This window comes from Microbacterium sp., from assembly GCF_035687345.1.
Classification (GTDB): domain Bacteria; phylum Actinomycetota; class Actinomycetes; order Actinomycetales; family Microbacteriaceae; genus Microbacterium.
Map to the genome: position 1 here is coordinate 1 of NZ_DASRXZ010000057.1, position 46,398 is coordinate 46,398.

Annotated in this window: 49 protein-coding genes and 1 pseudogene; 22 read left to right on the forward strand and 28 right to left on the reverse strand. The window is 68.3% G+C overall.

Features of this window, described 5'->3' with window-relative positions:
- Together VFF97_RS06800 and VFF97_RS06805 are read left to right on the forward strand one after the other, a co-directional pair.
- Nucleotides 1-216: hypothetical protein (locus tag VFF97_RS06800; RefSeq protein ID WP_325032732.1), on the forward strand; the 216-nt coding region annotated here is incomplete at its 5' end.
- A 36-nt stretch (nucleotides 217-252) separates the two neighbouring features.
- The gene (locus tag VFF97_RS06805; RefSeq protein WP_325032733.1) at nucleotides 253-1,242 is read left to right on the forward strand and encodes a squalene cyclase; all 990 of its coding nucleotides are present in this window, start codon (nucleotides 253-255) and stop codon (nucleotides 1,240-1,242) included.
- A gap of 25 nt (nucleotides 1,243-1,267) precedes the next feature.
- Here the strand turns inward: VFF97_RS06805 and VFF97_RS06810 are convergent, their stop codons facing one another.
- Entirely contained in the window at nucleotides 1,268-2,314 is a 1,047-nt protein-coding gene (locus tag VFF97_RS06810) for an LLM class flavin-dependent oxidoreductase (RefSeq protein WP_325032734.1), read from the reverse strand.
- Nucleotides 2,315-2,415: 101 nt separating this feature from the next.
- On the opposite strand from VFF97_RS06810, the gene VFF97_RS06815 reads away from it, so the two are divergent.
- Together VFF97_RS06815 and VFF97_RS06820 are read left to right on the forward strand one after the other, a co-directional pair.
- Nucleotides 2,416-3,312, forward strand: coding sequence for an SDR family NAD(P)-dependent oxidoreductase (locus tag VFF97_RS06815; protein ID WP_325032735.1), 897 nt, complete (start codon nucleotides 2,416-2,418; stop codon nucleotides 3,310-3,312).
- A gap of 63 nt (nucleotides 3,313-3,375) precedes the next feature.
- Nucleotides 3,376-4,020, forward strand: a complete 645-nt coding sequence (locus VFF97_RS06820) for an SDR family oxidoreductase (protein ID WP_325032736.1) — start codon at nucleotides 3,376-3,378, stop codon at nucleotides 4,018-4,020.
- A 9-nt stretch (nucleotides 4,021-4,029) separates the two neighbouring features.
- Here VFF97_RS06820 and VFF97_RS06825 read toward each other — a convergent pair whose 3' ends face one another.
- Nucleotides 4,030-4,662 (reverse strand): M23 family metallopeptidase, encoded by a 633-nt coding sequence (locus tag VFF97_RS06825; protein WP_325032737.1) that lies wholly within the window; start codon nucleotides 4,660-4,662, stop codon nucleotides 4,030-4,032.
- Between the two features lie 104 nt (nucleotides 4,663-4,766).
- Here VFF97_RS06825 and VFF97_RS06830 point away from each other — a divergent pair, with 104 nt between their 5' ends.
- On the forward strand, nucleotides 4,767-5,255 hold the full coding sequence (locus VFF97_RS06830; RefSeq protein ID WP_325032738.1) for a bifunctional nuclease family protein: 489 nt from the start codon (nucleotides 4,767-4,769) through the stop codon (nucleotides 5,253-5,255).
- 15 nt (nucleotides 5,256-5,270) lie between these two features.
- Here the strand turns inward: VFF97_RS06830 and VFF97_RS06835 are convergent, their stop codons facing one another.
- From VFF97_RS06835 to VFF97_RS06870, 8 genes are all read right to left on the reverse strand, one after another.
- Entirely contained in the window at nucleotides 5,271-6,284 is a 1,014-nt protein-coding gene (locus VFF97_RS06835) for a serine hydrolase domain-containing protein (protein ID WP_325032739.1), read from the reverse strand.
- 152 nt (nucleotides 6,285-6,436) lie between these two features.
- Complete coding sequence (locus tag VFF97_RS06840) at nucleotides 6,437-7,180, reverse strand: YidC/Oxa1 family membrane protein insertase (RefSeq protein ID WP_325032740.1); 744 nt, start codon at nucleotides 7,178-7,180, stop codon at nucleotides 6,437-6,439.
- A 99-nt stretch (nucleotides 7,181-7,279) separates the two neighbouring features.
- Complete coding sequence (locus VFF97_RS06845) at nucleotides 7,280-7,579, reverse strand: DUF6412 domain-containing protein (RefSeq protein WP_325032741.1); 300 nt, start codon at nucleotides 7,577-7,579, stop codon at nucleotides 7,280-7,282.
- A 121-nt stretch (nucleotides 7,580-7,700) separates the two neighbouring features.
- Nucleotides 7,701-8,756: an NAD(P)-dependent oxidoreductase gene (locus VFF97_RS06850; protein ID WP_325032742.1), complete on the reverse strand. Its 1,056-nt coding sequence runs from the start codon at nucleotides 8,754-8,756 to the stop codon at nucleotides 7,701-7,703.
- Nucleotides 8,686-9,765 (reverse strand): DNA polymerase IV, encoded by a 1,080-nt coding sequence (locus VFF97_RS06855; protein ID WP_325032743.1) that lies wholly within the window; start codon nucleotides 9,763-9,765, stop codon nucleotides 8,686-8,688. Before VFF97_RS06855 ends, VFF97_RS06850 begins: the two co-directional genes overlap by 71 nt.
- Nucleotides 9,766-9,854: 89 nt before the next feature.
- Nucleotides 9,855-10,058 carry a cold-shock protein gene (locus tag VFF97_RS06860; RefSeq protein WP_325032780.1) on the reverse strand — a complete coding sequence of 68 codons (204 nt, stop codon included), beginning with the start codon at nucleotides 10,056-10,058 and terminating at the stop codon, nucleotides 9,855-9,857.
- Between the two features lie 681 nt (nucleotides 10,059-10,739).
- Nucleotides 10,740-11,195 (reverse strand): SRPBCC family protein, encoded by a 456-nt coding sequence (locus VFF97_RS06865; RefSeq protein ID WP_325032744.1) that lies wholly within the window; start codon nucleotides 11,193-11,195, stop codon nucleotides 10,740-10,742.
- 34 nt (nucleotides 11,196-11,229) lie between these two features.
- On the reverse strand, nucleotides 11,230-11,487 hold the full coding sequence (locus VFF97_RS06870) for a hypothetical protein (RefSeq protein ID WP_325032745.1): 258 nt from the start codon (nucleotides 11,485-11,487) through the stop codon (nucleotides 11,230-11,232).
- Nucleotides 11,488-11,647: 160 nt separating this feature from the next.
- Between VFF97_RS06870 and VFF97_RS06875 the strand changes: the two genes are divergently transcribed.
- From VFF97_RS06875 to VFF97_RS06895, 5 genes are all read left to right on the forward strand, one after another.
- Entirely contained in the window at nucleotides 11,648-14,020 is a 2,373-nt protein-coding gene (locus tag VFF97_RS06875) for a phosphoketolase family protein (RefSeq protein WP_414684234.1), read from the forward strand.
- Nucleotides 14,021-14,273: 253 nt separating this feature from the next.
- Entirely contained in the window at nucleotides 14,274-14,858 is a 585-nt protein-coding gene (locus VFF97_RS06880) for a PadR family transcriptional regulator (protein WP_325032746.1), read from the forward strand.
- A 34-nt stretch (nucleotides 14,859-14,892) separates the two neighbouring features.
- Nucleotides 14,893-16,581, forward strand: a complete 1,689-nt coding sequence (locus tag VFF97_RS06885; RefSeq protein ID WP_325032747.1) for an ABC1 kinase family protein — start codon at nucleotides 14,893-14,895, stop codon at nucleotides 16,579-16,581.
- Nucleotides 16,582-16,896: 315 nt separating this feature from the next.
- Nucleotides 16,897-18,039, forward strand: a complete 1,143-nt coding sequence (locus VFF97_RS06890; RefSeq protein WP_325032748.1) for a zinc-dependent alcohol dehydrogenase — start codon at nucleotides 16,897-16,899, stop codon at nucleotides 18,037-18,039.
- Between the two features lie 20 nt (nucleotides 18,040-18,059).
- Entirely contained in the window at nucleotides 18,060-18,641 is a 582-nt protein-coding gene (locus tag VFF97_RS06895) for a hypothetical protein (RefSeq protein ID WP_325032749.1), read from the forward strand.
- 66 nt (nucleotides 18,642-18,707) lie between these two features.
- Here the strand turns inward: VFF97_RS06895 and VFF97_RS06900 are convergent, their stop codons facing one another.
- The 7 genes from VFF97_RS06900 to VFF97_RS06930 form a co-directional block, all read right to left on the reverse strand.
- Nucleotides 18,708-19,490, reverse strand: coding sequence for a cytochrome c oxidase assembly protein (locus VFF97_RS06900; RefSeq protein ID WP_325032750.1), 783 nt, complete (start codon nucleotides 19,488-19,490; stop codon nucleotides 18,708-18,710).
- Nucleotides 19,487-19,957: a DUF2243 domain-containing protein gene (locus VFF97_RS06905; RefSeq protein WP_325032751.1), complete on the reverse strand. Its 471-nt coding sequence runs from the start codon at nucleotides 19,955-19,957 to the stop codon at nucleotides 19,487-19,489. The genes VFF97_RS06900 and VFF97_RS06905 overlap by 4 nt, the downstream gene beginning before the upstream one ends.
- A complete protein-coding gene (locus tag VFF97_RS06910; protein WP_325032752.1) occupies nucleotides 19,954-20,727 on the reverse strand; it encodes a glycosyltransferase family A protein in 774 nt (257 codons plus the stop codon). Before VFF97_RS06910 ends, VFF97_RS06905 begins: the two co-directional genes overlap by 4 nt.
- Nucleotides 20,728-20,892: 165 nt before the next feature.
- Entirely contained in the window at nucleotides 20,893-21,453 is a 561-nt protein-coding gene (gene msrA / locus VFF97_RS06915) for a peptide-methionine (S)-S-oxide reductase MsrA (RefSeq protein ID WP_325032753.1), read from the reverse strand.
- The gene (msrB, locus tag VFF97_RS06920) at nucleotides 21,450-21,923 is read right to left on the reverse strand and encodes a peptide-methionine (R)-S-oxide reductase MsrB (RefSeq protein WP_325032754.1); all 474 of its coding nucleotides are present in this window, start codon (nucleotides 21,921-21,923) and stop codon (nucleotides 21,450-21,452) included. Before msrB ends, msrA begins: the two co-directional genes overlap by 4 nt.
- 467 nt (nucleotides 21,924-22,390) lie before the next feature.
- Nucleotides 22,391-22,753, reverse strand: a complete 363-nt coding sequence (locus VFF97_RS06925) for a cupin domain-containing protein (RefSeq protein ID WP_325032755.1) — start codon at nucleotides 22,751-22,753, stop codon at nucleotides 22,391-22,393.
- Nucleotides 22,754-22,794: 41 nt separating this feature from the next.
- Nucleotides 22,795-23,181 (reverse strand): nuclear transport factor 2 family protein, encoded by a 387-nt coding sequence (locus VFF97_RS06930; RefSeq protein WP_325032756.1) that lies wholly within the window; start codon nucleotides 23,179-23,181, stop codon nucleotides 22,795-22,797.
- 36 nt (nucleotides 23,182-23,217) lie between these two features.
- Between VFF97_RS06930 and VFF97_RS06935 the strand changes: the two genes are divergently transcribed.
- A complete protein-coding gene (locus VFF97_RS06935; protein ID WP_325032757.1) occupies nucleotides 23,218-23,586 on the forward strand; it encodes a DUF2200 domain-containing protein in 369 nt (122 codons plus the stop codon).
- On the forward strand, nucleotides 23,583-24,077 hold the full coding sequence (locus VFF97_RS06940) for a YfcE family phosphodiesterase (protein WP_325032758.1): 495 nt from the start codon (nucleotides 23,583-23,585) through the stop codon (nucleotides 24,075-24,077). The genes VFF97_RS06935 and VFF97_RS06940 overlap by 4 nt, the downstream gene beginning before the upstream one ends.
- 187 nt (nucleotides 24,078-24,264) lie before the next feature.
- Here the strand turns inward: VFF97_RS06940 and VFF97_RS06945 are convergent, their stop codons facing one another.
- Both VFF97_RS06945 and VFF97_RS06950 read right to left on the reverse strand, forming a co-directional pair.
- The gene (locus VFF97_RS06945; protein WP_325032759.1) at nucleotides 24,265-25,515 is read right to left on the reverse strand and encodes an RNA polymerase sigma factor; all 1,251 of its coding nucleotides are present in this window, start codon (nucleotides 25,513-25,515) and stop codon (nucleotides 24,265-24,267) included.
- A gap of 20 nt (nucleotides 25,516-25,535) precedes the next feature.
- Nucleotides 25,536-25,955, reverse strand: coding sequence for a YciI family protein (locus tag VFF97_RS06950; protein ID WP_325032760.1), 420 nt, complete (start codon nucleotides 25,953-25,955; stop codon nucleotides 25,536-25,538).
- A gap of 171 nt (nucleotides 25,956-26,126) precedes the next feature.
- On the opposite strand from VFF97_RS06950, the gene VFF97_RS06955 reads away from it, so the two are divergent.
- Complete coding sequence (locus VFF97_RS06955) at nucleotides 26,127-26,507, forward strand: nuclear transport factor 2 family protein (protein WP_325032761.1); 381 nt, start codon at nucleotides 26,127-26,129, stop codon at nucleotides 26,505-26,507.
- Between the two features lie 135 nt (nucleotides 26,508-26,642).
- Here VFF97_RS06955 and erm read toward each other — a convergent pair whose 3' ends face one another.
- Complete coding sequence (erm, locus tag VFF97_RS06960; protein WP_325032762.1) at nucleotides 26,643-27,413, reverse strand: 23S ribosomal RNA methyltransferase Erm; 771 nt, start codon at nucleotides 27,411-27,413, stop codon at nucleotides 26,643-26,645.
- Between the two features lie 392 nt (nucleotides 27,414-27,805).
- On the opposite strand from erm, the gene VFF97_RS06965 reads away from it, so the two are divergent.
- The gene (locus VFF97_RS06965) at nucleotides 27,806-28,903 is read left to right on the forward strand and encodes a hypothetical protein (protein ID WP_325032763.1); all 1,098 of its coding nucleotides are present in this window, start codon (nucleotides 27,806-27,808) and stop codon (nucleotides 28,901-28,903) included.
- Nucleotides 28,904-29,136: 233 nt separating this feature from the next.
- On the opposite strand, the gene VFF97_RS06970 is transcribed toward VFF97_RS06965, so the two are convergent.
- Complete coding sequence (locus tag VFF97_RS06970; RefSeq protein ID WP_325032764.1) at nucleotides 29,137-29,721, reverse strand: helix-turn-helix domain-containing protein; 585 nt, start codon at nucleotides 29,719-29,721, stop codon at nucleotides 29,137-29,139.
- 97 nt (nucleotides 29,722-29,818) lie between these two features.
- Between VFF97_RS06970 and speB the strand changes: the two genes are divergently transcribed.
- The 4 genes from speB to VFF97_RS06990 all read left to right on the forward strand — a co-directional run bounded on the left by speB (nucleotide 29,819) and on the right by VFF97_RS06990 (nucleotide 33,394).
- On the forward strand, nucleotides 29,819-30,772 hold the full coding sequence (gene speB, locus VFF97_RS06975) for an agmatinase (RefSeq protein WP_325032765.1): 954 nt from the start codon (nucleotides 29,819-29,821) through the stop codon (nucleotides 30,770-30,772).
- A 35-nt stretch (nucleotides 30,773-30,807) separates the two neighbouring features.
- Complete coding sequence (locus VFF97_RS06980; protein WP_325032766.1) at nucleotides 30,808-31,197, forward strand: YybH family protein; 390 nt, start codon at nucleotides 30,808-30,810, stop codon at nucleotides 31,195-31,197.
- Between the two features lie 165 nt (nucleotides 31,198-31,362).
- On the forward strand, nucleotides 31,363-32,754 hold the full coding sequence (locus VFF97_RS06985; RefSeq protein WP_325032767.1) for a purine-cytosine permease family protein: 1,392 nt from the start codon (nucleotides 31,363-31,365) through the stop codon (nucleotides 32,752-32,754).
- Between the two features lie 7 nt (nucleotides 32,755-32,761).
- Complete coding sequence (locus VFF97_RS06990) at nucleotides 32,762-33,394, forward strand: cyclase family protein (protein ID WP_325032768.1); 633 nt, start codon at nucleotides 32,762-32,764, stop codon at nucleotides 33,392-33,394.
- 44 nt (nucleotides 33,395-33,438) lie between these two features.
- On the opposite strand, the gene VFF97_RS06995 is transcribed toward VFF97_RS06990, so the two are convergent.
- From VFF97_RS06995 to VFF97_RS07015, 5 genes are all read right to left on the reverse strand, one after another.
- Nucleotides 33,439-34,281: an HNH endonuclease gene (locus VFF97_RS06995; protein ID WP_325032769.1), complete on the reverse strand. Its 843-nt coding sequence runs from the start codon at nucleotides 34,279-34,281 to the stop codon at nucleotides 33,439-33,441.
- 160 nt (nucleotides 34,282-34,441) lie between these two features.
- Nucleotides 34,442-36,232, reverse strand: coding sequence for a GmrSD restriction endonuclease domain-containing protein (locus VFF97_RS07000; RefSeq protein ID WP_325032770.1), 1,791 nt, complete (start codon nucleotides 36,230-36,232; stop codon nucleotides 34,442-34,444).
- Nucleotides 36,233-36,267: 35 nt separating this feature from the next.
- On the reverse strand, nucleotides 36,268-39,363 hold the full coding sequence (locus VFF97_RS07005; RefSeq protein ID WP_325032771.1) for a type I restriction endonuclease subunit R: 3,096 nt from the start codon (nucleotides 39,361-39,363) through the stop codon (nucleotides 36,268-36,270).
- A complete protein-coding gene (locus tag VFF97_RS07010; RefSeq protein ID WP_325032772.1) occupies nucleotides 39,360-40,610 on the reverse strand; it encodes a restriction endonuclease subunit S in 1,251 nt (416 codons plus the stop codon). The genes VFF97_RS07005 and VFF97_RS07010 overlap by 4 nt, the downstream gene beginning before the upstream one ends.
- Nucleotides 40,607-42,172 carry a type I restriction-modification system subunit M gene (locus tag VFF97_RS07015; protein WP_325032774.1) on the reverse strand — a complete coding sequence of 522 codons (1,566 nt, stop codon included), beginning with the start codon at nucleotides 42,170-42,172 and terminating at the stop codon, nucleotides 40,607-40,609. Before VFF97_RS07015 ends, VFF97_RS07010 begins: the two co-directional genes overlap by 4 nt.
- Nucleotides 42,173-42,318: 146 nt before the next feature.
- Here VFF97_RS07015 and VFF97_RS07020 point away from each other — a divergent pair, with 146 nt between their 5' ends.
- Both VFF97_RS07020 and VFF97_RS07025 read left to right on the forward strand, forming a co-directional pair.
- Nucleotides 42,319-43,554: an MFS transporter gene (locus tag VFF97_RS07020; RefSeq protein WP_325032775.1), complete on the forward strand. Its 1,236-nt coding sequence runs from the start codon at nucleotides 42,319-42,321 to the stop codon at nucleotides 43,552-43,554.
- Between the two features lie 14 nt (nucleotides 43,555-43,568).
- Nucleotides 43,569-44,072, forward strand: coding sequence for a GNAT family N-acetyltransferase (locus VFF97_RS07025; protein WP_325032776.1), 504 nt, complete (start codon nucleotides 43,569-43,571; stop codon nucleotides 44,070-44,072).
- 37 nt (nucleotides 44,073-44,109) lie between these two features.
- Here VFF97_RS07025 and VFF97_RS07030 read toward each other — a convergent pair whose 3' ends face one another.
- Both VFF97_RS07030 and VFF97_RS07035 read right to left on the reverse strand, forming a co-directional pair.
- Nucleotides 44,110-44,637 (reverse strand): DUF1697 domain-containing protein, encoded by a 528-nt coding sequence (locus VFF97_RS07030; RefSeq protein WP_325032777.1) that lies wholly within the window; start codon nucleotides 44,635-44,637, stop codon nucleotides 44,110-44,112.
- Between the two features lie 21 nt (nucleotides 44,638-44,658).
- The gene (locus tag VFF97_RS07035) at nucleotides 44,659-45,051 is read right to left on the reverse strand and encodes a VOC family protein (protein WP_325032778.1); all 393 of its coding nucleotides are present in this window, start codon (nucleotides 45,049-45,051) and stop codon (nucleotides 44,659-44,661) included.
- A 68-nt stretch (nucleotides 45,052-45,119) separates the two neighbouring features.
- On the opposite strand from VFF97_RS07035, the gene VFF97_RS07040 reads away from it, so the two are divergent.
- Nucleotides 45,120-45,896 (forward strand): TetR/AcrR family transcriptional regulator, encoded by a 777-nt coding sequence (locus VFF97_RS07040; protein WP_325032779.1) that lies wholly within the window; start codon nucleotides 45,120-45,122, stop codon nucleotides 45,894-45,896.
- Between the two features lie 91 nt (nucleotides 45,897-45,987).
- Nucleotides 45,988-46,398, forward strand: a pseudogene (locus tag VFF97_RS07045) (HNH endonuclease); the annotation flags it as partial.

A 46,398-nucleotide genomic window follows, 5' to 3' on the forward strand; every position in this document is an offset into this window, starting at 1 on the left:
GCGGCGGTGGTCGTGGCATCCGGTGCGCGCGTCATCCGCGCCGACGAGCCGGCGGGCATCGACGTCGCGACCGACGGGGACGACTGGGGGAGGACGAGTCGGCGCCCAGGCACCGCGGCTGAGGGGACGGCGACCCGGCGGATCGTGCTCGACGTCGACCGAGACGCCGCCGAGACCCTGCTCGAAGTGCTCCGCGCGCGGGAGTGGCCGAGCTGAGGCGCGAGTGTCGGCGCCTGGGGCTATGGTCGCCGCATGGCCGACATCGCCGATGTGACCGAATGGCTGCTCGACTCCGACCCGGCGCTGAGATGGCAGGTCGAACGCGACCTCCTCGGTGAGCCCGAGAGCGTGTGGCAGGCGACGCGGGCGCGCCTGGCGACCGAAGGCATGGGCGCCCGGCTCCTCGCGCTTCAGGACGAGGATGGGCAGTGGGCCGGTGGCGCGTTCTTCCCGGCCGACTTCGACTTCGAGGGGCCGGAAGCCGCTCCGGGGGCCGGGCAACCGTGGACGGCGACGACCTGGTCGCTCAACTCGCTGCGCGAGTGGGGGCTCGATGCCTCGGCCCTCGAGGGGACCGCCGAGAAGATCGCCGCGAACAGCCGCTGGGAGTACGACGACCTGCCCTACTGGGGCGGCGAGGTCGACTGCTGCATCAATGCCTTCACGCTCGCGAACGGCACGTGGTTGGGCGCCGACGTGTCGTCGCTTCGGCAGTGGTTCGTCGACCACCAGATGGACGAGGGCGGCTGGAACTGCGAATGGGTCGAGGGCTCGACCCGGGCATCCGTCTATTCGACCCTGAGCTCGATCGACGGGATCCTCTGGTACGAGAAGGCGACCGGCGGCACGCCCGAGCTCACCGCTGCACGCAAGAAGGCGCAGGAGTACCTGCTCGAGCGTCGCATCCTCTACAAGGTCACGACGGGTGAGCCGGTTCGCCCAGGAGTCGAGCTGCTCGCGTATCCGCAGCGCTCGAAGTACAACGTGCTGCACGCCGTGAACTACTTCCGCGACGCGTCGCTGTACGACGGCGTCGAGCCCGACCCGCGACTCGCCGAAGCGGTCGAGGTCATCCGTCGCCAGCGACAGCCCGACGGCACGTGGCTCCAGGGCTACCGGTACCCCGGTCGCGTCTGGTTCGAGCAGGATGTGCCCGTGGGCGAGCCGTCGAAGTGGGTCACCTTCCTCGCGCTGCGCGCCCTCGACTGGTGGGACTCTGCCGCTCCCGGGGTCGAGTCGTAGCGCGGCGTGCGCGTCAGCGCGCGGCTCAGCGCGTGGGCTCCCACCCGAGCGCCGGCGCGACGTGCTTCGCGAACGTCTCGACGACGCGCAGGTTGAACTCGACGCCGAGTTGGCTCGGGATGGTCAGCATGAGGGTGTCGGCCGACGCGATGGCGGCGTCGTTCTGCAGCTGCTCGACGAGCACGTCCGGCTCAGCCGCATACGTCTTGCCGAAGGTCGAGCGCAGGCCGTCGATGATGCCGATGCCGTCGCCCTCCTGGCGTCCGCCGAAGTAGAGGTGGTCCTCGGCCGTCACGAGCGGGAAGATCGAGCGGCTCACCGATACGCGAGGCTCACCCGGATGCCCCGCCTCCCGCCACGCGTTGCGGAAGACGTCGATCTGCTCGGCCTGCAGGATGTCGAACGGCCGCCCGTCCGCCTCGGTCACGAGCGTCGACGACATGAGATTGACGCCCTTGCGGCCCGCCCACTCTGCCGAGTCACGGTTGCCGGCTCCCCACCACACGCGCGAGCGCAGCCCGGGGGAGTGCGGCTCGACGCGCTGCAGACCCCTGGCCCCTGAGCCTGCCGAAGGGCCGCCGCCGAACGGGCTGTTCGGGTCGCGCTCCGCGAGCCCCTCGCCCTCGATCGCGCGCAGGAAGAGGTCGAAGTGCTCGCGCGCGATGTCGGCGCCGCGCGGATCCTTCGAGCCGGTGTAGCCGAACACCTCGTACCCGCGGATGACCGTCTCGGGCGACCCGCGGCTCACGCCGAGCGCGAGCCGTCCGCCGCTGAGGAGGTCGACCGCGGCCGCCTCCTCCGCGAGGTACAGGGGGTTCTCGTAGCGCATGTCGATGACGCCCGTGCCCATCTCGATGCGCTCGGTGCGCGCCGCGATCGCGGCGAGGATCGGCATCGGCGCCGACTGCTGGCGGGCGAAGTGGTGCACGCGGAAGTAGATTCCGTTGACCCCGAGTTCATCCATCCCCTGCGCGAGGTCGATGGCCTGCAGCATCGAGTCGGCCGCGCTGAGACTGTGTCCGCCGCCGAGCGGGCCGTAGTGGCCGAACGAGAGTGTTCCGAAGCGCTTCACGTCGTGCCCAACGGTACGCCACGAGGACCTATTCCACGGCCGGATGCCGCGGTCGACGCATCCGGCCCGAATCCGCGCTCCCGAATCTGTACGCTCGTGCCGTGCCGTCCCGCGGAGTCGTCGTCCCCGACCTCGACGGTGCGCGCGCACTCGTCACGGGCGCGACGAGCGGAGTCGGCCTCGAGATCGCGCGGGTGCTCGCCGCGCACGGCGCGCATATGGTGCTGCCGGCGCGCAGTCGCGCCAAGGGCGAGAGTGCGATCGCGGCGATTCGCGAGACGGCGCCCGCTGCACGGTTCGAGCTGCGCGACCTGGATCTCGTGAGCCTCGCATCGGTGCGCGGGTTCGCGGACGGCCTCATCGCCGAGGGACGACCACTCGACCTCATCGTCCTGAACGCGGGAATCGCCCGCGTGGGCGAGCGCACGCGCGTGGTCACGGAGGACGGCTTCGAGCTGCATTTCCAGACCAACTTCCTCGGCCATGCGCACCTCGTCCTGTCGCTGCTGCCGCTGCTGCGCTCCTCGCACACGCGGATCGCGGTGCAGGGCAGCATCGTGAGCGCGCTCTACGGCGTGGCGTGGGAAGACCCGCAGTTCGCGCGACGCTACTCGGCGCTGCGCGCCTACGCCTCGTCGAAGACGGCGCTCGCGCTCTTCGCGCTCGAACTGGCGCGTCGCGAACCTGACGTCCGCGTCGATCTGTGCCACCCCGGCGTCGTTCCGGCGACCGCCATCGCGCCCGAGATCCGCGCGCGCGTCTCGCCCGGCATCCACGACTTCGCGGTGGGTCGGCTCTGGAACCCGCCGGCGCAGGCTGCTGAGCCCGCACTTCTCGCCCTGACGACGGATGCCCCGGGCCCCGCGTTCTGCGCACCCGGCGGGCTCCTGCAGTTCTCGGGTCCGGCGCGCGTGCGGCGGGCCTTTCGTCGCCTCATCGATCCGGACGGCTCCCGTTGGATCTGGGACCTCGCCCAGAAGCTCGCGACCACGGCGTGAGTGTCAAGGCCCGCCCTGGGCGACGCGGAACGGCCTAGGGTCGAACGGGACGAAGGGAGTCGCATGTCGCGCATTCTGCTCATCGGCGGCCACGGCAAGGTCGCTCTGCTGCTCGAACCCCTCCTCGTCGAGCGCGGCCACCACGTCACGGCGGTGATCCGCAATCCCGACCACGAACGCGATGTCGCCGCCACAGGCGCCGTGCCGCTCGTCGCCGACATCGAGGAGTTCGACACCGACCAGCTCGAGAACCTCGTCGCGGGCAACGACGTCGTGGTGTGGTCGGCGGGCGCGGGCGGCGGCAACCCCGCGCGCACGTATGCGGTCGATCGTGACGCCGCGATCCGCTCGATCGACGCCGCCGCGGGCGCAGGAGTGCGTCGGTACGTCATGGTCTCGTACTTCGGCGCGGGGCCCGACCACGGAGTCGCACCCGACAGCTCGTTCTTCCCGTATGCCGAGGCGAAGGCGGCCGCCGACGCGCACCTGCGCGAGAGCGGGCTCGATTACACCATCGTGGCGCCGAGCGGACTCACGCTCGACCCGCCCACCGGTCGCATCGACACGGCGGCCACGGCATCCGGTTCGGTCTCGCGGGCCGACGTGGCCGCGGTCATCGCGGCCGTGATCGACGACGACTCGACGATCGGCCGAACGATCCGGTTCAACTCGGGCGACGTTCCCATCGCGCAGGCCGTCGCGGGCTGACCGCGCCGCTCATACGACGAACGGCTCGCGGTTGCGCGGCAGCCATCCCGCCGGGTCGCCGTCCGGCGCGGGGGTGAAGCCGATCGGCACGGCTCGCGCGGCCGCCCAATCGGCCGAGTCGGATGCCTGCACGTGCACGTGCGGCTCGGTGCTGTTGCCCGAGTTGCCGCATTCGCCGACCTGGTCGCCCGCCCGGACGACGACTCCCGCACGCACGCGCACCGACCCGCGTCGCAAGTGGGCGAGGAGCACGTAGGGCCCTGTGGGCGACGCCGCGATCACGACATGGTTCCCCGCGGTGCCGGCGACGCCCGCGCTCACGCGCCGCGCTTGCGTGAAGGCGTACGGGATGAGCGTGAACGGCGACCGCCGCGCCTCGTGATCGGGTTCACCGTCGTGCGTGTCGACGACGGTGCCGTCGATCGGCGCCAGGATCGGCGCGCCGAAGCCGATGAATCGCTCCGGCGGTTCGGTCGCGAACACCGACCGCGCGGTGCGCGGCGCCGAACGGCCGCGCTCGTCCACCATGACGAAATCGATCGCATACGCCGACCCGAACAGGGTCGTCCCATGACTCGGAACCCGGTCGGCAGGGCTGTTCTGCGCGACCCATCGGCCGGTGAACGGAAAGCGCAGGAGCATCCGCACACCCTAACCAGCACACGTCGTGCACGCGAGGGGAGCCCCGTCGACCTCCGGCGTGCCTACGATGGCAGAAGACTTCCCTGACGACGGAAGGAGGCGACATGGTCCAGGTCCGCGTCGCCGGAGTCGCGCTCGACGCGGCGCGTCAGCATGTCATCCTGCTCAAGCCCATCGACGAGCTTCCGGGGTCGGGTCAGATCCTGCCGATCTGGATCGGCCAGCAGGAGGCGACGTCGATCCTCATCGCGGTCGAGGGCGCGCCCGTGCCTCGCCCGCTCGCCCACGACCTCATGCGCTCGCTCCTCGACACGCTCGACGCCAAGGTCACGCGCGTCGAGGTGTCGCGCATCGACGACGGCACGTTCTACGCCGACATCACGCTCGAGTCGCCCGCGGGGGAGCGCGTCGTCGACGCGCGCCCGTCCGATGCGATCGCCCTCGCCTCGCGCGTGGGCGCCCCGATCTGGGTCGCCGACGAGGTCATCGAAGAGGCCGGCGTCGACGACTTCATGCCCGAAGAGGACGCGTCGGAGCGCCTCGACGAGTTCAAGCGCTTCCTCGACGACGTCGAGCCGGAGGACTTCGCCTGACCCGCTGCGCCGTCGTCAACCGAGTTCGGCGTCGATGAGCCCGGCGACCGTGTAGATCACGGGCCACGCGCCCTCCGAGCTGTTGCCGAGCACGCTCACCGTCGTGCGGCTGTCGATGAGGTGCGTCGAGCGGAACGAGACCCCCGCGTCGTAGCCCTCCATGATCGCGGCCGGACCCGCGCGGTGCAGCCAGACGCCCATGCCGTAGCGCATGTTCTCGTCTTCGACGTCGTGGCGCGGGTGGATCATCTCCTCGACCGTGTCGGGCCGCACGATCCGTCCTTCCAGGAAGGCCGTCCAGAACCGGTGCAGATCGTCCGCGGTCGTGAACGCGCCCCCGTCGCCGTTGCCGCGCACCGGAAGGCGCAGCGTGTTCACGAGGTCGCCCTCCTCGAACAGGTAGCCGAGCGCGGCGTCGCCGGGGAGCTCGTCGAGGCGCGGGAAGCCGGTGCCCTCGAGGCGTGCCGGCTCGAACACGAGACGCTGGACGACGTCGTGATACGGCTCATCGGTGATGCGCTCGAGCACCACGGCGAGCACCATGTAGCCGCCGTTGCAGTACGAGAACCGCTCGCCCGGCGGAAACTTCTGCGGATGCCCGTCGAGCATCGGCAGAAACGCGCTCGCGGTCGTGAGTGTGTGAACCGGGAGCGTGAGGACGAAGTCGGACGGCTCCCACTCGCCCTCCTCGTCGAGATAGTCGCCGATGCCCGACGTGTGGGTGAGCAGCTCCTCGATCGTGACGGCGTCGTCGATCAGCGGCAGGTCCGCGCCGAGGATCTCGCGCACGGGCTGGTCGAGCCCGAGCCTCCCGTCTTCCACGAGTCGCATGACCGCGAGGGCGGTGAACGTCTTGCTCCCGCTCGCGATCGCGAACCGCGTGCGGGTCGTCGTCGGCACGCGCAGACCGCGGTGCAGGAACCCCTCGCACCGCTCGAACGTGCGCCGGTCGCCGGTGTCCACCGTCACCACGCCCGTGAAGGTCTTCCTCGCGACCGCCTCATCGAGGGCCGCGGCATCGATGCGCATGCGAGCGAGTCTGACGGAAACTCCTCGCGGTCGAAAGGGCGGGCTCGATCGCACCGTCCGGCACTCCGAAAGCCGATTCGACACGATCCGGCCCGGCGCTTTCACGCCCCGCGGCTCCGCCTCCGCCCCTTCACCCCGGGAGCGGGCGCGCCTCACTCGAGCGGGTACACCCGCCTGAGGATGAGCCGCTGGGCGAGCGTCCACGCGACGGTCGTGAGCAGGTACAGCCCCGCGGCCAAGGGCACGAAGACGGCGACGACGGCGGTCGAGAACTGCAGCAGACCGAGCATCCGGGTCGACACGGCCGGGAGCGGGGAGTCCTCCTCGCGCGGAAGGGTCGGCATGCGCAACATGCGTCTCGTCAGCTCGCCGACCGCCGCAATGAGCACGACGATGGCGCCGATCACGGCGACAGTCGTCGGTGTGAGTGCTCCGCCGAAGGCGGCGCCGGTGAGGCTCGTGCCGAGCGGAACGCCGAGCAGGGTCTGACTCAGCAGCGCGTTCGCGTGACCGGCGATCATCGGATGCAGGAACACCGCGTACACGAGCCCGATGACCGGCGCCTGCAGCAGCACGGGCAGGCAGCCCGCGAACGGCGACGTGCGCTCGTCGCGGTAGAGCTGCATCGTCTCGCGCTGCAGGCGCTCGGGGTTCTTGCGGTGGCGCTTCTGCAGTTCGCGCAGGCGCGGCGCGAGGCGTACGCGCGTCTGCTCGGCCTTGGCCTGCGAGATGCCGACCGGGATCAGCGCGGTGCGCACGAGGAGCGTCACGAGCACGACGGCCGCGGCGGCGGCGGATGCGCCGGCGACCGGTTCGAGGAGCGAGGCCAGCCCCATGAACCCCGCGTACGCGAGGTCGAGCAGGGCGGCGATGGGTGGGAAGGCGAAGACATCCATGGCGGTATCCGTTCTGTGGCAGTTCGATGGGGATCGATCGGCCGCGAAGGGACGCCGCGACGACGCATCCGTGGAGGACGCGGGAGCGGACGGCGAAGGCTACGCGGCCGTCGCCGCGCGCTGCGGTGCCCTCGGGCGCGGGTGGCCCGGGGCATCCGGATCGCTCTGCGTGAGCGGAGAGGAGATGTCGATCGCGCGCCGCGGATGCGGGGGAGACGCCCCTCCCGACGCGGGGTGCGTGACCGCGAGGATCGCGACGAGCACGACGGATGCCGCGACGAGCGCGATCGCGGCGGCGACCGCGGTCGTGGCGCCGCCGAAGACCGTGAGGTCGGGCGTGCCCGCCACGGCGAGCGGCGCCAGCAGGAGCTGCACAGACGTCAGGAACTGCGCGAACATGCGGTGCTCCTCTCGGTCGTGCGGCGTGCGGTCATGCCACGCTAACACCGTCCGCGTGACGTCTCCCCGGTCGCTGAGCGAGCACAGCGACACGAAGCGCGTTTCGTCTCCCTCGCTGTGCTCACTCGCTCGACGTCCGGGATGCCGCGGCGCGTTCCTCGAGCGCGCGCACGACGGCGGACATGTCTTCCCGCGCACCGCCGAGCGCGACCGTCTCGGCGAACAGCGTCTCGGCGAGCGCGAGCATCGGCGTCGATGCTCCGACGACGGCGGCCTCGTCGAGCACGAGCCGCGTGTTCATGAGCGCGTCGGACGTCGCCGCCTGCGGTGAGAACTCCCGCGCCGCGAGCTTCGGCAGCTTGACGCGCGTGAGGTCTGAGGCGGTCTGCCCGAGACCGATCGCCTCTTGGAAGGTCGCGAGGTCGACGCCGCTTGCCGCGGCGAAGTGCGTCGCCTCGGCGAGCGCGGCCATCGTCGTGGTGAGGTACAGATTGACGGCGAGCTTCATGCGCAGCCCGCTGCCCGGTCCGCCGCAGTAGAGGGTCGCGCGACACGTCGGCGCGAGGAGCGGCATCACCTCCCGCGCCACGCCTTCGTCGCCGCCGAGCATCGCGACGAGTTGCGCGTTCTCGGCCGGCACGCGCGATCCCGCGACCGGGGCTTCGACGAACCGCCCGCCCGCGGCGCAGACCTCGGCGGCGAGCGCTTCGGCGTACTCGGGGGTCGTCGTGCCGCACGAGACGAGCGTGCGGCCGGCCACACGGCGGGCGAACGTGTCGGTGCCGCGTTCGAGCACAGCATCCGTCGCGGCTTCGTTCACGAGCATGAGCACCACCGTGCGGCAGCGCGCGAAGACGTCGTCGACGGATGCCGCGGCATCCGCGCCTTCGTCGACCAGCGGCGCGAGCCGCTCGCGTGTGCGGTTCCAGACGACCAGCGCGATGCCCGCCCGCACGAGGTTGCGGGCCATCGGCGTGCCCATGAGGCCGATGCCGATGAAGCCGACAGGAGCTGGGGCGTTCGTGGCGCTCATGCTTCGAGTCTCGGACGGGCGTCGGGCCGAAGCGTGCCAACCGTCGCCGTCGGACTGCCGATCTCGCGGATGCTCACCAGCCGCTGCGCGTCGGTGTGTGCCCCTCGCGGGCGTCGTCGGGCATCGCCATCTCGGCGCGCACACCCAGCAGGCGGATCGGCCGGTCGGGCTCGATGCGGTCGACGAGCTTGAGCGTCTCGGCGATCACGGTGTCGCGGTCGAACGTCTCACGGACTTTGTGCACGAACGTCTTCGTGATGAACGGTGCGTAGCGCACCTTGAGCCCGACGCCCACGACAGGCCTGCCCTCGGCCGCGACGTCGGCGAGCACCTGGTCGAGCAGCTCGCGCGCGGCGTTCTCGATGTCGGCGCGGTCGACGAGATTCTGCTGGAAGGTCGTCTCGCGCCCGTGCCCGCGGGGCACCCACGGGGTGTCATCGACGACGTTGGTGCCGTCTCCGCGGCCGAGCTGGCGGTACCACGGACCCATCTTCGGCCCGAACTCCACGGCGAGCGCATCGACGTCGGCGCGCACGAGATCGTCGACCGTGTGGATGCCGAGCGTCGCGAGTCGCTTGGAGATCTTCGAGCCGATGCCCCACAGCGCGACGGTGGGTTTCGAGCCCATGACCTCGAGCCAGTTCTCGGCGGTGAGCCGGAACACGCCGCGAGGCTTGCCGAAGTCGGTCGCGTTCTTCGCGCGGACGAGCGTGTCGCCGATCCCGACGCTGCAGTGCAATTGTGTGCGCTCGAGCACCTCGCGCTGGATGTCGCGCGCGTACGCTTCGGGGTCGTCGGTCGTGATGCCGACGAACGCCTCGTCCCACCCGAGCACCTGCACGACCGCGCCGGGCATCGCGCGCAGGGTCGCCATGACCTCTTCGGACGCCGCGGTGTACGCCGGAGCGTCGACGGGGAGGATGATCGCGTCGGGAGCCTTGCGCGCGGCGATCCGCAGCGGCATGCCCGAGCCGACGCCGAACTCACGGGCTTCGTACGACGCCGTCGAGACGACGGCGCGCTCGGTCGGGTCGCCGCGCCCGCCGACGATCACGGGTTTGCCGGCGAGCTCGGGCCGCCGCAGCACCTCGACGGCAGCGATGAACTGGTCGAGATCGACGTGCAGCACCCACGGTCGGGCCTCACCGGACATGCCCCCAGTCTGGTGTGCAGCGTCGACACGCGTCGAGACACGCGAAAGCCGGGGTGGCGCGAACGCTCACCCCGGCTGACGTGTGTGGATCAGAGAGGCCGGATGTTGGCGGCCTGCATGCCCTTCGGGCCCTGCTCAGCGTCGTAGGAGACCTTCTGGGCCTCGTTGAGCTCCTTGTAGCCGTTGCCCTGGATCGCGCTGAAGTGCGCGAAGAGGTCGGCGGAGCCGTCATCGGGTGCGATGAACCCGTAGCCCTTGTCGGAGTTGAACCATTTCACGGTGCCAGTGGCCATCGTGTCTTTCCTTTTGTTATGCGGGCCGCGTGAGCGACCGGGTGTGCCGCGCCGCAACGTGCGGAGCGGACGGGTGAGGCGCGAGCGACGAGCCCGCGACGATGCGGGCTGATAGACGGATGCCGCGACGGCGGCTTCCGCGGATTCGCGCGTGTCGAAGTGGCCGAGCAGCTCGCCGCGCGCGCTGTGGGCTTCGAAGCCCTGCGGTGCGACGGCGATGAAGCCGGCGTACTCGCCGGCGGTGGTGGCGACGAACACGTCGTCGTCGGCCTGGCGCCAGTCGAGCTCGAGTGCGGGTACGGACGGAGGGAGGGGTTCTGCGAGTATCAAGCGGGTTTCTCAGAGGATGCGCGGCGAGGTGGCACGCGACTGCGCGGAATGAAGGTGAACGGGCCGCGAATCCGCGGCGGGGCGTCAGGCGATCTGCTTCTCCACGATGAGGCAGAGGTTCGACGCGAGGACCCGAGGGTCACCCCCACCCTAGCACGCTGCCCTGCGAAACCCCTGACGCATGCGCGGCATGCACGCATCCGCTGTCGAAACCAGCATGCGCGCCCGTCGCAGACACCTGCGACTGCAGGATCGAGGCGCGCGAGACCCACCCGAACGCGAACAGGCGGATGTCCCCACCCCGAAGCCGGGGGCGGGGGCATCCGTAAGCAGTGTGCCCAGCGCTGGGTGTCAGCGCGGAACGTCGCCTCGCCACGCACCCGTCGCGGCTTGGCGGCTCTCGATGAACTCCTTGAAGTTCTCGAGGTCTTTCTTGACGGCGTGCTTGCCGGCGCCGACGAGGGCTCCGACGTGCTCGAGGAAGCCCGAGGGCTCCCAGTCGATCTGCACGGTCACGCGCGTCGAGTTCTCGTCGAGCTTGTGGAAGGTGACGACGCCCGCGTGAGCCGTCTCGCCGCCGATGCTGCGCCACGCGACGCGCTCATCGGGGTGCTGCTCGGTCACCTCGGCGTCGAACTCGCGCTCGGCGCCGCCGATGTTCACCTTCCAGTGCAGGTGGGTGTCGTCGATCTGACGGATCGACACGACCTCCTCGAGGAACTCGGGGAAGCTCTCGAACTGCGTCCACTGGTTGTAGGCGGTGGTGACGGGAACGTCCACGTCGATGGTCTCGATGATCTGCGGCATCCGCTTCTCTCCTTCGCTGTCTTCGGTCTTGTGGTCAGTGCGCGACGGTCGGGTCGGTGCCGGACTCAGGCGGCGTCGGGAACGTCGGCTCTTCGGGATTCGGCGCGAGCGGCTCCTCCGGCGTGGGAGCAGGTGGCTCCTCCGGCGCGGGGGTGAGCGGCTCCTCCGGATGCGGCGCGACCGGATCGCGGCCGGGAGGTCCCGGCGTGGGCGGCACGCCTGGTGCGCCCGGGGTTCCCGGCGTACCGGGAGCGTCCGGCTCGGGCGGCAGTGGCGTGTTCGGATCGGTCATGGCGACGAATCCTCCTTCCTGCACCGGCGACGGCGCCGCCGGTCGTCGTGTTCGACTCATCCAGCCTGTGCGACCGGGCCTTCGGCACCCACCCCCTTGACCCCGGGTGTGCGCCACGTTATGAACGGCTTGAAGAGCCGCCGGCAGCAGGGAGACGCCCGTGCCCATCGACGATGCGATGCTCGACGCCCTCGATGCGTGGTGGAGAGCCGCGAACTTCCTCGGGGCGGCGCAGATCTATCTGCTCGACAACCCTCTGCTGCGAAGGCCCCTCACGCGCGACGACATCAAGCCGCGCCTGCTCGGGCACTTCGGCACCGTGCCGGGGTTGAACCTCGTCTACGCGCACATGAACAGGGCGATCCGCGAGCGCGATCTCGACGCCCTCTACATCGCCGGTCCCGGGCACGGCGGCCCCGCGATGGTCGCGAGCGCGTACCTCGACGGCACCTACACCGAGCGGTACCCCGAGGTGACGCGCGACGAGGAGGGCCTGCGGCGCCTGTTCCGTCAGTTCTCGTTCCCGGGTGGCATCCCGAGCCACGCGGCCCCCGAGACGCCGGGGTCGATCCACGAGGGCGGCGAGCTCGGGTACTCGCTGTCGCACGCCTTCGGCGCCGCGTTCGACAACCCCGACCTGACGGTCGTGTGCGTCGTGGGCGACGGCGAGGCCGAGACGGGTCCCGCCGCGACGGGCTGGCACTCCAACAAGTTCCTCCACCCCGTCAACGACGGCACGGTGCTGCCGATCCTGCATCTGAACGGCTGGAAGATCGCGAACCCCACCGTGTTCGCGCGGATCCCCGAGGACGAGCTGCTCGCGCTGTTCGAGGGGTATGGCTACGACCCCATCCACGTCGGGTTCACCGCCGACGACGATCATCGCGACGTGCATCGCCGCTTCGCCGCGGTGGTCGACGACGCGCTCGACCGCATCGCGGCGATCCGCGAGAACGCGCGCGGCGGCGACCTGGCGCGCCCGCGCTGGCCGATGGTCATCCTGCGCTCGCCGAAGGGCTGGACCGGCCCGCGCGAGGTCGACGGCGACCCGATCGAGGGCACGTGGCGCGCGCACCAGGTTCCGCTCGCCGGCGTCCGCGACAACCCCGAGCACCTCGCACAGCTCGAGGAGTGGCTGCGCTCGTACCGCCCCGACGAGCTCTTCGACGAGAACGGCGCGCCGATCCCGCTCGCGACGGTGCTCGCACCCGACGGCGATCGCCGCATGAGCGCCTCGCCGCACACGAGCGGCGGGGTGCGGCATCCGATCGTCCTCCCCGACTTCCGCGACTACGCGGTCGAGGTAGACGTGAGCAGACGAGGGGCTGCGGATGCCGAGGCGACCCGCGTGCTCGGAGTGATGCTGGCCGACGTGATCCGGCGCAATCCCACGAGCTTCCGGCTGTTCGGTCCCGACGAGGTCGCGTCGAACCGGCTCGCACCACCCGTGTACGAGGCGACCGCGAAGCAGTGGGTCGCCGAGATGCTGCCGGTCGACCGCGACCTCGCGACAGCGGGCCGCGTGATGGAGATGCTCAGCGAGCACCAGTGCCAGGGGTGGCTCGAGGGATACGTGCTCACCGGCAGGCACGGCGTCTTCACGTCGTACGAGGCGTTCGTGCACATCGTCGACTCGATGTTCAACCAGCACGCGAAGTGGCTCGAGGCCGCGAGTGACGTGCCGTGGCGAGAGCCGATCCCGAGCCTCAACTACCTGCTGTCGAGTCACGTGTGGCGGCAGGACCACAACGGCTTCACGCACCAGGACCCCGGATTCCTCGATGTCGCCGTCAACAAGAGCGCGCAGGTCGTGCGGGTGTACCTGCCGTTCGACGCCAACACGCTGCTGTCGACGTACGACCACTGCCTGCGCTCGGTGGGCTACGTGAACGTGGTGGTCGCGGGCAAGCAGCCGCATCCGGCGTGGCTCACGATGGACGAGGCGATCCGCCACTGCACGCGCGGACTCGGCATCTTCGAGTGGGCGGGCACCGAGGTCGCGGGGGAGTCTCCCGACGTCGTGCTCGCCGGCGCCGGCGACGTGCCGACGCTCGAGGTGCTCGCGGCCGCGTCGCTGCTGCGCGAGGGCATCCCCGAGCTGAAGGTGCGCGTCGTCAACGTCGTCGATCTCATGCGGCTGCAGTCGGAGCACGAGCATCCGCATGGACTCTCGGATGCCGACTACGACGCCGTCTTCACGTCGGACCGGCCCGTCATCTTCGCCTTCCACGGCTACCCGTGGCTCGTGCACCGGCTCACGTACAAGCGCCACGGGCACTCGTTCCTGCACGTGCGCGGCTACAAGGAGAAGGGCACCACCACCACCCCGTTCGACATGGTGATGCTCAACGACCTCGACCGGTACCAGCTCGCGATCGACGCGATCGACCGTGTGCCGGGACTCGCCGAGAAGCACGCCGTCTTCCGGCAGAAGCTCGTCGACGACCGCATCCGCGCCCGCATCCACACGCGCGAGCACGGCGAGGACATCCCCGAGGTCGCCGACTGGCGGTGGCCCGCCCCCGGTCGCTGAGCCTGTCGAAGCGCCCGGGGGCGACTCCCCGGTCGCTGAGCAACCCCCTCCCGGTCGCTGAGCCTGTCGAGGCGCCCGCCAAGCGACTCCCCGGTCGCTGAGCAACCCCTCCCGGTCGCTGAGCCTGTCGAAGCGCCCGCCGCCGAACGACTCCCCGGTCGCTGAGCCTGTCGAAGCGCCCCTTCCCTCGACACACTCACCGATATATCGTTGAGCATCGGCGAGATATCGGCTGACAGTCGCAGGAGGCATCATGAGCGGTTCATTCATGGGCGACCCGTGGGGTTCGCGTCACCGCGGAGGCGGCTACGGCAAGCCCGGCGGAGCGGGCGGAAGCATCTGGGATGCGATGGAGCAGCTGCGCGACGTGTTCGAGCAGCGCTTCGCGCCGCCGCGCATGGGCCGTGGTGACGTGCGGGCCGCCGTGCTCGCTCTGCTCGCCGAGGGGCCGATGCACGGGTACCAGATCATCCGCGAGATCGAGGAGCGCAGCGACGGCGCGTGGAAGCCGAGCCCCGGGTCGGTGTACCCGACGCTCCAGCTCCTCGCCGATGAGGGGCTCATCGTCGCGACCGAGTCGGGCGGCAAGAAGACGTACTCGCTGACCGATGCGGGCCGCGCGGAGGCCGAGGCATCCGGCGCCGAATCGGCCCCGTGGGAGTCCCAGGGCATGAAGGACGCGGCCGCTCGCACGACCGCCCTGCCCAAGGCCGGCGCGCGGCTCGCGCAGGCAGTGGCCCAGGTCGCGAGCAGCGGAAGCGCCGATCAGACGCAGCGCGCGGTGGAGGTGCTCGACGAGGCCAGGCGTAAGCTCTACTCCATCCTCGCCGAGGACTGACCCGACGCGCCGGCATCGGCGTCAAGGAGTATCGATGGCCGATCCCGGCAGCGCTCGCGCCCGCTACCGCAGGATCCTCTGGTTCGCCGCGCGCACGATCGCGCAGACCTGGTGGTTCGAGCTCATCCTGCCCCGGATCGGCTTCGCTGAGTACGTCGCCCGCGGGCGCGCGGCGCGCCTGCAGGGCATCGCGAAGCGCTTCCACGCGCTCGCGGTCGAGCTCGGCGGGCTCATGATCAAGGTCGGTCAGTTCATGTCGTCGCGCCTCGACGTGCTGCCGCCCGAGATCACGAACGAGCTCGCGGGGCTTCAAGACGAGGTTCCCCCGGTGGACTTCGGCCCGATCCGCGAGCTCGCGGAGGCCGAGCTGGGCATCCCGCTCGAGCGCGCGTTCGCGTACGTCGACCCGGTTCCCGTCGCGGCGGCGTCGCTCGGTCAGGCGCATCGGGCGAGGTTGACGGATGCCGAAGCCGAAGACACCGGCTTCGCCGACGTCGTCGTGAAGGTGCAGCGCCCCGGCATCGAGCAGATCGTCGAGGTCGACCTCGCGGCGCTGCGAAGGGTTGCCGGGTGGCTCAGCCGCATCCGCTTCATCGCGAACCACGTGGACCTCCCGAGGCTGATCGAGGAGTTCACGCACGTGAGCCTTCAGGAGATCGACTACCTGCACGAAGCGCAGAACGCGGAGCGCTTCGCGGAGAGCTTCGCGGGCGACCCGCGCGTCGGCGTGCCGGTCATCGCATGGGAGCGGACGACGCGGCGGGTCCTCACGATGTCAGACGTCACCGCGATCAAGATCAACGACATCGACGGGCTGCGCGCCGCGGGGATCGACCCCAGCGAAGTGGCCCACGCCTTCGCGCAGATCATGTTCGACCAGTTCTTCGAGCACGGGTACTTCCACGCCGATCCGCACCCGGGCAACATCTTCGTCACGCAGACCGGGATGCGGCCGGACGGTACCCCCGAGTGGCGCCTCACGTTCGTCGACTTCGGCATGATGGGCGAGGTCCCCGACCAACTGCGCCACGACCTGCAGCAGGTGCTCATCGCGGTCGCCGGCCGCAACGGCAAGCAGCTCGTCGACAGCATCCGTCGAGTCGGCGTGCTGCTGCCGTCGGCCGACACCGCCGAGCTCGAGCGAGCGATGACGGCGCTGTTCGCACGATTCGGCGGGATGGGCTTCGCGCAGCTGCAGCGCCTCGACCCGCGGGAGTTCCGCGATTTCGGGCGCGAGTTCAGCGATGTCGTGCGGTCGCTGCCGTTCCAGCTTCCCGAGAACTTCCTGCTCATCATCCGCGCGGTGTCGCTCACGTCGGGGATGTGCAGCTCGCTCGATCCCGAGTTCAACATGTGGGACGCCGTCGAGCCCTACGCCGACAAGCTCCTGCGCGAGGAGCGCGGCAACGTCATGGGGGCGGTCGCGCGCGAGGCCGCGTCGGTCGCCGGCATCGTCGCGCGCCTGCCGCGACGCACGGACGACCTGCTGACCAAGGTCGAGAACGGGCAGCTCACGGTCGACCTCAGCCGCATGGAATCCCGGATGAACCGCATCGAGCGCCTCGCCCGCCGCGTCATCTCGGCGGTTCTCTTCGCCGCGCTGCTCATCGCAGGTGCCGTGCTGCGCGCGCAGGACATCATGGTCGGGTCGGTGCTGATGACGGCGTCGGTGATCCCGCTGCTGTACGTCGTGTTCGCCGGGTTCTGGCGCCCCGGGCGCTAGCGCGCCTCGCGGCTGTCCCGCCCCGCGAAACGAGGGCATCACGCGGAACGAGGGCGCGCGGGGCTCAGTTCTCCTCGCTCCGCGAGATCCCCTCGATTCGGGACGCGAACCGACGGATGCTGCGGCGACACCACCCCGGTCGCTGAGCGAGCGCGGCGAGACGAAGCGGTCCTCCGTGGCGGTGCTTCGTCTCGCCGTTGCGCGCCTCGCGCAGCATCCGCAGCCGCGCCCCTGGCAGGTCGCGCGGCCCGACGCAACCCCCTCTCGGATTCCAGGTGCCTGGGTTGGGGTGGAACAGAACCCCGAGGAGGCGCCATGAAGGCGATGACGTACCGCGGACCGTACAAGCTCCGCGTCGAGAGCAAGCCCGAGCCGGTGATCGAGCATCCGAACGACGCGATCGTTCGCGTCGAGCTCGCGGCCATCTGCGGCTCGGACCTGCACCTGTACCACGGCATGATGCCCGACACCCGAATCGGCCACACGTTCGGGCACGAGTTCATCGGAACAGTCGAAGAAGTCGGCCCGACAGTGCAGAACGTGAAGGTCGGTGACCGTGTGATGGTCCCGTTCAACATCTACTGCGGCTCGTGCTTCTTCTGCGCGCGCGGCCTGTTCTCGAACTGCCACAACGTCAATGCGAACGCGACGGCGGTCGGGGGCATCTACGGGTACTCGCACACGACGGGTGGGTACGACGGCGGTCAGGCCGAGTACGTGCGCGTGCCGTTCGCGGATGTCGGGCCGGGGGTGATCCCGGATGACATCGCCGACGAGGACGCCCTCATGCTGACGGATGCGTTCTCGACCGGCTACTTCGGCGCACAGCTCGCCGACATCGAGCAGGGCGACACCGCGGTGGTCTTCGGCGCGGGTCCCGTCGGGCTCGCGGCCGCCCGCTCGTGCTGGCTCATGGGCGCGGGGCGCGTCATCGTGGTCGACCACCTCGACTACCGCCTGCGGAAGGCTGAGGAGTCCGCGTTCACCGAGACGATCAACTTCGGCCAGGTGTCCGACATCGTGCTCGAGTTGAAGAAGGCGACGGGCGGACTCGGGGCGGATGTTGTCGTCGAGGCCGTCGGCGCGGAGGCGGACGGGCACGTGCTGCAGCACGTGACATCCGCGAAGCTCAAGATGCAGGGCGGGTCGCCGGTCGCACTCAACTGGGCGATCGACACGGTGCGAAAGGGCGGCGTCATCTCGGTCATCGGTGCGTACGGACCGCTGTTCAGCGCCGTGAAGTTCGGCGACGCCATGAACAAGGGCGTCACGCTCCGAATGAACCAGGCGCCCGTGAAGCGCCAGTGGCCGCGACTGTTCGAGCACATCCGCGCCGGACACGTGAAGCCGAGCGAGCTCATCACGCACCGCTTCCCCCTCGACGAGATCGCCGAGGGCTACCACATCTTCTCGTCGAAGCTCGACGACATCGTCAAGCCCGTCATCACCGTCGCGTGACGCCGGCGAAGGAGGACGACATGCCGTACACCTCATGGAAGCCCGGAAACCAGCCCGACCCCGAGGAGCTGCGCGCGCGCATCCCCGGGTGGGGCGCCGACCTCGACCCCGCCGACCGGCCCGCGTTCCCGCGGGAGCAGCCGGGCATCGCGACCGGCGCGCATTGGGAGATCCCCGAGCAGCAGCCGACACGCGGAGGTGAGCGCGAGAGGTCGATCGAACACGAGCGCCTGACACCGGTGTTCGGCACGGCTCAGCCGCTGCACGGCCTCAGCGGGCGCATCCGCAAGTACGCCTACGACCGCTACAGCGAGGGGCAGGCCGCGCACTGGCTCCTGCTCGTCGTCGGCGACCGCGTCGATTCTGCGGGTGCGCACGTGAAGTCGCTGTTCAGCAAGAGACCGGATGACCCGATCACGCAGTCCGGCGTGTTGGGGGAGCGCGGTCGGCGGCCGATCTCATCGCGGCTTCAGCCCGGTCGCATCGACATGAAGCACGCGTGGCTCGACCCGATCCTCGTGGTCGGGCCGTGGGTGCTCGCGGGGGTGCTGCTGTTCCGGCTCGGCCGGGCGATCGTGCTCCCGGCCCGCAAGCGGCGCTGAGTCACCCCGAGCGCTGAGCGAACCCCACCCCCGGTCGCTGAGCGAGCCGAAGGCGAGACGAAGCGGTCAGGGCGCGGTCGCCGCGCGCGGCGCCGCCGCCCGGTACCACCGCGCGCAGAAGATCACGACGACGACGGCTTCGACCCACGCCCCCGCGTAGTACATGACCTGCGCGCCGGCTCGGACATCGGCGACCGCGAAGCCCTCGGGCGGGTTGGCGTACAGGTACTTCGCAAGGATCGCGTGCGCCGCCATCGCGAGCACGATCACCGCCACGACGAGCGCGCGGCTCGACGGATGCGGCCGCGGATCGAGCCCGATGACGGCGGCCGTGAACAGGTAGCCCGCGAGCAGCAGGTGCGCGTGCACCGCCACGTGCACAAGGGGCACCTCCCTCATCGCGTCGACGATCGGCGTGACGTAGATGAGCCAGAGTCCGCCGGCGCTCAGCACCGTCGCCGTGATCGGGTGGGCGACGAACCGGGCCGGAGCGCTGCCCAGCACCCGCGACAGCCGCCGGGCCGGTGTGACGGCGAGCGACCGCAGCGCGAGCGTCACGGGCGCCGCCAGCACGAGCAGCACGGGCGCGACCATGCCGGCGAGCAGGTGGGTCGTCATGTGTGCGACGAAGCTGTCGTGTGCGGCATCCGCAAGAGGGCCGATGACGGATGCCGCACCCGCCGCGACACCGCAGCACCACAGCACCGCGCGACCCGTGGGCCACGGGCGTCCGCGTCGGCGCGAGATCACGACACCCGCGATATAGGCCGCGACAGCCCCGGCCGCGAGCAGCGCGAGGGCGATGTCGACCGTGGGGGCGGACCCGACTCCGTGGGCGTGCACGGTCATGCCTCCGACGGCTGGGCGACGCTGCGCCGCGTTCGGACGACGGTGACGATGCCCGCGACGAGCATCGCGATGGCGACGGCGTGCCACACGATGTCGTAGACGATGAGGTCGTCGACATACCGGATCTGGTGGAGGCCGAGCACCTTGTGCTGGATCGTTCCGTCGTACAGCTGGAACGACCCCGCGCCGATGAGGACTCCGCCGGTCCACCGGCCCCAGTGCAGAGCGTGCCGTCGGCGCAGGTCGGCGAGCAGGAAGAGGCCCGCGATCGTCGCGAACCAGCTCACCGCGTGGAAGACGCCGTCCGACACGAGCCCGACCTCGGTCGTCGAGCGGTCGTAGAAGTGGTGCCAGTGGAGCAGCTGGTGGAACACCGCTTCGTCGATGAACGCGATCGCGCCGATGCCGAAGAGGATGCCCGACCAGAGGTTCCGGGCGGAGTACGACGTCTCGTGTGGCTGAGTCATGTGCGGCTCCGATCACTTGAGAACCCGGTCCGCGCCCACCGCTTCGGCGGAAAGTCCCGCGGCCAGTGCACGATCACCGTCCGGAACCCCATTGCGATCCGGCGCGCGAACGAGCGTGCGTCGCCGAACGGGCGCATCGAGATCCCCATCCCGGCGCGGGGCAGATACCGGATGCGCCCGACGTCGCCCACGTGGAAGGCGAGGTCGATGTCGTCGTGCAACTCGGGGTCGTCCTGATGCACGGCGTCACGCACCGCCCTCCACGTCGACGCGCGCATCCCGAGGTTCGAGCCGAACAGCGGCGCGTGGCCGAGTGTCGGGACCATCACCAGGCCGAAGAACCCGAGGTACATCGCCGCGAGCACCGTCCGAAGCACGCGAGGCCCGTCGACGAACCGCGCGTGTCCGGTGAACGCGTCGACGTCGGGGCGGCGGTCGAACGCATCCGTCATCGTGTCGACCCACGTCGACGCCGGCACGCAGTCCGCGTCGAGTCGCAGGATCACGTCACCAGATGCCGCGTCGTACCCGGTCGCGCTCGCGGCGGGGATGCCCGGCCGTTCGCACCGCACGACGTGGGCGCCGGCGCCTCGGGCGACGAGGGCCGAAGCATCCGATGAGCCGTTGTCGACGACGATGATCTCGTCGGCCCGTCGCGTCTGACGCGCGAGCGCGTCGAGGCAGCGGCTCAGCGCGCGGTCGTCGTCCTTCACGGGGATGACCACCGACACGCGCAACGTGCCGGTGCGCGGGGCTGCGGGATGGGTCACGGCGTCTCCTCGACTCGCGCTCGCCACGTTAGCGGCGGCGCGCCGCGGGGCGCCGCACCGTTGACAGCGGCGCACGGCCTGCGTTAGCGCAGCACCAGTCCGGGAGAGCGCGGATGCCGCGACCCGCAGAGGGCCGCGGCATCCGGCTGGCGATCGCGACGAAGGTTACGCCGAAGCGCTCGTCTCCGACCGCTTGGGCAGCACCCAGTTCGCGCGGGGGAAGTGGCATGTGTACCCATTGGGGATGCGCACCAGGTAGTCCTGGTGCTCGGGCTCGGCCTCCCAGAACGGGCCGGCCGGCTCGATGGTCGTGACGGCCTTGCCGGGCCACAGGCCGGACGCGTCGACATCGGCGATCGTCTCGCGGGCGATGCGCTCCTGCTCGGCGTCCAACGGGAAGATCGCAGAGCGGTAGCTCGTGCCGACGTCGTTGCCCTGGCGGTTCAGGGTTGTCGGGTCGTGGATCTGGAAGAAGAACGCGAGGATGTCGCGGTACGTCGTCTTCGTCGGGTCGAACACGATCTCGACCGCCTCGGCGTGGCCGGGGTGGTTGTAGTACGTCGCGTGCGCGTTCTGACCGCCGGTGTAGCCCACGCGCGTGTCGATCACGCCGGGCTGGCGGCGGATGAGGTCCTCGACGCCCCAGAAACAGCCGCCCGCGAGGACGGCGGTCTCCATGCCGGGAACGCGGGTGATCTCGCCGGTGTCCATGGGTCCGCTGGTCATGATGCTGTCTCCTGCTCGTTGGTGGTCTCGAAGAGGTGTCGGTACTCGCCGTAGCCCTGGCTCTCGAGCTCGGCGGCGGGAACGAAGCGCAACGCGGCCGAGTTCATGCAGTATCTCAGGCCCCCGGCGTCGCGAGGGCCGTCGTCGAACACGTGGCCCAGGTGGCTGTCGGCTCCGGACGACCGCACCTCGGTGCGCGTCATCCACAGCGAGCTGTCGGTCTGGGTCGTGACCGCGTCGGAGTCGATCGGCTTGGTGAAGCTCGGCCAGCCGGTTCCGCTGTCGTACTTGTCGGTCGACGAGAACAGCGGCTGCCCCGACACGACGTCGACGTAGATGCCGGGCTCGTGGTTGTTCCAGTACTCGTTGCGGAACGGAGGCTCGGTGCCCTCCTCCTGCGTGACGGCGTACTGCGCGTCGGTGAGGCGGCTCAGCGCCTCAGGGGTCTTGCGGTAGTCGTTGGGACTCACGGTGTTCCTCCTCGGGTGACGTCGCTGGCTGCGGCGCCATAGAGAAGAACGGATCACCGACCCGTTTTGGTCCCGCCAAGCTGGAAACCAGCCGTGAGTTCGGCGGCGGGGTCGCTAGATTTTCGGAAGGGAGGACGGATGCCTCGCACGTACGCGTCCCATCACGGCCGCGCGGCATCCGCCCTCCCGAAACCCGCCTCCCCAGAAGGCGGCACCGCCATCCCAGTCGGCGGTGTCGTAGTCATCATGGCGTCGGGTTCGGACATCCGCAATGGGAAGTCTGCGGGTTGTGGATAACTCGGCCTGGCGGGCGCCGATTTCGTCGCCCGGACGCCGATTTCGTCGCCCGGATCAGGACATCTGGCGTAATCAGGTCGATCCGGCCACGAAGTTCCTGCCCTCGCCAGATGTCCTGATTCCGGCGGGAGGGCCGAGAGTGGCAGGCCCACCGGCATGGCACGCCGGGGCTACGGGCTCGCGGGGTAGTCGCCCACCGGGCGCTTCACGACGGTGAGCAGCACGGCCGAGTCCTCGAGCGCGTCGAGCCGATGGCGCCGCGGCGGGATGGCGAGGTGATCGCCGGATGCCCCATCCCACGACTCGTCGCCCGCGACGATCCGCACGCGGCCGATGAGCACTTGCAGGGTCGCCTCGCCGGGGCTCTCGTGCTCGCCGAGCTGCTCGCCGCCGCGCAGTGCGATGACCGTCTCACGCAGGGCGTGCTCGTGGTCGCCGGTGATGGTGCGAGCGGCGCGGCCGCTCGAGGCGATGCGGGCGGTCTGCATGAGCTCCGCAACCAGCTCGGTCAAGTTGTCGTCAACGGCGCGCATCGGGCTCCCCGTTCATCGTCGAGTGGGTCCTGCTGGTCAGGCTACGCCGTCGCGGGCGGTTCGACGATCTTCCAATACGAGTCCTTGCGCACGACGAGTCCGTCGCGGAAGGTGTAGAAGTCGCATCCGCGCACCTCCTTGCGCTCACCCGAGACCGTCGTGCCGGTCAGCAGCCAGGTCGTCATGCCCGTCTGCCGCTCTTCGTCGACGAAGTGCTCCTCGTCTCCGTAGTGCACGTCGGGCAGCCCCGCGAAGCGGCCCGCGAGGGCCGCGCGCACGGCGCCTTTGCCTTCGAAACGCGATCCCCACGGGTCGGCGCCGCGGGGCATCTCGAGCACGCTGTCTTCTGCGAAGAGCGCCATGATGCGGTCGAGGTCGTGCGCGTTGAACGCGTCGCACAGCTCGATGAGCGCCGACCGGATGTCCATGTCTGCACGGTACGCCTGCCGCGTACCCTGGGGAACATGGAACGGATCTTCCGGATGCCTTTCGCCAAGGTCTACCCGATGTACATCCAGAAGGCCGAGCGGAAGGGTCGCACGAAAGCCGAGGTCGACGAGGTCATCGAGTGGCTCACCGGCTTCGATGACGCGACGCTCGAACGGCACGTCGCCGACGGCACGACGTTCGAGGACTTCTTCGCGGATGCGCAGCTCAACCCGAACGCGGACCTCATCACGGGCGTCGTGTGCGGCGTGCGGGTCGAGCAGATCGAGGACCCTCTGATGCAGAAGATCCGTTACCTCGACAAGCTCGTCGACGAGCTCGCGAAAGGCAAGGCGATGGAGAAGATCCTCCGCGAGCCGGCCGCCGCCGCAGCGACGAAGCGATGACGACCCGCCTGCTGCTCATCTCCGACACGCACATCCCGGGGCGTGCGAAGCGTCTCCCGGAGACGGCGTTGAGGGCGGCGGATGCCGCGGACCTCGTGATCCACGCCGGGGATTGGGTCGCGGCATCCGTGCTCGATGAGCTCGAGCAGCACGGCGAGGTGCTGGGGGTGTACGGGAACAACGACGGCGCGGACCTGCGCGAGCGGCTGCCCGAGGTCGCGCACCGCACGATCGAGGGCGTGCGGTTCGCGGTCGTGCACGAGACGGGAGCGGCGCCGCGGCGCGAGGTGCGCATGGACGAGGCGTTCCCCGACACCGACGTGCTCGTGTTCGGGCACAGTCACATCCCGTGGCACACGGTGTCGCCGCGCGGCATGCGGTTGCTCAACCCGGGTTCACCCACGGATCGCCGGCGCCAGCCGGTGCACACGATGATGATCGCAGTGGTGGATGACGGTGAGCTGCGCGAGCTCGAGCTCATCTCGCTCTGACGCCGGGCGGCGTTCCCGGACCCTGAGCGAGGAGCGAAGCGACGAGACGAAGGGCAGTTCGACGAGTCTCGCGCTTCGTCTCGCCTTCGGCTCGCTCAGCGTCCGGGGGGGCTCGCTCAGCGTCCGGGGGGCGGCTCGCTCAGCGTCCGGAGGGGGGCTCGCTCAGCGTCCGGAGGGGGCGGGTCGCTCAGCGTCGGGGGCGCAGTGACTCCGCCTTGTCGCGCAGAACCTGTTGCTGCACCTCGTTGGCCGTGAGGCCGGCGGCAGTCAGCAGTTCGGATCGCGCTTCGTCGTTGCGACCGAGCTGCGCGAGCAGCTCACCTCGCACGCTCGGCACGAGGTACGAGCCGCGGAGGGCTCCCGCGGCTTCGAGGGCGTCGACGATACGCAGGGCATCGGCGGGACCGGATGCCTTCGACACCGCCACCGCACGATTGAGCTCGACGATCGGGCTCGGCGCGATGCGTCCGAGCACCTCGTAGAGGAGCACGATCCGGTTCCAGTCCGTCTCGTCCACGCTCCGCGCGACCGCGTGGCACTGCGCGATGGCGGCCTGCAGCGCGTACGGACCGCGTCCGGTCCCGCGAGCGGCGGCGAGGGCATCCGCCTTCTTGAGCACCTCGATCGCGCGCGCGATCTGGCCGTGGTCCCACCGCGAGCGGTCCTGATCGGCGAGCAGCACCGGCTGACCCGAGCGCGTCTCTCGCGCGGCGAAGCGCGACCGCTGGAACTCCATGAGGGCGACGAGCGCGAGCGGCTCGGGCTCGCGCGGCAGAAGCCCCGCGACGACGCGGCCGAGCCGCAGGGCTTCGTCGGCGAGGTCGGGGCGCACCCACCGGTCGCCCGCGGTCGCCGCATAGCCTTCCGTGAACACGAGGTACACGACGCCGAGCACCCCCGCGAGGCGGGAGGTCCACTCCGACGGGTCGGGCGTCTCGAACGGCACCCGTGCGGCCGCAAGCGACTTCTTCGCCCGCGTGATGCGCGCCTGCACCGTGGGGACGCTGGTCAGCAGCATCCGTGCGATCTCTTCGGTCGACAATCCCGCGACGATCCGCAGCGTGAGCGCCACCTGCGATTCGCGCGACAGCGCCGGGTGGCACGCCGTGAAGATGAGGCGCAGCACGTCGTCGTCGATGGGCTCCCACGAGTCGTCGGATGCCTCGTCGAGCGTGTGCGCGATCGCCGCGTAGCGCTGGTCGAGTCCGTCGCGCCGGCGCCACGCATCGATCGCGCGTCGCTTCGCGACCGCCGTGAGCCACGCGCCCGGGTTGTTCGGTATGCCATGCTCGGGCCACGAGCCGAGTGCCTCTACGAGCGCCTCTTGGGCGACATCCTCGGCGAGGCCGAGGTCGCCGGTCATCTTGGCGACGGATGCCACGATCCGAAGCCCTTCGATGCGCCAGACGGCCTCGACCGTACGCCGGGTGTCGTTCATGGTCTCCGAGGGGCGGCGGATCACTCGGTGCCGAGCTCGGCCCGCCACTCCTTCTCCTTCTTCACGTACTCGTTGTCGGAGTAATCCGCGAAGTCGGTCTCGTCGGTCACGCGGCGCACCTCGAGCTTGTTGCCCGGCGTGAGCGGCGCGCGCTTGGCCCACTCGACAGCCTCTTCGGGAGTCGCGGTCTGGACGATCCAGAACCCGTTGAACAGCTCGTGCACCTCGCCGTAGGGGCCGTCGCTGACGATCGGGGTCTCGCCGGAGAAGTCGACCACGTAGCCCGGCTCGGGCGAGAGGCCTTCGCCGGCCACGAGCACGCCGGCCTTGATCATCGACTCGTTGTAGGCGCCCATCGCGTTGATGACCGCCTCGAAGTCCATCTTCTCGTACGCGTCTACGGCCTCCTGGGTCGCCCGCATGATCAGCATGTGCTTCATCGATTCGTTCCTTCGTTCGGTTCCGTATGGGAGGCCGTTTGCCTCCTCTCACTATCGCGTCGAACGGCGACATCGGGAATCGACATCGGGCCCGAGGAATCTTCGGATGCGTGCTTCAAGCCCCTTGTGAGCGCGCGACGCGCTTGTTGGGGTGGGTTCATGAGTTCCGTCATGAGTGAACTGCTGCGTCTCGAGATGGCCGGGTGGGAGTCGCTGTGCGACGGCTCGGGCGACGACTTCTACGGCCGGATCATGACCGACGACGGCGTCATGGTGATCGCCGACGGCACGGTGCTCGACCGCGATGCGGTCGTCGAGTCGCTGCGCGATGCTCCAGCCTGGAGCACGTACGAGATCTCCGATGAGCGCGTTGTGTCGCTGGGCGCGGATGCCGCGGCCCTGGTCTACACGGGCAAGGCGTCGCGCCCCGGCGACGAGGCTCCGTTCACGGCGGCGATGTCGAGCGTGTACGTGAAGGTGTCGGGGGAGTGGCGCCTGGCGCTGTACCAGCAGACCCCCTCCTCGGTCGCTGAGCCCGGCGCCGGCCGCTGAGCCCCCTTCCTCGGTCGCTGAGCCCGTCGAAGCGTCGTCGCCCCCACACGCCGGATGCTGAGCGAGCCGCAGGCGAGACGAAGCGCCCCACGCGAGGCCCCCTTCGTCTCGCTGCGCTCGCTCAGGACCCGGTGTTCACGTCACGGCCCTCCACAGCGCCGCCCACTGCTCCGACCGCAGGTCACGCGGCAGGCGGCATCCGTCGATCCGCGCCTCACGCACCACGGCCTTCGCCTGCCCCCGCGTCACGCGCGCACTGTGCTGCACGAGCGCGACGAGGTCGCCGCCCTTGCCCGTGAACATGTCGCGCACGAACCGCTCGTACGCAGCGCGATCCCGCGGATCGACGAGCGGCGACCCGCGCCGCGTGATGCCGATGATGCCGCCGTCGACGCTCGGCACCGGACGGAAGTGCCGCGCCGGCACCCGCCCGTGCAACCGGAACTCGAACCACGGAGCGGCCTGCGCGCTCATCATGGTGCCGCCGCCGACGCCGGCGCGCTTGCGCGCAACCTCCCACTGCGTGAGGAGGATCGCGTGACGCCAGGACCGGCGCGTCAGCATCCGTCTCATGATCGGGGTCGTGAGGTGGAACGGCACGTTGCCGACGACGACGGGTTGATCGAGCGGATGCCGCAGTGCATCGGCATGCTGCACGCGAACGTTCGGCAGCCGGCGCCGCAGCGTGTTCACTCGGTGCTCGTCGATGTCGATGGCCACGAGGGGTCGCCCGAGGCGGGCGAGCGGTGTCGTGAGGGCGCCGTCGCCCGCGCCGATCTCGAGGATCGGGCCGTCGGTGGACGCGACGAGGTCGACGATCGCGTGGATCGTCGGGCGGTGGATGAGGAAGTTCTGGCCGAGCTCGTGTCGGCCGCCGTGTACGGAACGGCGAGGGTGGGTTCGCATCGAGCGCTCCAAGGAGAAGGGTTGGAGCACCCCGGATGCGGGCGTCGGCCGAGAACCGGCGGAGGTGGGACGCGCGCCCGGGGTGCGAGGACTCCCGGAAGACGGCGCTTACGCGAAGATCAGCGAGGGCGCCGTCAGGCGCGGCGCTCGCGGATGTAGAAGCTGCACGCCGTCATCGGCGCGCTCTTCGTCATTCCCATACCCACGAGGGTCCATGGTACCCGCGGTCGCTGCCCTTCGTCTCGTTGCTGCGCTCCTCGCTCAGGGTCCGGGTACCCGGTCGCTGAGCGAGCGAAGCGAGACGAAGCGTCGCCCCCGGTCGCTGAGCCCGTCGAAGCGTCGTACCCCCCGCACCTTCCGCCCGCGCACAGCGCTCACTACACTGACGCGCCATGAGCGGCGCCGACTCCGACCCGCCCGTCGAGCGCGCGGCGACCGGGGCGATGGGCTCGGGGTACGCCCAGCAGTCCGGGGTGCAGCACTCCGCGGAGAGTTACGCCATGCCGATGCTGCGTCGCGCAGTCGACGCGGTCGTGTTGCCCGCATCCGGTTCGCCGTTCCGCGTCGCGGACCTGGGTGCCGCAGCCGGCACGAACTCGCTGCAGCCGATGCGCGTCGTGGTCGACGGTGTGCGGGCCCGCGCCGGCGAGCGCGTCCCGGTGACCGTCGTCCACACCGACATCCTCGCGAACGACTTCGACGTGCTGCTGGCGAACGTCATGTCGACGCCCGGCTCGTACGCGACCGAACCCGACGTGTTCGCCTTCGCGGAGGCCCGCTCGTTCTACGAGCGGCTGATCCCGGCGGGCGACCTGCACCTGGCGTGGAGTGCGATCGCGGTGCACTGGGTGTCGCGCGTGCCCGAGCCCATCCCCGACCACATCTTCAGCACGCGAGCGCACGGGCGCGTGCGGGCGGCGCTCGAGCAGCAGGCGCGCCGCGACTGGGTCGCGTTCCTCACCCACCGGGCGGACGAGCTCGCGCCGGGCGGCCAGCTCGTCGTGGTCGGGGGTGCCGCGGACGACGACGGCTCGAGCGGCGCGGAGGCGCTGATGGACACCGCGAACGCCGTGCTCACGGAGATGGTGTCGGACGGTCAGCTGGGCGCGGCGGAGTACGCCCGCATGTCGATCCCGACCTGGAACCGCACGCAGGCCGAGTTCCTGGCCCCGTTGCGGGACGGCCCGCTCGCGCAGGCGTGGACCCTGGAGGAGCACGAGCTGCTGCGCGCGCCCGACACGCTGCTGGAGGAGTACGAACGGTCCGGCGATGCGGGTGCGTTCGCGGCCGCGGTCGTCGACTTCTTCGACGCCGCGTTCATGCCGTCGCTGCTCAGTGCTCTCGACTCGGCGCGCTCGCCCGATCAGACGGATGCGTTCGTGTCGGAGTTCAAGAGGCGGTTCGCCGAACGGATCGCATCCGATCCGCCCTCGGTGGAGACGCACTGGCACGTCCTGCTGTTGCGGCTCACCCGCCGCCCCGGTCGCTGAGCTTGTCGAAGCGTCGCGTACCCCCCGGTCGCTGAGCTCGTCGAAGCGTCGCCCACCTGACCGCCCTTCGACACGGCGCTCCGCGCCTGCTCAGGGACCGGGTTCTGCGGCCGCTGAGCCCTCGCCCGGTCGCCGGCCGCTCACCACCCGGCCGCTGAGCGAGCGAAGCGAGACGAAGCGCTCCCTCGCAACCCCGGTCGCTGAGCCCGTCGAAGCGTCATCCCCGAGCTCCGCTACGCCGACCCGCTCCACGGCGCCGGAACGATCACCCACACCACACTCGCCGGCTTCCCGCCGTCGACGTACCACGTGTGCGGCTCTCGCCCCGGGAACGTCAGCGCATCCCCGGCGCCGAGCGTCACCGACCGGTCCGAGAACCGCACCACGACGGTTCCCTTCACGACGTGCAGCACCTCGACGTCGCAGTTGATCGTGTAGAGCTCTTTGCCGCCGTGCGCGTCGGGCGCCAACTCCGACCGCAGCAGTTGCACGCGGTGCTCGCTGCGCGGTGACATGAGCCGTTCCTCGGCGTGCACGCCGCCGAGGTTGATGCGCGGCGCATCCGCGTATGTCACCCGCTGGATCTCGGGCTCCGCGAACAGCGATCCGATCGGAAGCGACAGCACTTGGCACAGCTGCACGAGGGTGGCGACGCTGGGGGAGGTCTCGTCGCGCTCGACGCGACTCAGGAAGCCCTTCGACAGCCCGGTGGTCTCGGCGAGCCGTCCCAGCGAGAGGCCTTGACCCGTGCGTGCCGCGCGCAGGCGGGCTCCGATCGGGGTGGCGTTGGCGTCGGCATCCGGATGAATCGCGCGCATGTCTCTCCCTCGAAAAGCCCGCGGCTCTTGACGCGGATGCGACCGCGGGCGTACCGTGGCCGCAACGTTGCTTACAGAGTATCGAAAGTTGTCAAATATGCAACCCTCCCACACGCCGGAGCCGCGCGGCCCTGTCGACGCGAGCGTCGTGCCGCGGTTCGCGGGCATCGCGACGTTCGCGCGCCTTCCGCGGTTGGACGAGGTCGAGAAGGCGGATGTCGCGATCGTCGGCGTCCCGTTCGACAGCGGTGTGAGCTACCGTCCCGGCGCGCGCTTCGGCCCGGCGCACGTGCGCGAGGCGTCGCGTCTGCTGCGTCCGTACAACCCCGCACAGGGGGTGTTCCCGTTCGGCGCACAGCAGGTCGCAGACGCCGGAGACATCGCCGCGAACCCGTTCGACATCGCGGCCGCGGTCGCCGAGATCGAGGCCGGTGCGCGTGAGCTGCGGAGCCGCGCCGACCGTCTCGTCGCGATCGGGGGCGACCACACGATCGCGCTGCCGCTGCTGCGCGAGGTGACCTCGGTGCACGGTCCGGTCGCGGTGCTGCACTTCGACGCGCACCTCGACACGTGGGACACGTACTTCGGCGCCCCGACGACCCACGGCACTCCATTCCGGCGAGCGTCGGAGGAAGGGCTCATCGATCTCACCGCGAGCATGCATGTCGGCATCCGCGGCCCCCTCTACGCGAAGAGCGACCTCGAAGACGACGCGCGGCTCGGCTTCGCGATCGTCACGAGCGAGTACGTCGAGGAGCACGGCGTGCCGTCGGCGGTCGACCGCATCCGCGCTCGCGTCGGCCACAAGCCGCTCTACATCTCGATCGACATCGATGTGCTCGACCCGGCGCACGCGCCGGGAACGGGAACGCCCGAGGCCGGCGGGCTCACGAGTCGTGAGCTGTTGCGGATGCTGCGTGCCCTCACCGACCTGCGGATCGTCGGCGCCGACGTGGTCGAGGTCGCGCCCGCGTACGACCACGCGCAGCTCACGGCGGTCGCGGCGAGCCATGTCGTGTACGAGCTGCTGAGCGCGATGGCGCCGAGGTAGGCGCATCCGTTGATTCGTCTTCAAAGGAGAAGCACATGACGAGACCTGACCCCGCGGCCGTCGAAGCCGCCGCTGCCGCGATCGTCGACGCGTTCGCCGCGACCGACGGCGAGCGGTACTTCGCCGCGTTCTCTCCGGATGCCACGTTCGTCTTCCATCCCGAGCCGCGGCGCCTCGAGAACCGTGCCGAATACGAACGCCTGTGGGAGGGGTGGGTCGCCGACGGTTGGCGTGTGACGTCGTGCACGTCGAGCGACCCGCGCGTGCAGGTGTTCGACGGCGGTGCGGTGTTCTCGCACACCGTCGACACGTCGGTCGAGACATCCGATGGTCCTGAGTCGTATCGCGAGAGGGAGACGATCGTGTTCGTCGTCGACGGCGACGAGCTGGTCGCCGTGCACGAGCACCTCTCGCCGTTCTCCTAACCCCTCCCGGGGTCGCTGAGCCCGTCGAAGCGTCCCGCCCCCGTCGCTGAGCCCCCGCCCCGGTCGCTGAGCCCCCGCCCCGGTCGCTGAGCGAGCCGCAGGCGAGACGAAGCGCCCACCTCAATACCCGAATCCCCCTCAACCCAACCCGAAGGAGCCCCAACGATGTCGCTCTACTCCCGCCTCGAGCAGCGGCTCGAAGCCCAGTCCGATGACGCCGGTCCTCTCGTCGGCACGTATTCGACCGGCCGCCTGTTCATGATCTGGTTGGCGGCGAACCTCGTCGTCACGACGCTGCTCACCGGAACGCTGTTCGTGCCCGACGTGAATTACGGCCTCGTGCTGCTGCTGATCGTGCTCGGCACCGTGATCGGCGCGGCGGTGCTCGTCGCGGTCGGGACGATCGGTCGCCGCACGGGCCTGCCGACGATGGCGCTCACGCGCGGCCCGTTCGGAACGCGGGGGAGTCTGCTGCCGGTCGCCGCGAACGTCATCATCCTCATGGGCTGGAGTTGGGTGCAGGCGATGCTCGCCGGCATCGCGCTGGACTACATCGTGATGACGTTCACGGGCTTCTCGTCGCCGGTGATCTTCGCCGTGCTGTGCCAGACGATCGTCGTGATCCTCGCGATCTTCGGCCACGCGGGCGTCGCGCGCGTCGAGCCGTGGTTCGCAGCCGTGATCCTCGCGATCGCCGCGTACATCTTCGTGGTGGCGTTCTCGACGTACGGTCCGGCCGAGTTCACGTCGATCCCGGCATCCGCCGAGCCGTACTACGACGCGGGTCTCGTGTTCGACGTCGTGCTCGCGACGGCCATCTCGTGGACCGTCCTCTCGGCCGACTTCAACCGCCTCGCCGGCAGCACGCGTGCGAGCGTGATCGGCTCGGGCGTCGGTTACACGCTGTCGACGGTCATCTCGATGTCGCTCGGCGCGACGGCGATGGCGTTCGTGATCCTGAGCGGGGGAGAGGCGATTCCGTTCGACCCGGTGACGATCATCGAGCCCTTCGGCTGGGCGTTCGGCCTCGCGATCTTCCTGTCGGTGATGGCGACGAACACGATGGTGGTCTACGGCATGGTGACGACGGTCGTGAACGCGATCCCCGGCCTGCGGATCAAGTTCCTGCCCGCCGCGCTCGTCCTCGGCGTGATCTCGATTCTCGGTGCGACGCTGTTCGGCCTGCTCGACCAGTTCACGAACTTCCTCGTGACGATCGGCGCGCTGTTCGCCCCGATCTTCGCGATCATGATCGTCGACTACTACTTCATCAGGCGCTCGTCGTACGACCGCGACATCCTGCAGGTGAAGGGCGGCCGCTACTGGTACACGGCCGGCGTGAACTGGCTCGCGATCGGCTCGTGGTTCGTCGGAGCCGCCCTCGCCTACGTGTGGGCCTACGTGTGGCCGCTGCCGTTCGGCTCGACCGCGCCCGCGTTCATCGTGACGTTCGTGCTGTATCTCGCGGTGTCGTGGCACCGGCGCCCGAAAGGGGCGATCACGCCGGTCGGCAACCTGGCCTCCGAGGCTGGGTCTGAGGCCGCAGTCAAGGCATGATGAGCGGATGCTGCGAGACCTGAGCCACCCGATCCGCGACGGCATGACGGTCTACCCCGGGGATCCCTCGGTGGCTGTGCGGCCGGCTCTGTCGCTGGAGACCGATGGCGTGGAGGTCGCGCGCATCGACATGGGTTCCCACACGGGGACCCATGTCGATGCGCCGGCCCACACCGTGGCGGGTGGGCGGACGATGGCTTCCGTTTCGCTCGACGAGCTCGTGGGGGAGGCGGTGGTGCTGCGGGTTCCGGGTGCATCGCCGGGGTCTGCGTACGGGCTCGAGGAGCTGACGCTAGACGGCGGTGCCGTTCCGGACGAACTGCCTCGGATCGTGATCATCGACACGGGGTGGGCGCAGTGGTTCGGGTCGGAGCGGGCGTTGCGGCATCCGTTCATGTCCGCTGCTGCGGCGAAGGAACTGTGGGCGCGGGGGATGCGCGTGCTCGCGGTGGACACGCTGAGTCCGGATGAGACGGGTGGTTCGGCGTTTCCTGTTCACGACGTCGTGCTCGGTGGGGATGGGCTCATCGTCGAGAACGTGTGCGGGCTCGAGGGGCTGCCGGGCCGGGTGGAGGTGGGATTCTTCCCGTTGCGGTTGGAGGGCGATGGGGCGCCGGTGCGGGGGGTGGCGTTTCTCTAGACTGATTCACCCCGCCGCTCGAAGTGTTGGACCCGACGGCGCCCCTAGTGCCACTTTGCGAACTGCTCGAAGCGCTCCGCAAGCCGATCGCGATCGGGGTAGGCCTTGCGACTCATGGGCAGGCGAATGCGGCGTCCGTGCATATCCTGTAGCCCGTGTCGAAGCATCGGGCCGTCGACCTCGTCGAGTAGGTCTCTGTCGATCCGCACCTCATAGTCTGGCGTGATTCCCATCAGGGAACGGTCGTAGGCGGCGTGGTGAATCTTGCACATCGCGAGGCCATTCGAGACATGTGGAACTCCATGCTCCTGCGCGTCACCGATGATGTGCGCGGCGTCGAGAAGCTCGGAGTGCCTGAGATCGCAGACTGTGCAAGCTCCCCCATACGCGTGAAGCACGCGGGCGCGGAAGATCGGCTGGTGTAGGCGGGTACGGACGATCGTCTCTGCGTACTTGCGCTGCTGCTCGGTGTATTCCATCGGGTCGCCGAGAAAGCTAAGCGCCGGGTCGAGCGGGAACCGCACAACCCGAGCGACCGAATCATTCTCCGCGATGATGATCGGGTAGAAGGGCACGTAATAGCCCTCGCGCACAGCTCGGAAGTAAACGATCGGGTCGCGGTTCTCCCACGCGCGGACGAGCTTGACGTTGTCCGAGCTATCACCTGCCCGATAGTGGTAGGTCACCCAGCCGTCATCGCTCTCGGAGTCGGAGTAACGGTTGGCTTTCCACCCAGACATGATCGACAGGGTGGACGAGAATGAGGCAGGGTTCCGAATGCCCTTGCCCCGGTCGAGCAGAGGAATGCGCTCGCCTTTGTACTCGTACGACCTGAGGACGGAGCTGTGTATCTCGTATCCGCCGCGTCCGATGAACTGCTCGTCCAACCACCGGAAGATGTCAGCCCGGATCGTCGCTTCCTCAGCTCGGCTTCGTGCCACCGGTCGCCACCTCCTCATACGTGCGCTCCTGCGCATGCCCAAGCATCATCAGTCTGACTACTCCAAGTGCTCGCGTGGAATACCCGATGGACGAGTAACCGCGCAACTACAGAGCCAGGTAGTACGCCTTTATGATCTGGGCCATCAAGAACCTTCGTTCCTTGAGAAACGCCTGGTAGGACTCGGCGCTAGTCGTCCGGAGACTCGCGGGAATGGCATTGGCTGCGAGGTTCGAATCGAGCTCGGCGGCGGTCGTGATCTCGCCGAGACGTAGATTGCCGTCGGCAATTTGTGCATCGACGATCGCCATATAGTCGCCTGGGGCCCTGTCCTTGATCGCGATGTTGATTGGTGTCTCGGTTAGTGCAAAGTTAGCAATCTGGTTGTATTCGCTTCGATCGTTCACACCATGCTTGACGAGGTAGTTCTTCGGCACGACATGGTGGATGTCGCCCACCTCTTCGATCATGCTTGCAACCGTGATGTTCTTCGAAAGGAAGCCCTTGGCGCCGCCGTGGATCTGCGCGACGAGGAACGCGAGGAAGTATGGGCTGCGGACGCTCGAGGATTCCATTTCCATCGGAAGCGCGACGTTCCAGAAGTTATCGGCGAGTTGAGACGCCTCGATGTCGCGAAGCGCCTGCAGCGCGCCCACCTCATTTACCCGTCGGATGTCGGCCTCGAATGCCGTCTCGAAGCTTCCCGTGTATCGGCCAGTCAACACAGACATTACGAACCACCGCCGCACGACATACTTGATCTCCGCGTCGTTGAGAAGCTTCTCCGTTCGGAGCTTGAGGAAGAGCGCGTAGGCGAAGTTCAGCGCGTTCTTGGAGCTCACGAGTCGAGGGGAGATGAAGCCCGCCGATTTGATCGTCAGAACGAACTGCTGAAAGTTGTATTGATTGACGATCTCAAGCAAGACACGTTCGAGCCGGTCGAAAGATTCGATCGCAAGCTCCTCGCTGAACGTTCTCGTCTCAAAGTCTCGCCCCGAGAGAACACTGACAAGCGCTGCGACCTTTCCGCGGGAGAACTCCTTTATGCCCGCTACGCGAATTACGTCCGTGTATGTCGGGTCGTAGAGGTCGGATGTGTCGTCTTTCAACCACGAGATCGCCTTGAGATAGCCCGAGGCAGCGAAGGCCGTATCGTGCTCCTCGATGTCTGCATAGACGTGTGGTGCGACCGACAGATGACAGAAGTAGTCGATGAGCTTTCGGAGATTGCTGCCCAGCTGGCCGTGGCTTGAGATCTTGCTCATCGCGAAATCCGCACTGCTGAGCGGAACACCCTTTGAGTTGATCCGGATGAAGATCTCTGTGACGGTCTCGATATCGAGATCTTCGGTGAGCGTGATAATGCCGACCTGCGCCTGCTTGACGCCGGAGAGTCGCTGGAGAGCGATCTCGACACGTTCCCCGTCCACGTCGGGATTCGCATCCATATAGGCCTTCGTTGCGGAGAACGTGGAGGGGGCATTTACGAACTCTGCGACGTCGGAGATCCAGGCGCTGTCTCGGTCGATCACGGGTGTGAGCGTCGCAAACTGCTCGGTCGTGGGGTTGAACGCAATCTTGATTCGCTTCCGCTTGTAGCTCTTGTCGACAATCGGCTGGCCGACCAGGGCCGCAGTCATCGCTGTGATGCGTTGCTGGCCATCGATGAGGATCTGTTTGAACGAGGACTTCGAGCCGTCCTTGAGGCCCACGTCCGTGCTCTGCCACGTGATGAGATACCCGATGGGGAACCCGTTGTAGAGCGAGTCGAGGAGGTCACGCACCTTGGTGGAGTCCCATACGAATGGGCGTTGCATTTCAGGAATCGCCACCTGCCCGGACTTCACCCATGCGAGCAGGGTCTCGACCGAGTGCTGATGGACGGTGTACTTTGACAAGTCGTCTCCTTATGCGATGGGTTCAGGCGGCGCGGTCATCCCAGTCCGGCGAATCGTTCGAAGAACTCGGTGAGCTTGTCGATGACGCGCTGCTTCTTTTCCCCGTGTCCACCCTTGGCTGCGAATCGGCTGGCGGGTGGGAGGACTTTGGTGATGGCGGTGCCGGTGGTCTGGAGGGCGCCGTCGCGGAACGCGGCGTCGACGAACGCGTGGGCCTCGGCCGGGCGGAGGTTCTGCTCGGCGATGATGTCCTCGAGTTCGGCTTCGCGTTTCTGGGCGATGAATGCCTGCCATTCGGTGTCGATGTCGCCTTTGGGGCTGACGGTGTCGACGAACGCTTCGACGAGGTCGCGTTTGTTGCGGAACGTGGGGCTGGCGTTGACGGCGCGGGTGATCTCGGCGCGGATCTCCTTGTCCTCCCCGTCGTCGCCGTGCGCGGCACGGTACTTCTCGACGAGCATGAGGATGTAGTCGACGTTGATCTCGACCTGTTTGACAAGCTCGATCTCGAAGACCACGTCTTCGGTGATCTGCTCCTTGTCGGCGTCGCGGAGCTTCTTGAACTCGGCGTGCAGGTCGAGGTAGGTGGACTGGTAGTCCTGGTGCTGCCGGGGGGTGAGGATCTCGTTCCCGGCGAAGTCGTCGAACGAGGTGAGGATGTTCTCCAGCCGCAGGATCTGCCCGAACAGCTGGATGAACTCCTTCTGCGCGCCCTCCCCGACAGGGATAACCCCGGCGGGGAACCTGTTCAGGAGCTCGGTGACCTTGTCGGCGTACTCGGTGTAGTAGTCGGTGTAGGGCTTGAGGAGCACGATGCCGCGGGCGTCCTTGTTGCCGAACAGCTCCAGGGCGGCGTTGGTTTCTTCCTCGAGGTCCCGGAATGCGACGATGTTGCCGTACGTCTTGACCGAGTTCAGGATCCGGTTTGTGCGGGAGTATGCCTGGATGAGGCCGTGGGCGCGGAGGTTTTTGTCCACGAACAGGGTGTTCAGGGTGGTGGCGTCGAACCCGGTGAGGAACATGTTCACCACGATCGCCATGTCCAGCTCCCGGTTCTTCAGCCGTTGCGACAGGTCCTTGTAGTAGTTCTGGAACTTGTCGGCGCTGGTGTCGTACGAGGTGCCGAACATGTCGTTGTAGTCCTGGATCGCGTCTTCCAGGAACGACCTCGCGTCCGTGCTCAGCCCGTACGTGTCGAACTCCTCATCCGACAGCGTCCCGTCGTCGTCGACGGCGTCATTGGCGCCGTACGAATAGATCAGCCCGATCTTCAGCCGCTTCTCCGGCGGCAACTGCTCCATCTGCCACTGGAAGGCGTTGTAATAGCGGCGGGCGGCGTCGATCGACGCGGTCGCGAACAGCGCGTTGAACCCCCGCACCCGCTGCGCCTGCTTCACCGCCTCCGCCCCGCCGCGATGCTTGGAGAAGTCGGCGACGTTGGTGACCACCGAGTGCATGTACGAGGCGGCCCGCCTGGTCTTCTGGTCGAAGTGCTCCAGCGTGTACGCGACGATCTGCCGGATCCGCTCCGGCGCCAGCAGCGCCTTCTCCGCCTCGATCCCCGACACCTGCTTGTCCGCGACTGCACCGATCTTGATGGTCTTGACGTAGTCGATCCGGAACGGGAGCACATTCTTGTCCTGGATCGCGTCAACGATCGTGTACGTGTGCAGCTTCTCCCCGAACGCCTGCTCCGTCGTCTTCAACTGCGGGTTCCCGCCGGTGGCGGAGTTGACGGCGAAGATCGGGGTTCCGGTGAACCCGAAGAGGTTGTACCGGCGGAACGCTTTCGTGATCGCGGTGTGCATGTCCCCGAACTGGGACCGGTGGCACTCGTCGAAGATCAGCACCACATGCTGGTTGTAGATCGGGTGCTGCTTGTTGCCGGCGATGAAGTTCGACAGCTTCTGGATCGTGGTGATGATGATCCGCGCGCCCGGATCCTCGAGTTGCTTCTTCAGCACCGCGGTGGAGGTGTTGGAGTTCGCGGCGCCCTTCTGGAACCGGTCGTACTCCCGCATCGTCTGATAGTCGAGGTCCTTCCGGTCCACGACGAACAGCACCTTGTCCACCGACCCCAACCGGGACGCCAACTGAGCGGTCTTGAACGACGTCAACGTCTTCCCCGACCCCGTCGTATGCCACACATACCCGCCGGCCGCGGTCGTGCCGAGCTGCTTGTAGTTCGTGGCGATCTCGATTCGCTGCAGAATCCGCTCTGTCGCGACGATCTGATACGGGCGCATCACCAGCAGCAACCGGTCCGCGGTCAGTACGCAATACCGGGTCAGGATGTTCAGCAGGGTGTGCTTCGCGAAGAAGGTCTTCGCGAACGCCGTCAGATCACTGATCGGCTTGTTCTGCGCGTCCGCCCACCACGACGTGAACTCGAAACTGTTCGACGTCTTCCGCTTCGCACCCGCCGACTTCCGCGCCTCATCCAGATGCTGCACCCGGGTCGTGTTCGAGTAGTACTTCGTGTGCGTGCCATTGCTGATCACAAACAACTGCACATACTCGAACAGACCGCTGCCGGCCCAGAACGAGTCCCGCTGATACCGGTCGATCTGATTGAACGCCTCCCGAATCGGCACCCCGCGGCGCTTCAACTCCACATGCACCAACGGCAACCCGTTCACCAGAACCGTCACGTCATACCGACTCGCGAACCGCCCACCCCCAGCACCCTGATCGACCTCGTACTGGTTGATCACCTGCAACCGGTTGTTGTGAATGTTCGCCTTATCGATCAAACGGATGTTCTTCGTCGACCCGTCATCCCGCTGCAACAGCTGCACATGGTCTTCCTGGATCCGCACCGTCTTCTCGACGATGCCGTCGTTCTTCCCCGCGATCCTCGACTCGAAGAACGACGACCACTCCGCATCACTGAACGTCACATCGTTCAGCAACTCCAGCTGACGACGGAGGTTCGCGACCAATTCAGCCTCACTCGTGATCGTGAGACGCTCGTAGGCCTGCGCCTCCAACAGGCGAATGAACTCCGCCTCCAACGCCGCCTCAGACTGATACCCCGCAACCGCAGCAGGCTCAGGCGAATACTCCGCAACAACCGTCGACTCCGCCGACACCGCAATCGGATCAAAACGGCGAATGGAAGCCTCACTCATGCAGCGGCCTCCTCAAACGACAGAAGCCTGTCCCGGTAGTACGCGTACTGCTTCCGGCGCGCGGCAATCTCGGCAGGCAGGCCATCCGTGAGGCTGTTCACAAGTGACTCGAATGCGTCTAGTGTGCGAGCGATTCGATCCTGCTCGTCGCGAGTCGGCAGCGGCACGAGAATCTGCGCAAGGCGACCCTTCGACACGTTGAACCGCGTGACTCCGTTGGCGGTCCGAACGATCTGGGACCGCATCGCTGAGGATCGGAAGAGATGCTTAGCGTAGTGCGGGCTAAGACGTTCCACATCGTGCGGGCGGAAGCCTATGCAGAAGCTATTCAGGTAAAGCGGCTCGTCAAGGTGCTGTGTAACAACCGACGTCATACCAACTTCCGCGGCCGACTCAGACGAGCCCGTGAACAAGACGTCACCAAAGCGAAGTGACCGCTGGCGTTCTCCCTCACCGATCCGCACGAAGTCCTTTGCAGCCACGTCGACGGCGATGTTCCTAAACACGTTGACGTATGAAACGAAGCGCGCATTGCCTTCAGCGAAGTCTGCCTTGGTCTTTCCAGACAGACCGCCGAAAAGCTCACCCAGCGAACCGAGCGACGCAAAGGAGGCCCCCGGAGAACTGCAGAGGGTGTCCCGGTAGTGCTGATACTGCCGGCGCCGCGCTTCCAGCTCCGCTTCCAGCTCCGCTTCCAGCTCCGCTTCCAGCTCCGTGAACGTGTCGAGGATCCGCACGATCTCCCGCTGCACCTCCAACGGAGGCACAGGGATGACGATCCGAGCCAGCGCCTCGCCCGAGATCCTGCGGACCTTTGTGCCGGTGATGTGACGGTTCTTCTGTTCCTGGAACGAGCATGACTGAAAGAAGTAGGCGACATACTTGGGGTCGAGCGCGTGGCGGAAGATGTATGCGTCGCCGCTGACAGCCGCCTCGGTGTCGCCGAGCCAGGCCGTGGCCTTGGCAACCGCAGAGTCGTCCTCACTCGTCGTTGCGATGACGAGGTCGCCCGGCTTCGCCCGGCGCAGTCGCGATGCAAGTTCTGTTGAGGTGAACGACTCAGTTTCTTTAGTCCAGACGCCGTACGCGGTGTGGATCTGGCCGTAGTGGATGGCGGGGACTCCCGCATCCGTGAGATCTGCCTTCTGCAGTCCGTTCCCTCGAACGAACTCGCCGATCTCACCGAGCGGCCTAAATGGGACACCGCCCGGGCAGCGTTCGCGGATCAGGTCATCAATCTTGCTCACGCTTGCCCCTCGAGGTCGGCGACGATGGCGTCGATCTGGGCCCGCAACTCGGCCTGGCGAGCGACGATCCGCTTTATCTCCGCATTGAGGGCGGTGATGTCGATTTCTTCGCGGGTGTCTTCCTGCTCGACCCAGGACGAGACGGAGAGGTTGTAGCCGTTCTCGGCGATCTGGTCGTTCGGGACGAGCTTGGCGACGTGGTCGACGTTCTCGCGGGCGGTGAGCGTGTCGAGGATGTGGTCCTGGTGCTGTGGGAGCAGCTTGTTCTTGTTCCCGACGCGGGTGAACTCGGCGGATGCGTCGACGAAGAGCACGGCGTTGTCGGTCTTGCTCTTCTTGAGCACAAGGATGCACGTGGCGATGGTGGTACCGAAGAACAGATCCGCGGGCAACTGGATCACAGCATCCACGTAGTTGTTATCGACGAGATACTTGCGGATCTTCTGCTCCGCACCCCCGCGGTACAGGACGCCGGGGAACTCGACGATCGCAGCAGTGCCGTTTACCGACAGCCAGCTGAGGATGTGCATCGTAAACGCGAGGTCGGCCTTCGACTTCGGTGCGAGCACACCGGCCGGTGCGAACCGTGGGTCGTTGATGAGGAGTGGGTTCGCGTCGCCTTCCCATTTGATGGAGTAGGGCGGGTTGGACACGATCGCCTCGAACGGTTCATCGTCCCAATGCTGCGGGTCGAGCAGGGTGTCTCCGTGGGCAATGTCGAACTGCTCGTAGTTCACGTCGTGCAGGAACATGTTGATGCGGGCGAGGTTGTAGGTGGTCAGGTTGATCTCCTGCCCGTAGAACCCGCCGACGTTCTCCTTGCCGAGCACCTTCGCGAACTTCAGCAGCAGGGACCCGGACCCGCAGGCGGGGTCGTACACCTTGTTCACCCGGGTCTTCCCCATCACCGCGATGCGGGCGAGGACCTCGGACACTTCCTGCGGCGTGTAGTACTCACCGCCCGACTTGCCGGCCTGGGACGCGTACATCTGCATGAGGTACTCGTACGCGTCGCCGAACAGGTCGATCGAGTTGTCCGCGAAGTTCCCCAACGGCAGATCACCGATCGCATCCAGCAGCTTGACCAGCTTCTCGTTGCGCTTGGCGACGGTGTTGCCGAGCTTGGAACTGTTCACGTCGAGGTCGTCGAACAGGCCCCTGAGGTCGTTCTCGCTGTCGGTGCCGACCGCGGACCCTTCGATACTCGTGAACACCCGCTGCAGGGTCTCGTTGAGGTTCTCGTCCTGCGCCGCCCGTGCCCGGACGTTCTGGAACAGTTCGGACGGGAGGATGAAGAACCCCTTCTCCGCGACCGTGTCCGCCCGACCGAACTCTGCTTCCGCGTCGGGGAGCTTGGCGTAGTCGAAGGTGGTGTCACCGGCGGCGTGCTCGCCGGCGTTGATGTACGCGGTGAGGTTCTCGGAGATGTACCGGTAGAACAGCATCCCGAGCACGTAACTCTTGAAGTCCCACCCATCGACAGAGCCTCGCAGGTCGTTCGCGATCCGCCAGATCGTCTTGTGAAGTTCGGCGCGCTGGGCTTCGCTTGTGGTCGGCGTCATTGTGCTGTTTTCTGCTTTCTCGTCGGGCGGGTTGTTCAGAATGCTTCGGTGTGTGCTCTCAATGTACAGATGGTGAGAGACATCTAATCAACGACCGCGGAAGCCCGGGTCGGGCACAACACCGCGCGCCCACTACCGTCAAGGGAATGGCGTCCCCCGCGTTCACCGGCCACCTCCCCGGCGACCGCGCGTACCGCCGCCTGATCGCCGGACTCTTCTTCGCCGGAGTCGCGACGTTCGCGCAGCTGTACTCGCCGCAGGCGGTGCTGCCGCTGATCGCATCCGAGTTCGACGTCCCACCCCCGACAGCAGCGCTCGCCGTGTCGGCGACCACCCTCGGCCTCGCCGCCACCGTGATCCCGTGGTCGGCCGTAGCCGACCGCGTCGGGCGCGTGCCCGCTATGGCGGTCGGCATCGTCGCCGCCACCGTGTTCGGACTCCTCGCCCCGTTCAGCTCCGACCTCGAGATCCTCCTCGCGCTGCGGCTCCTCGAAGGCGTCGGCCTCGGAGCCGTGCCCGCGATCGCGCTCGCGTACCTCAGCGAAGAGGTCGACGCCGCACACACCGCCGCGGCGGCCGGAAGCTACATCGCCGGCACGACGATCGGCGGACTCTCCGGACGCCTCATGGCGGGCCCTATCGGAGACATTGCGGACTGGCGCATCGGCGTCCTCGCCGTGGCCGTCGTGTGCGTGGCATCCGCCGTTCTGTTTCTCGTTCTCGTGCCAAGAGCACGGGGATTCGTCCCGCTCCGCCTCCGCCCCACGCGAGGCCCATCGCTCCCACAACGCCTCGCCGAGAACCTCCGCTCGCCGCGCCAGCTCGCGCTCTACGCGCAGGGCTTCCTGCTCATGGGCGGCTTCGTCGCGCTGTACAACTACCTCGGATTCCGCCTCACCGAGCCGCCGTACTCGCTCCCGCACGCGGTCATCGGGCTTCTCTTCCTCGCGTACCTCGCGGGCACGGTCGCCTCACCCGTCGCCGGCACCCTAGCGTCGCGGTTCGGGCGCCTGCCGGTGCTCCTCGTCTCGAGTGCCGTCATGGCGGCGGGCACCGCACTGACGCTCGTCCCGGTGATCGTCGCGATCCTCGCGGGACTCCTCGTGCTCACCGCCGGCTTCTTCGCCGCGCACGCGGTCGCGTCAGGGTGGGCGCCGGCGGTGAGCGAACCGGATGCGCGAGCCCAGGCATCCGCCCTCTACTACCTCGGCTACTACGCCGGGTCGAGCCTGTTCGGCTGGTCGCTCGGCTTCGTGTTCGCGTGGGCGGGGTGGGACGGCGTCGCCCTCGCCGTGCTCGCGCTGATCGCGGCATCCGCTGCCCTCGCCGCCGGGGCGCTGCGCAACCGCACCCGCCCGGTCAACGACCGTCGCACCCGCTGACTACGCTCGAACGCATGCTGCCGAAGACCCTGCCCGACGGCGCGACCCTGCGCGAAGCGCGGCCCGGCGACGAGGCGGGGCTGCTCGCCTGCATCCGTGGGCTCGCCGAATACGAACGCGAACCGGATGCCGTCGAGAACACCGTCGACGCCCTCACGCGCACGCTCTTCGGCGAGACGCCGCACGCGTTCGCGCACGTGGTCGAGCGCGACGGCGAGATCGTCGGCATCGCGATCTGGTTCCTCACCTACTCGACCTGGACCGGCACGCACGGCATCTGGCTCGAAGACCTCTTCGTCGACGACGCGCAGCGCGGGCGCGGCTACGGCAAGGCCCTCATGGCGTCGCTCGCGGCGGTGTGCGTCGAGCGCGGGTACGCGCGCTTCGAGTGGAGCGTCCTCGACTGGAACGAGCTGTCCATCGCGTTCTACCGCTCGATCGGCGCGGTCCCGATGGACGAATGGACCACCCAGCGACTCACCGGCACACACCTCGAGCAGCTCGCGCGGGAACTCTGAATCGACGGATGCCGCCACCGCGCGGCCCCTCGTCGAATCACGCGCTCCGCGCGAACCGCTCCACGAGCCGCACCACTGTCGGCAGCCCGCGCGCCGACGCACGCGTTCTGGTGATCCGCTCGACCGTGGGAGTCGCGTGACCCTCGCCCTCGATCCTGTTGCGCACGAGCGCCCACCCCGCGCCGGCGTCGACGAGCTCGCAGCGGTTGCGGTCGGCTTCGGCCGTGGCATCCGGATCATTCGTGTCGATCGTCCCGCCGCCGTGCAGCGCGAACTCGAACCTCCGCGGATCGCGCACCGCACCATGCTTCGAGGCGAGTTCGACGAGGGTGTCGAGCGGAGTCCAAAGGATCTCGCGCTCGTGGCCCGAGCGGGCGGCGATCGACTGCTCGGCGGTCGCCACGACGTCGGCCGGGGCATCCGACTCGAACACGATCGTGCCGTTGGCCTGGAACAGCGCCGCGTCGGGGCAGCCGGCGTCGGCGAAGCCCGCGCGGATGTCGTCGGTCGACGGGTGTCCGTGTTGGCCTTGGTTGACGTTCCGCATGAACGCGACGCAGCGCATGCTCCGAGACTAGGGGAGGGCTCAGACCTGCTCGGGCGGCGTCACCCACTGCACGAGCTGGTAGACGATGCCGTTGGGGTCGGCCATCTGGAAGTAGCGCTCGCCCCACGGCTCGGTCTCGATCGGCGTGATGATCTCGACGCCGTCCTGGCGCAGGCGCTCGTAGTCGGCGTCGATGTCGTCGACGGTGAAGACGACGAGCAGCCCGTCGGCGTGGCCGGCCGCCGAGGCGGGCTTGAACGTCGACAGCCCGGTGCGCAGGTAGATGAGGTTGAAGCCGGCATCCGGATGCGCCAGCGAGCAGAACCCGTCAGCCTCCATCGCGACCTCGAAGCCCAGGTATTTGCGCGCCCATGCGGACGACGCCTCGACATCGGTGACATTGAGCGAGATGGCGGAATCGGTGATGGTCAAGAGGCGCCTCCTTATTTCGTACGACGTACAATGTATAGTGTACGGCGAAAGAATGCAAGGATGAGTTCATGACCGCGAATCGCACGGGTGCCGGCTCGCCGAGCACGACTCTGGCGCTGCTGTGGGGGCTGTCCGACGAGGCACCGCGCCGCAAGGGGCCGGCGCGTTCGGTCACGGTGGCGCAGGTGGTCGACGCCGCCCTCGCGCTCGCCGATGAGAAGGGGCTCGCCGCGCTCACGATGCGCGCGGTCGCCGAGCGCGTCGGCATCTCGACGATGTCGGTCTACACGTACGTCCCCGGCAAGCCCGAGTTGCTCGACCTCATGGTCGACGGGCTGTACATGCGCATGGAGCGGCGTGCCTTCGACGGTGAGTCGTGGCGTGAGCGGGTTTCGACGGTGGCGGAAGAGAACCGGATGCTGCTGCTCCAGCATCCGTGGATGACGGAAGTCGCCGCCCTCAGCCGCCCACCCCTCGGCCCGGGCTTGATGGCGAAGTACGAGCACGAGCTCGCCGCTTTCGATGGGACCGGACTGTCGGATGTCGATACGGATGCGGCTCTGACGTGGGTGCTGGGATTCGTGCAGGCGCATTGTCGCGCGGCGCACGACGCGCGGCGGGCGACGACCGACACGGCGATGAGCGACGCCGAGTGGTGGGAGGCGAATCAGCCGATTCTGGCGCGGGCGTTCGATCCGGAGAAGTATCCGCGCGCGGTGCGCGTCGGCGCGGCCGCGGGTGAGGCGCAGGGGAGTGCGTGGAGCGAGGAACGCGCGTGGGAGTTCGGGCTCGCGCGGACACTGGATGGGCTGGCGGTGCTGATCGAGGGTCATTCGCTTTCCTGAACCATTCCTCCCCGAGCCGAGTGCCGAGCGAGTTCTCCACGATGACTTCGGCGCACCTTGGAGTGTCGTACGTATTTTCTAAAGTCGGGGTATGTCGATCGCAGCTGAGGGGGAGTTCGTGCCTCGGGTTTCGGATGCGATGGACCGTGTGCGCGAGACGGGTGATGTGGAGACGATGTTCGCCGCGGAGTACTTCGTCACGGTGGACCGGGCCCGCCGCGAGGCTTTGGAGGATGCGGCCAGGTACGGGCGGGAGTTGCCCGGGGTGGTGGAGCGGGGCATCCGTCTCGAGATCGCGGCGGGGATGCGGATCACCGAGCACGCCGCCGGGGAGTTGATCCGGCGTGCGGAGGCGCTGGTGCACCGGTACCCGGCCGCGCTGGAGTCGTTGAGCAGGGCGAGGATGACGGTCGCGCACGCGGAGTACCTGGTGGACCGGCTGGACGAGTGCGAACCCGACGTCCGTGACGCGTTGGTCGGTGACGCGGTCGCGCTCGCCGAG

Bases quoted from the DNA above. Each gene is read 5' to 3' on its own strand.
- VFF97_RS06805 (WP_325032733.1), top strand. From the start codon at position 253: ATGGCCGACATCGCCGATGTGACCGAATGGCTGCTCGACTCCGACCCG.
- VFF97_RS06820 (WP_325032736.1), top strand. From the start codon at position 3,376: ATGTCGCGCATTCTGCTCATCGGCGGCCACGGCAAGGTCGCTCTGCTG.
- VFF97_RS06825 (WP_325032737.1), bottom strand. From the start codon at position 4,662: ATGCTCCTGCGCTTTCCGTTCACCGGCCGATGGGTCGCGCAGAACAGC.
- VFF97_RS06830 (WP_325032738.1), top strand. From the start codon at position 4,767: ATGGTCCAGGTCCGCGTCGCCGGAGTCGCGCTCGACGCGGCGCGTCAG.
- VFF97_RS06835 (WP_325032739.1), bottom strand. From the start codon at position 6,284: ATGCGCATCGATGCCGCGGCCCTCGATGAGGCGGTCGCGAGGAAGACC.
- VFF97_RS06840 (WP_325032740.1), bottom strand. From the start codon at position 7,180: ATGGATGTCTTCGCCTTCCCACCCATCGCCGCCCTGCTCGACCTCGCG.
- VFF97_RS06845 (WP_325032741.1), bottom strand. From the start codon at position 7,579: ATGTTCGCGCAGTTCCTGACGTCTGTGCAGCTCCTGCTGGCGCCGCTC.
- VFF97_RS06855 (WP_325032743.1), bottom strand. From the start codon at position 9,765: ATGTCCGGTGAGGCCCGACCGTGGGTGCTGCACGTCGATCTCGACCAG.
- VFF97_RS06860 (WP_325032780.1), bottom strand. From the start codon at position 10,058: ATGGCCACTGGCACCGTGAAATGGTTCAACTCCGACAAGGGCTACGGG.
- VFF97_RS06865 (WP_325032744.1), bottom strand. From the start codon at position 11,195: ATGCCGCAGATCATCGAGACCATCGACGTGGACGTTCCCGTCACCACC.
- VFF97_RS06870 (WP_325032745.1), bottom strand. From the start codon at position 11,487: ATGACCGATCCGAACACGCCACTGCCGCCCGAGCCGGACGCTCCCGGT.
- VFF97_RS06880 (WP_325032746.1), top strand. From the start codon at position 14,274: ATGAGCGGTTCATTCATGGGCGACCCGTGGGGTTCGCGTCACCGCGGA.
- VFF97_RS06885 (WP_325032747.1), top strand. From the start codon at position 14,893: ATGGCCGATCCCGGCAGCGCTCGCGCCCGCTACCGCAGGATCCTCTGG.
- VFF97_RS06890 (WP_325032748.1), top strand. From the start codon at position 16,897: ATGAAGGCGATGACGTACCGCGGACCGTACAAGCTCCGCGTCGAGAGC.
- VFF97_RS06895 (WP_325032749.1), top strand. From the start codon at position 18,060: ATGCCGTACACCTCATGGAAGCCCGGAAACCAGCCCGACCCCGAGGAG.
- VFF97_RS06900 (WP_325032750.1), bottom strand. From the start codon at position 19,490: ATGACCGTGCACGCCCACGGAGTCGGGTCCGCCCCCACGGTCGACATC.
- VFF97_RS06905 (WP_325032751.1), bottom strand. From the start codon at position 19,957: ATGACTCAGCCACACGAGACGTCGTACTCCGCCCGGAACCTCTGGTCG.
- msrA (WP_325032753.1), bottom strand. From the start codon at position 21,453: ATGACCAGCGGACCCATGGACACCGGCGAGATCACCCGCGTTCCCGGC.
- VFF97_RS06925 (WP_325032755.1), bottom strand. From the start codon at position 22,753: ATGCGCGCCGTTGACGACAACTTGACCGAGCTGGTTGCGGAGCTCATG.
- VFF97_RS06930 (WP_325032756.1), bottom strand. From the start codon at position 23,181: ATGGACATCCGGTCGGCGCTCATCGAGCTGTGCGACGCGTTCAACGCG.
- VFF97_RS06935 (WP_325032757.1), top strand. From the start codon at position 23,218: ATGGAACGGATCTTCCGGATGCCTTTCGCCAAGGTCTACCCGATGTAC.
- VFF97_RS06940 (WP_325032758.1), top strand. From the start codon at position 23,583: ATGACGACCCGCCTGCTGCTCATCTCCGACACGCACATCCCGGGGCGT.
- VFF97_RS06945 (WP_325032759.1), bottom strand. From the start codon at position 25,515: ATGAACGACACCCGGCGTACGGTCGAGGCCGTCTGGCGCATCGAAGGG.
- VFF97_RS06950 (WP_325032760.1), bottom strand. From the start codon at position 25,955: ATGAAGCACATGCTGATCATGCGGGCGACCCAGGAGGCCGTAGACGCG.
- VFF97_RS06955 (WP_325032761.1), top strand. From the start codon at position 26,127: ATGAGTGAACTGCTGCGTCTCGAGATGGCCGGGTGGGAGTCGCTGTGC.
- erm (WP_325032762.1), bottom strand. From the start codon at position 27,413: ATGCGAACCCACCCTCGCCGTTCCGTACACGGCGGCCGACACGAGCTC.
- VFF97_RS06965 (WP_325032763.1), top strand. From the start codon at position 27,806: ATGAGCGGCGCCGACTCCGACCCGCCCGTCGAGCGCGCGGCGACCGGG.
- VFF97_RS06970 (WP_325032764.1), bottom strand. From the start codon at position 29,721: ATGCGCGCGATTCATCCGGATGCCGACGCCAACGCCACCCCGATCGGA.
- speB (WP_325032765.1), top strand. From the start codon at position 29,819: ATGCAACCCTCCCACACGCCGGAGCCGCGCGGCCCTGTCGACGCGAGC.
- VFF97_RS06980 (WP_325032766.1), top strand. From the start codon at position 30,808: ATGACGAGACCTGACCCCGCGGCCGTCGAAGCCGCCGCTGCCGCGATC.
- VFF97_RS06985 (WP_325032767.1), top strand. From the start codon at position 31,363: ATGTCGCTCTACTCCCGCCTCGAGCAGCGGCTCGAAGCCCAGTCCGAT.
- VFF97_RS06990 (WP_325032768.1), top strand. From the start codon at position 32,762: ATGCTGCGAGACCTGAGCCACCCGATCCGCGACGGCATGACGGTCTAC.
- VFF97_RS07005 (WP_325032771.1), bottom strand. From the start codon at position 39,363: ATGAGTGAGGCTTCCATTCGCCGTTTTGATCCGATTGCGGTGTCGGCG.
- VFF97_RS07015 (WP_325032774.1), bottom strand. From the start codon at position 42,172: ATGACGCCGACCACAAGCGAAGCCCAGCGCGCCGAACTTCACAAGACG.
- VFF97_RS07020 (WP_325032775.1), top strand. From the start codon at position 42,319: ATGGCGTCCCCCGCGTTCACCGGCCACCTCCCCGGCGACCGCGCGTAC.
- VFF97_RS07025 (WP_325032776.1), top strand. From the start codon at position 43,569: ATGCTGCCGAAGACCCTGCCCGACGGCGCGACCCTGCGCGAAGCGCGG.
- VFF97_RS07030 (WP_325032777.1), bottom strand. From the start codon at position 44,637: ATGCGCTGCGTCGCGTTCATGCGGAACGTCAACCAAGGCCAACACGGA.
- VFF97_RS07040 (WP_325032779.1), top strand. From the start codon at position 45,120: ATGACCGCGAATCGCACGGGTGCCGGCTCGCCGAGCACGACTCTGGCG.